Below are 55,747 nucleotides of genomic sequence, written 5' to 3'. Positions count from 1 at the left end.
CCCGCGCCGGTGAACATCGCGGCGGCGAGCGCCGAAATCTGCTTCCTCTTCATGGTCTTCTGCTCCGTTGTGTAGCGTCTGGTTTGAATACGGACTACTTATTTTTATTGACAGCTTCGACTTCGATTGCGACTTCGTTTCGGAAGCGGATTCCGCTACCGGGCCACCATATCGACACGACACGCATCGAGCACCCGTTTCGGCAGGGCGTTCGAAAGCCGCGGGCATGTCGTCGCCCCGACGTCCCGCTCCGTTAATTCGACAATTGCATTAGGAATACGTATTGATTCTCATGGACGAGTTTCCCCCGACTGAATCCGGAGATTCAACCCGTCGTCATGTACATCCCCGATTTGTCGTCGCGCCGACCGCGACCCACCACGCTTCTTTTATTTCATCCCCGGCAACCGGGTTTCATTTCCGTGCAGCGAGCACGGCCCTGGACAGTCATCAATTGATGCGCCGGTCCCGGGTCAGGCAACGTCCGTCACCGCTTGCGGCGCCTCCGCTGCCCTGCTCCACCCGTCGCTCAAAGTTCGGACGAATTATGAGACACGAGCCTGAGTTATTAAAGACGGCATTCTTTATAGATTGTAAAATTCAAAATATTCAACGGCTTAGGCAAAACATATCCATTGCGCAAACGATTTCGCGCCGACGCCGTTATTAAAAATCTTTTACCGAGCGGATAAATACTTTGCCAAAGCGGATTCCAATAACATCTTTCTTCAAAAAGACAATCGCGAAACTGCCCGGCTGTGCGATTTCTCACTGGATATACGCGTAAACCATGAATATTGACGCACGTCGACGCCTTACATTCCTGTCGCAAACCGCCATTTTCGATAATCGAGAAGATTGAATGGTGCGAATAGAGTCGTCATGGCTGGCCGGATTCGAAATATGCTCCTACAATTCCGCTCGCATCGATTCCGGCAGTCGTGATCGTTCTCCACGCGCTCACGGCAATCCGTCGCGTGTCGACCGGCTCCGTGATTAAAACGACGAACGCCGTGCGATGCGTCGCCACAGAGCGGCTTCCGACGTTTCCACCGCACCGGGCAGGCCACCCGCGGAAACGCAGCCAACCGCCTTTTCACCACAGGTGCACGATGTCTTCACCGATCTCCGCGTTGAGCGACGCGCATATCCTGATCGTCGACGATCAACCCGACCAGCTCCGTTTGCTGATCGAGATCCTGCGCAGCACGGGATGCCGGATCAGCATCGCATTCGACGGCACGCAAGCGTGCCAGCGCGCGCAGGCGCTGATGCCCGACCTGATCCTGATGGACGTGCGCATGCCGCACATGGACGGCTTCACCGCATGCCGCCTGCTGGCCGCCGATCCGCTGACGAGCGCGATCCCGGTCATCTTCCTGACCGTGGCCGACGCGTTGCACGAACGGCTCGAGGGGCTCGAGATCGGCGGCGTCGACTATGTAGTGAAGCCATTCGAGCCGGCGGAGGTGATCGCGCGGATTCGCGTGCAGCTGTCGCGGACGAAGCGCGAACGGCCCGCCGTGACGGAGCCCGCGGAACGCCCGCCCGCGGGCGGCAAGGAAGACGACATCATCGTGCGCGCGGCCATCCGCCACCTGTCGCGCACGCTGAACGATCCGCCGACGGTGGAGGAACTGGCGCGCGCGGTCGGCACGCACGAAAAGCGCCTGTCGCGCGCGTTTCGCGACAATCTCGGCCAGACCGTGTTCGAGTATCTGCGCTACGAACGGCTGCGGATCGCGCAGGATCTGCTGGATTCCACGTCGCTCAGCATCGCCAGCATCGCGAAGGAAATCGGCTTTTCCACGCCGGCCAATTTCGCGACCGCCTTTCGCGAACGGTTCGGCATCACGCCGACCGAATGGCGGCGCCAGGGCCATGCGGGCGCGCGCACCGCCGCGCGGGAGCCGCAACGCCGCGCGTAGGCCGCATGCGACGCGCTCGCGCCTACCAGTTGTATTTCGCGCTGGCCAGCACGGTCCGCTCGTTGCCGAACACGCACACCGCGTACGACTGGCAGCCGCTCACGTAGCGCCGGTCGAACAGGTTCGCGACGTTCACCGCGAAACGCCAGCGCGGCAGTTCGTAATGGATCGCGAGGTCGTAAAGCGTCGCGCTCGGCACCGTCAGCGAGTTGTCCGGCGCGCCCGCCGATGCGCTCTGGTAGCGCACGCCGCCGCCGACGCCGAGGCCCGCCAGCGCGCCCGTATGCCAGGTCCAGTCGGCCCACATCGACGCGATCTGCCGCGGCAGCGGCACGGACACCGGCCAGTGGTTCAGCGACGCGTCGTTCGCCTGCACGTTCTTGACGTCCTGATACGCATACGACGCGACGATCGACAGCTCGCGCGTCAGCTTGCCGACCGCGCTCAACTCGATGCCGCGCGAGCGCACCTTGCCGGTCTGCACCGACGTCGTGCCGGTCGGGTCGAGATTGACCGGTGTCGGCGTCACGACGTTGGTCTGGTCGATCCGATACACGGCCGCGTTCAGCATCAGGTTCCGGCCGGGCGGCTCCCAGCGCAGCCCGGCCTCCGTCTGCACGCCGCGAGTCGGTTTCGGCAGGCCGCCGCCGAACATCCGCACGCCGATGACCGGATCGAACGACGTCGAATAGCCGACGTACGGCGACAGCCCTGCGTCGCCGCGATAGGTGAGCCCGACGCGCCCGGAGAACGCACTGACGTCCTGCTGCGCGTGCGTGCCGGCGGCGCGGTCGTCGAACCGCGCATTCACGACATCCTCGCGGCCGCCGAGCGTCAGCGTCCAGCGCTGCCAGCGGATCTGGTCCTGCGCGTACACGCCGACCCCGTTCATCGCCGTGTACTGATCGACGTGGCCGAGCGACGTCGGGCCGGAGAAGATCGCGGCCGTCACCGGCCGATAGACGGGGTGGTACAGGTCGAGCGACGGCGCGAGCGCGAGGTACACGCTGTTGGTCGTCGTCTGCCGGTCGAACTGCACGCCGAACAGCAGCGTGTGTTCGAGCGGCCCCGTGCCGAAGCGCGCCTGCGCGTGGTTGTCGATGTCGAGCCGGCTGTAGTTGAGCTGGAACAGCCCCGCGAAACGCATCATGTTCGTCGTGCTGCGCGGCGCGAGGCCGTTGCCGAACACCGTCGCATCGTCGAGCGACAGGTGCGACCAGCGCACGTCCTGATGCAGCGTCCAGATCGCGTTCACGCGGTGTTCCAGCGCATAGCCGAGCGACCATTGCTTCTTGCGGTAGTCGTTGAACGACGGGTCGCCCATGTAGCGGTCCTGCGACAGGCGGCCGTTCGGGTTCGGCAGCACCGTGCCAGATGCGGGCAGGAAGTTCGACGAGATGTCGCCGCTGTCCTGCAGGAACGTCGCGGAAACCGTCAGCGACGTGTCCGCGTTCGGCCGCCAGCGGAACGACGGCGCGAGCGCGACGCGCCGGTCGCCGTTCGGGCCGGTCACCGCATTGCCGTCACGCGCGACGCCGACGAAGCGGTACGCAGTCCTACCATCGGGATCGAGCCTGTCGCCGACGTCGAGCATCGCCTGCTTGCGCGCATCGTTGCCGATCTGCACGCCGGCTTCGCGCACGCGCTCGCCGTCGGCCAGCTTCGTGTGCGCGTCGACGATCGCGCCCGGCTCGCCCGCGCCGTACAGCACCGACGTCGGCCCGCGCAGCACCGCGATCGAATCGATCGTGTACGGATCGACGCGCCAGTTCGCGATCACGGCCGTATCCGGCGCCGGCAGGCCGTCGACGTAGAGCGTCGGCGTGAAGCCGCGCAGCGCCGCATACCAGTCGGTGCGGCTGTCGGCGCCGAACGTCGCGAAACCGGGCACGTAGCGCAACGCCTGGTTCAGGTCGGTCGCGCCGGTCATGTCGATCTGTTGCGCGGTCACGAGGTTGACCGTTTGCGGAATCTCGTCGATCGGCGTGTCGGTCTTGGTGCCGGTAGCGGTGCGCCGCCCGACGAGCCCGATCGACGATGCGTCGGCCGGCCCCCGCACGTCGATGGCCGGCAGCACGGCCGCTGTCGCCGCCGGCACCGATGCCTGCGCGTACGCGCCGCCCGCGGCGGCCACGCACAACGCTCCGCCGGCCGCGATCGCTGTCGCGCGCCGCCCCGCCCCTGTCTCCGTCCACATCGTGTCGATACTCCGTCGTGCTGGGTTGGCCCGTTCGGCCGGATCGGCGGACCGCGTGTCGCCGCGGTCCATCCGGTGGTGTCGTGTTTGCCGTGCCGGCGAAGGCTGTGACGCACGGATCGCCGGGATGTACCGGCCGATCGCGCCGTTCGCGAGCGCAGCGATGATACCGGCCGAACGTGGCGCGGTCTTTAAAAAATCAAATCGGCGACGGCGGCGGCACGCGGATTGCTCGTCGCCCGAACCGCATCAGGAACCCGGCGCAGCCGGGCATCGACGTGACACGCACATCCGGCAGGATTCACATCGGCATTTCGGGCTGGCGCTACCCCGGCTGGCGGGGAACCTTCTACCCGCCCGACCTGAAGCAGGCCAAGGAGCTGCGGTATGCCTCGGGCCACATGCAGACGATCGAAATCAACGGCACGCACTACAGCTTGCAAGCACCTGACAGCTGGCGGCGCTGGTACGCCGACACGCCGCCCGGGTTCGTGTTCAGCGTGAAAGGGTCGCGCTACCTGACGCACATGCTGCGCTTTCGCGACGAAACGGCCACGATCGCATGCGCGAATTTTTTCGCGCAGGGGCTGTTCGCGCTGAAGGACAAGCTCGGGCCGCTGCTGTGGCAATTCCCGCCGTCGCTGCGGTTCGATCCGGTGCACATGGAACGCTTCCTGAGCCTGCTGCCGCACGACACGGAAGCCGCGCTCGCGCTGGCCCGACGGCACGATGCGCGCGTGCGCGAGCCCTATCTGCAGATCGACCGCAAGCGCGCGTTGCGTCATGCGGTGGAAGTACGGCACGACAGCTTCGTGGATCCAGCGTTCGTGAAGCTGCTGCGCCGCCACAAGGTCGCGCTCGTCGTGTCGGATTCGACCGAGGCGTGGCCGCAGTTCGAGGATCTGAGCGCGCGGTTCGTCTATATCCGGCTGCACGGCACCGAAACGAAGTATTCGGGCGAATACGCCGATGCGGCGCTCGAACGATGGGCGCGCAGAATCGAAGCGTGGAGCCGGGGCGCGCAGCCCGACGATGCGCGTCTCGCCGCACCGGCGCTGAAACCGCCGCGTGCGGCGACGCGCGACGTGTACTGCTATTTCGACAACGACACGAAAACGCAGGCGCCGTTCGATGCCGGGCGGCTCATGGCGCGGCTCGGGCTGCAGGCGCACGATGGGGCGCCGGAATGAAGACGCCCGGGAAGCGGCGACCATCGGGAACGCCATCCGGCATCGCAAGGCCGGGCTCGGAATATGCTCCTGCACTTCCGGGTAGTGCCCCTCATCGCGCCCATCGCGCGGCCGGTAAATTTTGCACGGCCGGCAACCGGTGCCCGCCTGGGCCAATACTGCAAGGAGAAAAAGCGATGACCCTGCTTATCTACCTCGTCGGATGGATCATTTTCATCGGCGGCGTCGCCTGGGGCTTGATGACGCTGCACGTCTCGCAGCACATCATCGAGATCGTGGCCGTCATCCTGTTCGGCATCGCGGTCATTACCGGCGCGACGCGCGCGCGGAATCGCGATCGGTCGTAGCGCGACGCGGATGCCGCGATCGCGCTGACAGGACTGTCGGCCGCGCATAGGCTCATGGGAGCCCCTTGTCAGCGCCGGCCGGCCGCTTCTCGCGCACACGTTGCAGCTGCAACTGCCGCATGAAGCCCCTCGACACGGTCAATCGAGGTGTTCCGAATCGCCTGCGAGCCGCTCGTTCAGCACGCGCGCGTCGGCCTGCCGGTCCAGCGACAGGCACATGTCGCTCAACGCGTCGACGCGCGCACCGTCGAACGCCGTGCTTGCCAGCGCACGATATTTGGCCAGCAGCGCCGCATCCGGTAGCGGATTGCGCGGATCGCCGAGGGCGATCGGCACGTGCCGCGATTCCCGCGTCCCGTCCGCGCGTTGCAGGCTCACCGTCGGCTCGTCGAGATCGCCGAGCGCCGGATCGACATCGACCGTAATGCGCGCGAGCAGCGCAGTCACGCTCGGGTCGGTGCGCCGGTCCGCACGATAAGCGTCGATCCCGGTGTCGCCGAACACGAGCGCCGCCGCAACCGCGTACGGCAGGCTCATCTGCGCGGACGCCAGCGTCGACAGGTCGCGGCCGCCGCACATCCGCGCAACGAACGCGCTCGCCCGCACCGTCACCCGTTCGATCTCGCCCGCCGCGAACGTGCGGCCGTCCGCGAGTTGCAGCGCCGCGTCGACCGCCGCATGCGCGCTGCGGCACGACGCGTGCGGCTTGATCGAGCAGCGCATCAGCTTCCAGTGCGCGCCAAGACCGTCGGTCAACGCGTCGGGCGCATGCGACGGCGCGGCGAACGTGTTGAAGAAGCCGCCCCACACGTCGTCGAACACGCGGGCGGGACCGCTCACGCCCTCCCGGGCAAGCAACGCCGCCAGCACGCCGCCTTCCGCCGCACGCCCGGCGTGCAGCCGCTTGGTCTGCGATCCGTCGTGAATGAAGCTCCACAGGCCGCCGGCGAAGCTCGCCGCATGGCCCAATGCGTCACGCGTGCGCACGGCGTCGAGTCCGAGCACGCGCGCGCTCGCGGCGGCCGCGCCGAACACGCCGCAACTGAGCGTCGAATGCCAGCCCGCGCCGTTGTGGGCCGAGTAGCCGCCCGCCGCCTCGAGCACGCGCCGACCGACGTCGTATCCGAGCACGATCGCCATCACGCATTCTCGGCCCGCGACCGGTTGGCTGGCGCACGACAGCGCTGCCAGCACGGCTGGCAGCACGACCGCGCCCGAATGATCGCAGCCGCCCGAATCGTCGAGCTCGAGTGCGTGCGCGGCAATGCCGTTGACGAACGCCGCGTCGCGCGCACTCGCACGCCGTCGCGTGCCCCATAGCGACGCGCCGCCGCGGCCAACGGCGCCGGTCAGCGCACGGGCGCTGCGCGTCTCGACGGCCGACGTGCCCGCCAGCGCGGCGCCGAACGTGTCGAGAACATGACGCGTGGCTTTCGCGACGACGTCGTCCGGCAATGCATCGGCGGAAGTCCGTGCGACGAATGCCGCGAGCCGCGTCGCGCGCGCTTGCGTGTCCGTCGTCATCGTGCCGCCTCGTCTGCCACGCAGCGTGCGAACACGTCGACCGGATGGCCCGGGTCGTTGACGGGTGCCTGTGCATGCCACCAGCGCGCGATGTCGTGCCCCGTCGCGAACCACGCATCGCCGGTGCCGCGCAAGTGCGCGAGCAACGCGTGCAGCAAAGCGATCCGGCCGGCCGTGCCGATGATCTCGGGATGCAGGCGCAACACGCAGCACAGCCCGAAACGCCTGAACCCGTCGACGTCGCGCCGCCAGTTGTCGAGCACGTCGCGGTACGCGGCGATGCGCGGCTGGCCTGCCGGCACGGGCGGCGACAGGTTGAACTCGAAATACGGTTCGTCCTCGAGCTCGTAGTGCAGCGGCAGTTCGACGAGCCGTGCGCCCTTCACGTCGCCGCCGCTACGCGGATGCACGTAAGGCAGATCGTCGCCGCGCCAGGACGACGACCACGTGAAACCTTCCGCGACGAGAAATTCGGCGAAGCCGTCGGCCCAGTTGCCGGTGAACGAGCGAAAGCCGTGTGCGTCGCGACCGGTCGCGTCCGCGAGCGCCGCACGCCCCGCGCGGCACGCGTCGATCTGGGCAGCGAGCGGCAATGCATCGAAATCCTCGCAGCGATAGCCGCTCACGCCGAGTTCGTGGCCGGCTGCGGCAATCTCGCATACCGTGCCCCGATGCGTTTCGGCGACGGCGCCGGGCACGAACCAGCTCGTCGGCACGCCGAACGCATCGAACGCCGCAAGCAGCCGGTCGACACCGCGCGTCGCGCCGTAACGCCAGACCGACAGCGATTTCTCGCGGCCGACGATACGCGGTTCGCGCGTCTGGATGCCATGAATGTCGTTGAAGTCGACCGTGATCGCGACCGCGTATCGCGCGCCGCCCGGCCATGCAGGAAGGTGGGTCACGTGCCGCTCCGTTGCGTGGGCGCCGCCTCCCGCGCGGCCTGCCCGAGCCACCAGTCGGCGACATCGCGGCAGCGTGCGAACCATACGCCGTCCTGCGCGCGCATGTGGTCGAGCCAGGCCTCCAGCAGCGCGATGCGTCCCGGCTTGCCGCACACCTTGGGATGAAGAAGCGTCGTCAGGCACAGCCCTTCACGGTATACGCCGTCGAATTCGCGCGTCCAGTTGTCGAGCGTCGCGCCGTAGCCCGCGATCCGGTCGAGCCCGGCCGGGTAGTCGGGATTGCGGTGATACGCGAGCGACGCGTAGTCGTCGGTCTCCCAGCGGCCGGGAATCTCGACGAGCGGCGGCTCGCCGTCCTCGCCGTGCAGCAGGTACGGCCGGTCGTCGCCGCGCATCGAGCTCGAATAGCGCACGCCCGCTTCGCGCAGCACGGCCACGGTCGCGGCGCTCCAGTCGCCGGACGGCGTGCGGAACCCGACCGGCCGCACGCCGAGCGTGCGCGCGAAGATATCGGCCGATTGCGCCATGATCTCGCGCTGCCGATCGGGTTCGAGCGTCCAGAACGCTTCGTGCCGGTAGCCGTGATAGCCGATCTCGTGGCCGCGCTCGACGATCGCCGCGCATTGCGCGGGCCACGTTCGCGCGACCCAGGCGGGCACGAAGAACGTCGCGGGCAACGCGAAAGAGGCGAGCAGGTCGAGCAGCCGGCCGAGCGCGCGCCACGGCCCGTAGCTGCCGAGCGTGAAATACGCGGGGTTGCGCCAGATCGACCCGTTCAGCATCGCGTCGCCGGTCGGGCCGTCGAGATCGAACGCGAGCGCGACGCATGCGCGCTTCGCGTCGGGCCAGCGGGGCGCCAGGTCCGTCATCGCGCGCTCAGTGGGTGCCGTTGATCATCGCCTTCGCCACCGCGTGTTCCTGCAGCCCCCATTTCGCGAGCAGCTTCCGGTACGAGCCGTCCGCGATCAGCTGGTCGAGCGCCGCCGTCAGCGCGCTGCTCAGCGCCGTGTTGCTCTTCGCGACGCCAATGCCCGTGTATTGCGACAGGAACGGCTTGCCGACCGGCGCATACGCGTTCAGCTCGAGGCTGTTCTGGTACGGCAGCGTCTCGCCGCCCTGCACCGCCGCGTCGATGCGGTTCTGGCGCAGCTGCATCCGCGCATCCGACGAGCCGTCGGTGCCCACCACCACGATCGGCGGCTTGCCGGCCTTCACGCAGTTCTCCGCGCTCCATGCGGTCGTATTGTCCGGGAACGACGTGCGCCGGCTCGACCCCACGCGCTTGCCGCACAGCGCGCTCATCTGCGCGAACTCGCCGGCGCGTGCCTTCAGCACGTAGAACTGCGGGCCCGTCTCGATGTAGTCGACGAACGTCACCGCATCGCGGCGCGTCGGCAGGTCGGTCATCCCGGACAGGATCATGTCGACGCGTTGCGTCGCGACCGCGCTCATCATCTGGTCGAAGCTCGTCTCGACCCAGTTGAGTTTCGCGCCCATCTTCGCGGCCAGCGCCTCGCCGAGATCGACGTCGAAACCCGCGAGCTTGTCGGTCGCCGGATCCTTGTATTCGAACGGCGGATAGTTCGGCACGATCGCGACGTTCAGCGTGCGTTTCGCGGCCGCGGGGGCGGATTGCGCGACCGAGAACGTCGCATGAAGCGCGAGCGCGCCGAATGCGGCGGCAGCCAGCGTGCGGGTCAGGACGGATGCTTTCATGGGGGTGTCGCCTTGTCGTTGTGGGCTTGTATCGTTGACGGAGGAATCGTTCGGGCGCTTCTGCACGGGGCGCCCGACCCGCTCAAGCAATCACCGCCGAAATGAAGTCGCGCGTGCGCGCATGGGTCGGCGCGGACAGCACCTGGTCCGGCGGCCCGCTTTCGACGATCCGGCCGCCGTCCATGAACACGACGCGGTCGGCCACCTCGCGCGCGAAGCCGAGCTCGTGCGTGACGACGATCATCGTCATCCCGCTCTTCGCGAGATCGCGCATCACGGCCAGCACTTCGCCGACGAGTTCGGGATCGAGCGCCGACGTCGGTTCGTCGAACAGGATCAGCTGCGGATGCATCGCGAGCGCCCGCGCGATTGCGACGCGCTGCTGCTGGCCGCCCGACAGCTCGACCGGAAACGCGTCGCATTTGTGGGCGAGCCCGACGCGGGCGAGCAGCGCGCGCGCCTCCTCCTCCGCTTGCGCACGGCGGCGCTTGAGCACCTGCACGGGGCCCTCGATCACGTTCTCGAGCGCCGTCTTGTGCGGAAACAGGTTGAAGCGCTGGAACACCATGCTCGTCGCCAGCCGCTGGCGCGCGACCTGGCGCTCGGACAGCGCGTGGAGCCGGTTGCCCGTGCGCCGGTAACCGGCCAGTTCGCCGTTGACCCACAGCGCGCCCGCGCTGATCGTCTCGAGTTGATTGATGCAGCGCAGGAACGTGCTCTTGCCCGAGCCCGACGGGCCGATGATGCACAGCACTTCGCCCTGTTCAACGTCGAGCGTGATGCCGTGCAGCGCCTGGAAATCGCCGTACGACTTGCGCACGTCGACCGCGCGAACGACTGCATTCGTCATGACGTTCTCCCGATAGTTGTGGATCGTGTCGTTCATTTTCGGCCCGCCGCGCGCCCCGCACCGCGTGCGAAGCGCCGTTCGACGCGGGCCTGCGCGAGCGACAGCACGGTGACGACCGCGAGATACCAGATGCCGGCGACGATCAGCAGTTCGATCACGCGGGCATTCGCGTAGTAGATGTTCTGCGCGTTGTGCAGCATCTCCGCGTACTGCACGACGCTCGCGAGCGACGTCAGCTTGACCATGCCGATCAGTTCGTTGCCGATCGGCGGCACGATCACGCGCATCGCCTGCGGCAGGATGATCCGGCGCAGCGCCTGCAGGCGCGGCATGCCGATCGATTTCGCGGCCTCGTACTGGCCTGTATCGACCGATAGCAGCCCGGCCCGCACGACTTCCGACGTATACGCGCCCTGGTTGATGCCGAGTCCGAGCACGGCCGCGAGGAACGGCGTCATCACGTCGACGGTCCGGTATTCGGCGATGCCCGGGATGCCGAGCGTCGGAAACACCAGCGCCAGGTTGAACCACAGCAGCAACTGCAGAATCACCGGCGTGCCGCGGAACAGCCAGATATAGCCCTGCGCGATCGCCCCGAGCACCGGGTTCGACGACAGCCGCATCACCGCGGTGACGACCCCGAGCACGACACCGACCGTCATCGCGAGGACGGTCATCACGATCGTGTTGGCGAGCCCCGTCAGGATCGAGCGCGCGGTCAGGAACTGGCCGACGACACGCCATTCGATCTGTCCGCGCGCGAACGCGGCGGCGATATAGGCAAGCGCGGCAACGATCGCGACCGATGCGACGTAGCGGCCCCAGTAGCGCCGGCGCACGCGCACGAGGACGGCCGTGTCGTCCGCGACCGCATCGGCCGCCGCCGGTGCGCCGTCGAGACGGCGGGAATCGGATGCGCTCAGCATGACGGCCCCCGGTAATCGGCCGCCCACGCGGCCTGGCGCTCGATTGCCTCGCTCAGGCGGTCGATCTGTTCGCGCACGCGTGCGGGCGACGTGCCGCCCGCCCCGCCGCGTGCGGCGACGGCCGCGTCGAGCGTCAGATGCGCGCGCACCGCCGGTGCGAGGCGCGTGTCGACGGCCTGCAACTGTTCGGCGCTCGCGTCGGCCAGCTCGATGCCGCCCCGCTCGCACGCGCGCACGAGCGTGCCGGTGATCTCGTGCGCCTCGCTGAACGGCACGCCCGTCAGCGCGAGCCAGTCGGCGACCTCGGTGGCGAGCGTGAAGCCGAGCGGCGCCTGGCGACGCATCTCGTCGACGTTCACGCGCATCGTGCGGATCATCCCCGCCATCGCCGGCAGCACGAGTTCGAGCGTGTCGATCGAATCGAACGCGGCGATCTTGTCTTCCGCGAGATCGCGGTTGTACGCGAGCGGCAGCGACTTCAGCGTCGCGAGCAGCCCCGTCAGGTTGCCGATCAGGCGCCCCGCCTTCCCGCGCGTGAGCTCCGCGATGTCCGGGTTCTTCTTCTGCGGCATGATCGAGCTGCCGGTCGCGTAGCCGTCGTCGAGTTCCACCCAGCGGAATTGTCGCGACGTCCACAGGATCACTTCTTCCGACAGGCGAGACAGGTTCACGGCGAGCATGCTGGTGACGAACACGAATTCGGCGACGTGGTCGCGCGCGGCCACCGCGTCGATCGAGTTCTCGCACGGCGCGTCGTAACCCAGCTCCCGCGCCGACAGCTCGGGCCGCACGCAGATCGCCGAGCCCGCGAGCGCGGCCGCGCCGAGCGGCGAACGCGCGGTGCGACGGTCCCAGTCGACCAGGCGATCGGCGTCGCGATACAGCGACTGCGCGTGGGCGAGCAATTGATGGCCGAACACGATCGGCTGCGCGGGCTGCAGGTGGGTGAATCCGGCCGTCACCGTGTCGACATGCCGGCTCGCCTGGCCGATCAGCGCATCCTGCAGGTCGAGCACGCCGCGCACGAGCCGGCGCGCCTTGTCGCGCAGATACAGGCGCAGGTCGTTCGCCGCCTGGTCGTTGCGCGAGCGCCCGGCGCGCAGCTTGCCGCCGAGCGCCGGCAGCCGCTGCGTGAGCACGCGCTCGAGGAACGTGTGCACGTCCTCGTCGGCGAGCGATGGCGCGATCGCGCCGGCGGCATAGTCGCGCGCGATGCCGTCCATCGCGTCCAGCAGTTGCGCGAGGTCGTCGTCGTTCAGGATACCCGCGCGGTTCAGTTCGCGCGCATGGGCCCGGGAGCCCGCCAGATCGTACGGCACGAGACGGAAGAAACTCGGATCGGAGCGGGACAGGTTCTGCAGCGCGTCGGACGGCGCCGACTGGAAGCGGCCGCCCCACAGGCGTTCGATCGGTTCGGTAAGGCTCATTGCGGTCGACCTCGACTCGGTTGGATTGCTCCCACTGTAGGCATTCAATTTTTTTTGTTGTAGCGAGAAATTGAATCCGTTTTAATGAAATTTTTCTCAGTATCGTCGCCCGCGACGTGCCCCGCCGATGCGCAACCGCCTGCCTCCGCTGAACCCGCTTCGCGCATTCGAAGCCGCCGCCCGGTGCGGCAGCGTGTCGGCCGCCGCCGATGAACTGCACGTGACCGCCAGCGCGGTCAGCCACCAGATCCGCATTCTCGAGAACACGCTCGGCATCGCGCTATTCGTCCGATCAAAGGCCCGCGTGAAGCTCACGCCCGAAGGTGAGGCGCTGCTCGAACCGGTCGGTACCGCGTTCGACATGATCGCGAACGCCACCGTCAGGCTCGATTCGCCGGCCGCCGCCGGCGATCTCGTCGTGTCGACGCCGCTGTCGCTGACGTCGCGCTGGCTCGCCCGGCACATCGGCGATTTTCTGGAGCGTTATCCGGGTATCCATCTGAAAGTGATTCCGTCGAACGACGATCGCGAAACCTATTCGGCGGACGTCGACGTCTGCATTCGCTACGGGGAAGGCAACTGGCGCAACCGGCGCGTCGAGCTGCTCGCGCATCCGGCGCTGTTCCCGGTCGTGAGCCCGGCGTTGATGAACGGGCCCGATGCGATCCGCAAGGTGCAGGATCTCGCGGGGCGGACGCTGTTCTGCGAGCATGCGGGCTCGTGGACGCGGTGGCTCGCGCAAGCGAACGCCGACAAGCTGCCGGGCATCCGCATTCTCGAAATCGGCAACGCGCACATCGGCGTCGAAGCCGCGGTGCACGGCCAGGGCGTCGCACTCGGCGACAGCCTGTCGGTGCGCGACGACCTGATCGACGGCACGCTCGTGCGGCCGTTCAGCGCCACGGTGCCGTCACGCCACGCGTACTATCTCGTCACGCGTCATGAACTGGCCGAGTCGCCGCTCGTGGCCGCGTTCACGTCGTGGCTGCGGGCACGCCTCGCGTGATACGCGTCGCCGCGCGCGGTGTGCTCACGCACCAAGGCTCGCGAGGTCGTCCCACACCATCACGATGTTGCGCGATCGCCAGACCGGCCCCGGATCGATGTATTCGCCGGCAGGCCGGCCATGCAGCGCCGCATAAAACGCGATCGCCGCGTCGTTGCCGTCGACGACGCTCAACGCCGCGCCCGGATACCGCAACCGGCCCAAATGCGTCGCGAGCCGCGCGAGCAGCTGGCGGCCGATGCCGCGACGCTGGAATCGGGGATCGACATACAGAAACTTGATCTCGCCACGGCCGTTGAATACCGGATCGGACGGCGCGCCGGCGGCCCCGATGCCGACGATGCTGCCGTCGATCTCCGCCACCAGCACGAGCGGGTTCCCGTCGTTCGACGACAGCTTTTCATTCCATTGTCTGCGGCGATAGTGTTCGTCGAGAACGGCGTGCGCGTCGGCCGGCGCGAGATCCCGATAGGTCTGCCGCCAGACCTTGACATGAAAATCGGCGATCGCCTGCGCATCGCCGATCGTGGCGGACCGGATGGATAGGCCAGTCATTGAGGACGCTCCCGGAGGCATCGCGCCGACGGGCGCGATGTGCACGACGGATTGTGGACGATCCGTGCAACGCTGTCGAACGACCTTCGTGGCCGCGCGATCGAGCGGGCCGACCCATCGCGCCGCCCTCACCCCCGTCCGCGCCGCATCCTGAGCGTCGCCGACGGCGATTCGCCGAACGCCCGCTTATACTCGATCGCGAACCGCCCGAGGTGCGCGAAGCCCCATTTCAGCGCGACGTCGGTAACCGACGCGAGCCCCGGCGTGTCGTCGGCCAGCAGTTCGTCGCGCACATGTTGCAGCCGCAACTGTCGGACGAAGCCCATCGGCGTGATCCCGTGGCGATTGCGGAAGCCGGCGAACAGCGTGCTCGGGCTGACGCCGGCGAGTTCGGCGAGCCGTTCGATCGTCAGCGGCTCGTCGAGATGCGCGCGGATGTATTCCTCGACGCGCCGCACGTAGAACGGCGCGAGCGGCGCCGGCGCGGAACGGGTGCCGTTGCGCGCGGTGTTCGGGTGGCCGTACAGCAGCAGGTTCAGCAGCGTCGATTCGAGCTGCTCGAACGCGAGCGGATGACGCAGCGGATGCGCGTCCGTCGCGATCGCGCCGGCGAGCACCGGCAGCACCTGCGCGAGACAGACGCCCTGCGGCGACGACAGGTCGAACGCCGGTTCGAATTCGACGCTCGCGCGCCGGTCGTCGCCGAAATGCCGCTGCGCGTGGCGCTCCATCACGTCGCGCTCGATACGCAGGATGACTTGCGGACACGCTTCGCCCCATCGCATCCGGAGCGGCAGCGTGGGCGACAGCAGCGACGCCGTGTCGGGCGACGACACGAAGCGCGTCGCGCCGCATTCGATCTGGGCGTCGCCGCGCAGCGGAATCTGCAACAGATAGAAATGCTCGAGCGGCCCCGGTTCGATCGACACCTCGCCACCGTAATCGAGCAGGTTCAGCGACAGGTTGCCCCAGCGCGCATGGTGCATGCAGCTGTGCAGCACGCGCGATTCGCCGGTGGGCGTGAGTCGATGCGGCTTGAAGACGTCCGCCACGCGCGCACGCACCTCGTCGACGTCGTTCGACTCCAGCAGCAGCGTGCCGTGATTGAAACAGGCGGCTTCACCCAGCCAGCCGGTTTCGGAAAATTGCGCCATCGAAGTTCTCCCGTCGTGCTCGATCGCACTCGCGCCGTGCATGCATTCCCGATCTCGGGGAATGCGTCGCACGATCCGGACAGCGCCCGGAGCATCCGGACAATCCGTCCCACGAAACACGCAAGTCCCGCGCAAGCCACGCAAGAAGCGGACCGTTCGCGCATCGTAGAAAACTGTGCGGGCTGTCCGCATCCGCACATACCCGCAGTCGCCCACGGCCCGCCGGCTCGCGGCGGCCGCTGCCGCAGGTTTCCGGAATTCGCGGATACCGGCCGAAGAAAGCGGATAGAAACGCCCATTTCGGCCGCCAATACTGGGCCCATCACCGAAACCAACAGCACGGAGGGACAGATGAACGGACGTCACATCGAGATTCCATCGCCGGACGGCGGCGCGTTTCGCGCGTACCTGAGCACGCCGGCCGGCGGCACGGGGCCGGGCATCGTGCTCTGTCACGAGATCTTCGGCGCGAACGCGACGATGCGGGACGTGGCCGACTACTACGCCGAGGAAGGCTACACGGTGCTCGTGCCGGACCTGTTCTGGCGCCAGTCGCCCGGCATCGAGCTCGGGTATGCGGCCGCCGATGTCGAGCGCGCAATGGCCCTTTATCGCGAATTCGACGAAAACAACGGTGTCGACGACGTCGGCGCCGCGCTGGACGCGCTCCGCCAGCGGCCGGAATGCACGGGCGAGGCCGGCGTGCTCGGCTACTGCCTCGGCGGCAAGCTCGCGTATCTCGCCGCATGCCGGCTGCCGGGCGTGGCGGCGGCGGTCAGCTACTACGGCGTGGGCATCGAGCATGCGCTGGACGAAGCGGCGCACCTGCACGGGCGGCTCGTGCTGCAGATCGCCGCGCAGGACCGTTTCTGCCCGCCCGACGCGCAGCAGCGCATCGCGGCTGCGCTGGCCGGCCGCGACGGCGTCGAAGTCTACGTCTACCCCGGCGTCGACCACGCGTTCGCCCGCGCCGGCGGCGATCATTACGACCAGGCCGCCGCGGTCATGGCCCACCAGCGCGCGATCGCCGCGTTCCGCGCCGCGCTCGGCCCGCACTACGACCTGTCCGCGCTGTGGGAAACGCATCTGCAGCACGAGTTCGACACGCGCAACGTCGACGCGACGATGGCCACGATGGTCGCCGAGCCGTACGTCAACCATGTTCCGACGCTGACGGGCGGCGTCGGCCATGACGAGCTCAAGCGCTTCTACACGCATCACTTCGTGCATGCGAACCCGCCCGACACGACGATCACGCCGATCTCGCGCACGATCGGCGCGAGCCAGATCGTCGACGAGCTGCTGTTCTGCTTCACGCACACCACCGAGATCGACTGGATGCTGCCGGGCGTCGCGCCGACCGGCAAGCGCGTCGAGATTCCGCTCGTCGCAATCGTCAAGTTTCGCGGCGACAAGCTCTATCACGAGCACATCTACTGGGATCAGGCGAGCGTGCTCGTGCAGATCGGCCTGCTCGACCCGTCAGGCCTGCCGGTCGCGGGCGTCGACACGGCCCGCAAGCTGCTCGACGTCACCGTGCCGTCGAACGGCCTGATGCGCCGCTGGCGCGACAGTGCGCCGTCCACCGGTGCGCACTGACGCGGCCCCACCCTCACCCCCATGATTCCCGGAGACACCCCATGAATGCCCTTGCTGGCAAAGTCGCGCTCGTCACCGGCGGCGCCACGCTGATCGGCGCCGCGGTTGCACAGGACCTGAGCCGCGCCGGTGCGTGCGTCGCGATCCTCGATCTCGATGCGGACAACGGCGCACGCGTGGCCGCATCGCTCGGCGAACGGGCGCTGTTCATCGCGCTCGACATCACGGACGACCGTGCGATCGAGCGCGCGATCGCGACGATCGTCGAACGATTCGGCGCGATCGACGTGCTCGTCAACCTCGCGTGCAGCTATGTCGACAACGGCATCCACGCGACCCGCAACGACTGGCTCGCGGCGATGGACGTCAACGTCGTGTCGGCGGCGATGCTCGCGAAGGCCGTGCATCCGCACATGGCGCGGCGCGGCGGCGGCGCGATCGTGAATTTCAGCTCGATCTCCGCGCAGTGCGCGCAAACCGGCCGCTGGCTGTATCCGACCTCCAAGGCCGCAATCCGCCAGCTCACGCGCAGCATGGCGATGGATCTCGCGCCCGACCGGATTCGCGTCAACTCGGTGTCGCCCGGGTGGACCTGGTCGCGCGTGATGGACGAGCTCACGCACGGCGACCGTGCGAAGACCGATCGCGTCGCCGCGCCGTTCCACCTGCTCGGCCGCGTCGGCGATCCGTCGGAAGTCGCGCAGGTCGTCACGTTCCTGTGCAGCGACGCGGCGAGCTTCGTGACGGGCGCCGACTACGCGGTGGACGGCGGCTATGCCGCGATGGGCCCCGAACAGGCGGTGCCGGCGATTCCGCGGCTCGCGGAGTGACCGCGCGTCGCCGCTGCTTCCCTCGATCAGTACGGCCGCTACACGACCAACCAAGGAATTTCCCATGAGACGCATCGCTATCGTCGGCGCCGGCCAGTCCGGCCTGCAACTCGCCTTCGCCCTGCTCAACCAGGGCTACCACGTCACGCTCGCGACCAACCGCGACGCGGAGCAGATCCGCTCCGGCAAGGTCATGTCGAGCCAATGCATGTTTCACACGTCGTTGCAGATCGAGCGCGATCTCGGCCTGAATACGTGGGAGGAAGCATGCCCGTCCGTCGAAGGCATCGGCATCGCGGTGCCGCACCCGGACGGCCACGGCCGCAAGGCGATCGACTGGTCGTCGCGGCTGACCCGCTACGCGCAGTCGGTCGACCAGCGCGTGAAGATGGCCGACTGGCTCGACGGCGTCCGCCGCCGCGGCGCGGACGTGCGCATCGCCGACATCGGCGTGCCCGAACTCGAGGAACTGGCCCGCAGCCACGATCTCGTGCTGCTCGCGGCCGGCAAGGGCGACATCGTGAACCTGCTCGGCCGCGACGATGCGCGCAGCCCGTTCGATCGTCCGCAGCGCGCGCTGGCGCTGACCTACGTGACAGGGATGACGCCGAGCGAGCCGTATTCGCGCGTGCGCTTCAACCTGCTGCCGGGCATCGGCGAGTACTTCGTGTTTCCCGCGCTGACCACCACCGGCCCGTGCGAAATCATGGTGTTCGAAGGCATCCCGGGCGGCCCGCTCGACTGCTGGGCCGACGTAAAGACGCCCGAGCAGCATCTGGACCGCAGCCTGTCGTTCCTGCAGCAGTACGTACCGTGGGAATACGAGCGCTGCCGCGACGTCGCGCTCACCGATCCGAACGGCACGCTGGCCGGGCGCTTCGCGCCGACCGTGCGCAAGCCGTTCTTCCGGCTGCCGTCGGGCCGCACCGTGTTCGGGATGGCCGATGCGGTGGTGGTCAACGATCCGATCACCGGCCAGGGCTCGAACAACGCCGCGAAATGCGCGAACGCGTATTTCGACGCGATCGTCGCGCGCGGTGCCGCACCGTTCGGCGAAGACTGGATGCACCAGACGTTCGAAGGCTACTGGGCGTATGCGCGGCACGTCGTGCGCTGGACCAACTCGCTGCTCACCCCGCCGCCGCCGCACATCCTCGAACTGCTCGGTGCGGCCGGCCAGTTGCCGTCGCTCGCGAAAACGATCGTCGACGGTTTCGACGATCCGCGCCGGTTCGCGCCGTGGTGGTTCGAACCGTCGGCGTGCGCGGCGCTGATCCGCGAACACAGCGTGCGTGCGGAGTGAGCGCCATGGACACGACCGTTACCGACCGTCCGGCCCTCGACCCGATGCAGTTGCGCGCCGCGTTCGGGCAGTTCCCGACCGGCGTCACCGTGATCACCACGTGCGCGGCCGACGGGCGCAAGGTCGGCCTCACCGCGAATTCGTTCTCGTCGCTGTCGCTCGATCCGCCGCTCGTGTTGTGGAGCCTGCGCAAGCTCGCGCCGAGCCGCCCGGATTTCGTCGCGGCGACCCACTTCGCGATCAACATCCTCGCGCACGACCAGATCGACCTGTCGCGCCGCTTCGCGACGCCCAGCGCCGACAAGTTCGACGGCGTGCCGCACGCGGATTCGGAGAACGGCAGCGTGCCGTGCCTCGACGGCGCGAGCGCGCGCTTCGTGTGCCGCAACGTCGGCCACTACGAAGGCGGCGACCACCTGCTGTTCATCGGCGAGATCGAGCAGTTCGACGCCTTCGGCAAGGCGCCGCTCGTGTTCCATGCGGGCCAGTATCGCGCGATCGCCGATCATCCCGATCTTTCACGCTCCATTTAATTAGTACATACAATCAAATAGCCAAGAGGTGGTGAACATGAAAATCGGCTCTCGCCTGCTCGTCGCCGCAGGCTTCGCACTCGCCGGCCTCGGCGGCCTCGCCGGTCATACGCCGGCCCATGCGGCCGACCTGCCGGCGGTCAACCTCGGCATGACCAGTTTCCTCGACGGCATGCCGCCGGCCGGCGCCGGCTGGTACGGCACGCAGTACCTGCAGTACTACACGGCCGGCCGCGTCAACGACAATGCAGGCAACAAGGTCGGGCTGCCGAAGCAGGACATCGACCTGTTCGCGGGCTTGAGTCAGCTCGTCTATCAGTCCCCGCTGACGTTTGCCGGCATGCATCCGGGCCTCGACGTGATCCTGCCGTGGATCGCGTCCGCGCGGACCGACGACGGCATCGGCAACGTCGCGCTGAATGCGCGCGCCGGCTTCGGCGATCTGCTGATCGGCCCGTTCGTCCAGTTCGACCCGGTGATGGGCGCGCAGGGCCCACGCTTCGCGCAGCGCGTCGAATTCCAGTTCGTCGTGCCGACCGGCGCGTACGATCCGGCGCGCGCGATCAATCCGGGCAGCCATTTCTGGTCGTTCGATCCGTACTGGGCCGCGACGCTGTGGCTCACGCCGAAATGGACCGTATCGTGGCGGCTGCACTATCTGTGGAACGCGACCAACCATCAACCGGCGACGGCACTCGGCCCGGACGTGACGTCGACGCAAGCGGGCCAGGCGATCCACGTGAACTTCGCGACCGAGTACGAAGTGCGGCCCGGCCTGCGGCTGGGGCTCAACGGCTACTGGCTACGTCAGACCACCGACATGAAGGCCAACGGGCAGGACGTGCCGGGCACGCGGGAAGCCGTGTTCGCGATCGGGCCGGGCGCCATGTATAGCTTCTCGCCGCACGATCACCTGCTGTTCAACGCGTACTTCGAGACCTATGCGCGCAACCGGCCGCAGGGGACGCGGATGGTGCTGCGCTACGTGCATCACTTTCAGTGATACACCGGGCGTCGGCCGTCCCGATACGCAGCACGCCGGCTCGGCGGTTAGCCGCAGGGGGCAGCCGTGAAGGCGGTGGACTACGGCTCGTTCCATGATCGACCATGGGTCCAGGATGCATCGACGCCGCTATGGTCGACCTGTCTCGCGGCGCCGCCTGGGGAGGGAGCCTCCATGAAGCCTGTTGCCGCGCCGGCCGCCGAATCGCCCCGGGGCCGGCACGTCGAGCCTGGATCGATGCGCGTGAAGCCGCATCCGCGCGCCGCTTACGGCGCGACGCCGACGAACGTGGGCAGCAGCACGCGATAGACGTGGATCATCGCCGGCCCGAGCAGCACCATCATCAGCGCGGGGAAGATGCAGAAGATCAGCGGAAACAGCAGCTTCAGCGCGATCTTCGCCGCGCGTTCCTCCGCGCGCATCCGGCGCCGCGTACGCAGCATGTCCGACAGCACGCGCAGCGATTCGCCGATGCTCGTGCCGAACCGGTCCGCCTGGATCAGCATCGCGCAGAACGATTCGATGTCCTCGACGCCGGTGCGCAGCGCGAGATTGCGCAGCGCCGTCTCCTTCGTGAAGCCGGAGCGCATCTCGAGCAGCAGCAGATCGAGTTCGCTCGCGACCACCTCGCTGCGAAACCGCAGCTCCTCGCTCACCTTCATCAGCGCCGCGTCGAGCCCGAGCCCCGCCTCGACGCACACCGTCAGCAGGTCGAGCGCGTCCGGGAAATCCTCGAAGATCTTCTGCTGGCGCACCTTGACCCGCTGCGACAGTACGATGTTCGGGATGTAGTAGCCGATGCCGGCGAGCGCCACGAGAATCAGCGACAGCACCGCGCGCTCGTCGCCGAGCGACGTCGTGATCAGCGCCAGCAGCGCCGCGCACGGCAGGCCGAGCGCGAGTATCGTCTTCGCGGTGAAATACAGCGCGGCCGCGCTCTGGTTGCGCCAGCCGGCATTCATCAGCCGGATGCGCAGCGGCGAATTCTCCCAGCCCTCCTTCGGCACCGACAGCTTCGAGATCGGCGTGGACAGCTCGACCAGCTTCGCGACCCAGCGCGACGCCATGTCGTCGCCGTCGCCCGGGCCGGCGACGCCGCCCGCCCCGGTTCCGCCGGCCTGCTGGAGCCGGCGCTGGATGCCGCGCGGCGCGAACAGCAGCATCGCGACGAGCACGCCGCCGGCCACGAAGATGAACAAGCCGCCCAGCATCACGGCCTGGACCACGCTCAGGTTTTGCATGACAACCTCGCAACGGTTCGTTATTCGGCTCGCGCGTCAGACGCGAATGCGCACGATTCGGCGGATCCAGAACAGGCCGAACAGCATCGACACCAGCATCGTGCCGACCATCCGGATCCCGGCCGGATCCTCCCAGAGCACCGACAGGAATTCGCGGTTCAGCAGCGCCATCACCGCCGCGGTGCCGAACGGCAAGAGCCCGAGAATCCACGCCGACAGCCGCCCTTCCGCCGACAGCACGCGCACCTTGTCGAACAGCTTGAAGCGCTCGCGGATCAGCGCGGCGATGCTGTCGAGCAACTCGGCCAGGTTGCCGCCCGTCTCGCGCTGGATCAGCACCGCGATCACGAAGTAGCGCAGGTCCTGCACCGGCACGCGCGTCGCGAGGTTCATCAGCGCGTCGTGCAGCGACACGCCGTAGTTGACCTCGTCGAACGTGACGCGGAATTCGCCGCCCATCGGCTCGGAAAACTCGTCACCGACCATCCCGAGCGTGCTCGTGAACGAATGACCGGAGCGCAGCGCGCGCGCGATCATGTCGCAGATCTCCGGCAACTGCCGTTCGAGCTTGCGCATCCGCCGGGCGCGGCGGCGCAACACGTACATCATCGGCCACCACCCGGCGAACAGCGCGAGCGGCACCGCGGCGAGCTGCGGCGCTCGCGCGAAACTCGCCGCGAACCACGTGAGCGCCGCGAACGTCGCGCTGAGCGTGATCAGCTTCGGCAGCGTCCAGTCGAGGCCCGACTGCTGGATCACGAGATCGAGCGCATGCACGCGCGGCAGGCGCAGCAGCAGCCGGTCGAACGGCTTCGACTCGTCGAGCATGCGCTTTTTCAGGATCGACAGCCGCTCCTGCTGCACGTTGCCGCCGGCCGACATCGCGCGAATGCGCGATTCGATCCGGCGCGCGGCGGCGCCGTGCCGCGCGTTCCACCATTGATAAATGCCTTCGATCGACAGCACGACCGCGACGAAGGTAAGAATCACAAAACCGTAAAAGATCGCATTCATGAGCCTCTCCCCGGCAGCACAGGACGCCCTGGCGTCAGTCCGCCTCGTACCGCATGGACGGGTCGTACAGCGAATCCGGCAGGTTGATGCCGAACGCCTGCAGCCGCTCGACGAACTTCGGCCGCACGCCGGTCGCGCAGAAGTGGCCGCGCACCGCGCCGTCGCGGTCCACGCCCGTGCGCTTGAACGTGAAGATCTCCTGCATGTTGATGATGTCGCCTTCCATCCCGGTCAGTTCCTGGATGCTGATGATCTTGCGCTTGCCGTCCGTGAGCCGCGCCGCCTGCACGACCACCGAGATCGCCGACGCGATCTGCTGGCGCATCGTCTTCGGCGGCAGCGTCAGGCCGGACACGCTGACCATGTTCTCGAGCCGCGTCAGCGCGTCGCGCGGCGTGTTCGCGTGGATCGTCGCGAGCGAGCCTTCGTGGCCGGTGTTCATCGCGTTGAGCATGTCGAGCGCTTCGGCGCCGCGCACTTCGCCGAGGATGATCCGGTCCGGGCGCATCCGCAGCGCGTTGCGCACCAGCGTGCGCTGCGTGATCTCGCCCTTGCCCTCGATGTTCGGCGGGCGCGTTTCGAGCCGCAGCACGTGCGGCTGCTGCAGTTGCAGTTCGGCCGCGTCCTCGATCGTCACGATCCGCTCGTTGCGCGGAATGAAGCCGGACAGGATGTTGAGCAGCGTCGTCTTGCCGCTGCCGGTGCCGCCCGACACCAGCACGTTCACCTTCGCGCGCGACAGCGCGTCGAGCAGCTCGGCCATCGGCGGCGTCAGGCTGTGGTAGCGCACGAGGTCGTCCATCTTCAGCGGGTTGACCGCGAAACGCCGGATCGACATCAGCGGCCCGTCGATCGCGGACGGCGGGATGATCGCGTTCACGCGCGAACCGTCCGGCAGCCGCGCGTCGACCATCGGGCTCGATTCGTCGATGCGGCGCCCGACGCGCGACACGATCTTCTCGATCACCTTCATCAGGTGCGCATCGTCGTAGAACGTCACGTCGGTCAGTTCGAGCTGCCCGCAGCGCTCGACGTAGACCTGCCGGTACGTGTTCACGAGGATGTCGGAAATGCCGGGGTCGCGCAGCAGCGCTTCGAGCGGGCCGAAGCCGAACATCTCGTCGTACACGTCGATCGCGAGCTGGCGCCGCTCGATGTCGTTCGCCGGCATCCTTTCCTCGTCGAGGATGCGTGCGATCAGCGAGCCGATCTCCATGCGGACCTGGTCCTGATGCAGTCGCGACAGGCGCTCGAGCTCGACGCGCTCGAGCACGGCCAGGTGAATTTCGCGGCGCAGCTTCTGGTATGCGTCGCGCACCGACGAATGCGCCGGGCCGACCGGTTCGCCGCCCGCCGCCGCCGGCTGGGCCCGATGCAAGGACATCTGTTCGCGCAATGACATGATGGTTCCCCGTAAGAATTACATCGACTTGAGCTTCGGCGTGGCCTTGCGGCCGAACAGCCGGGACATCAACGGCTCGCTGTGCGTCGCGCTGCGTCCCGCGCGCACCTCGCCGTCGACGAGTTGTTTCGCATGGCCCTGCAACGCCCGTGCGACCGCCGAGCCGCGCGCGAGCCGCGACACCGGATGGCCCTGGTTGATCGCTTCGAGCACGGTGTCGGCGTCGTCGGGAATCGTGCAGGCCGCCTGCAGCCCGAGCACTTCCTCGAGCGCGGTGCGGGTCCGCTCGCTCGCGCGCGTCGCGCGGTTCACGATCAGCCGCAACTGGTCGGTCGAGTAGCCGAGCGACACGAGGATCTCCAGCAGCCGGCGGCCGGCGCGCACGTGCGGCATCGCGGGCTGCAGCACGAGCTGGATCTGGTCGCTGCGATCGAGCGCGACCATCGACAGCGGGTTGATGCCGACGCCGACGTCGAAGATCACGAAGTCGTAGCGCGGCGCGGCGACGCCGAGAATCCATTCGAGCGCGTCCTCGCGCATCTCGGCGGCCTTGACCGGGTCGCCGGCGCCGGCCAGCACGTGGAAGTTTTCCGTCACGTGCGCGACGCTCGCGTCGAGAAACGCGCTGTCGAGCCGTTCGATCTGCGCGCATAGCTGCGGCAGCGTCGACGGCGGGGTTTCGTCGCTGACGAGGAACGCCGCGTCGGCGAACTGCTGGTTCAGGTCGATCAGCAGCACGCGGCGCTTGAAGCCCTCGGCGATCTCGAACGCGACGTTGCTGGCCGCGAAGCTCGTGCCGGCGCCGCCCTTGCACGACATGAACGACACGATGCGCGTGTCGTCGGTATCGCGCCGCGTGCTCTGCGCGGCGGCCCGCCCGAGCGCGTGGCCGAGCGCCTGCGGATCGAGCGGCCACTGCAGCACGTCGCGGGCGCCCGCACGCATCGCATCGAGCAGCACGTGCGGCGATGCGTCGGCCGTCACGAGGATGCAGGTCAGGCCCGCATGCGCGCGGCAGATGCGCTCGATCGCCGACAGCTCGAACGGCTCGAGCGACGCGCCGTCGACCAGCAGGATGTCGAACGCGTCGAGCCCGTCGGTGCGATGTTCGATCTGCGACGGGCGGCCGGTGGCGCGCGTCGTGCGATAGCGTCCGCAGTCGGCCACGAGACGCGCGATCTGCGAAAGCCGCGCGGTATCGTCGGAAGCTACGAGGATATTGATCATGTCGTGTGCCTCGTCTTGTCGATTAGTTGCAGGCGGAGCCGCCCGTCGCGGAATTCAGGCTTTCGCGCGGCAGCGTCGTCGTGAACGGCGGCATTTTCAGCGTGACGTTCATGAACGGGATCATGGTCTTGACGGTGACGTTCGTGACGCTCACCGTCACGAACGAGCACGTGTTGACGTCGCAACTCGACGGCGTGTAGTTGACCGACACGTTCGCGCTCGACAGCAGCGGCATCAGCGATCGCACGCGCTTCACGACGCCCGCGGCGTTCACGTCGCAGACCACCGCCGTGCGTGCGCCGAGGCGCACGGCCTCGCTCGCCGTGTTCCAGTAGAACAGCACGCGGCCGAACTCGAAGATGCCGATCAGCAGCATGATCAGCACCGTCGCGATCAGCGCGAATTCGACGATCGCCGCGCCGCGCTGCGCGCGCCGGCGGGACAGCGGAAAATGGCGCGCGTTCATGACACTTGCCTCATCACGGTGACGATGTTGCCGAAGGTGATCGACGGCAGCCCCGGGTACGCGGGAATCGGCTGGTACTTGTAGCCGCTGATCTTCACTTCGACGACGTTGATCGCGCCCGTGGCCGTGCCGCTTGCCGCGTTGTTGTTCGAATCGTAGGTCGGCAGGTTCGCGAACTGCGACGGATCGGACGCATCGCTGCAGCCGGTCGTGTGCTGCGCGTCGCAGATCGTGACCATCGACGTCGTGAGCCCGGGCACCAGCTCGGTGCCCGACGTGCCGCACGTCGTGCTGCCGTAGACGACCAGGCACTGCGCCTGCGCCACCGGATACGCGCTGTCGGTCGGCAACCAGACCGACAGGTAGCGCGCCGCGTCGCGGGTCGCCTTGGTCAGCGTCTCGTACTGGTAGATCGCCCGGCCGAACTCGGCCACGCCGGTCGCCAGCATGATCATCGGCATCAGCACGAGCGCGAACTCGACGGCGACGGCGCCGCGGGTGCGCGAACGACGAATCGACGGCTTCTTCATGATCGTCTCTCCGCTATTGAACGAGCATCGGAACCTGGGTTCCGGACGCGCTGCCGCTGCCGGGCAAGCCGTGCGTCGCGCACGGGTTGTTGCCGGACACCGACGAGCCGAGGTATTCCAGATGCGCGACGATGGCGCCGCTGCCGGCGCTGAACGGGAGCGGATCGAGCATCAGCACGCAATCCCACTGCGTGACGTGCACCTTGCCGCTGGTGCCCTTCAGCGTCGAACAGTCGCCCTCCGGCGCGAGCGCGAGGCGCCGGTCGCTGCCGTAGGTCGCGTAGTTGCTCGCCGTCGCCGTGCCGTTGGTGGCGATGCCGCTGCCCGACGGCGGTGCGCCGTCGCCCTGGTAAGGCTTGAAGCTCGCGCGGTCGGCCACGAACTGCGTGTACGCGTCGCCCTTGATGCCCGGCGTTCCCGGCGGCCCGTAGTTCGGGCCGACATACGCGTAGCCGGTGAAGTCGGGCTGGCCGCTCGAACCATTCGCGCCGTTCGTATAGATGCCGAAGCGCGTGTTCCAGGCCCGCAGCGACGCCGACTTCAGGCCCGTGGTGGCCAGGTCCGGCGGGCTCGTGATGTTGCAGGTATTGCCCGACAGCTCGCTCGCGAGCGTCGTCTCGTTCGTCGAGCCGTCGAGCGCCGCCCAGCCGAAGTTGCCGGGCCCGTAGGTCGACGACGATCCGGACGGCGACGTGATCCAGTCGCCGACCTTGTAGGCCGGATCGGACGGACCACGGCACACGAACACCGGAATCGCGCAGGTCGTCTGCCCGCCGCCGACGGTCGCGATCGCGCTCGCCGACACTTCCGCCGCATTCGCGAGCTTCGTGCCCGGCAGCACGTTCAGCACCTCGATGAACCAGTGCGCGATGTTGCTCAGCGTCGCGGTGCACTGCACGTACTTGACGCTCGCCGGGTTCGTGACCGCGTTCTTCGCCAGGAACGGGTTGGTCAGCGAATCGCTGAACGTGACGTTCGCGTTCGTCGACATCTGCACCGACGTCTTCTGGAAAAACACGAAATTCAGGTGACCGGCGGCGATGCCGTCGGCCTCGGCCACCGACAGGCTGATGGCCGAGGTCAGGTCGCGCGCGGCCGACAGCGCGCAGGCATCGGCGCTGTTCTGCAGTTCGCTGCGCGTGACGTACAGCTTGCCAAGATCCAGCGCGAGCCCGACGAACCCGATCATCACCGCCAGCGAGAGGCCGACGATGATCGCGACGGCACCGCGCTGGCGATGCAGGCTGCGACGCGTGACTTTCGGATAGCGGGCTGCGCGGTTCATGGCGTTCTCCCTGAGCATGCCGTCGTTATTGGGTAGCCTTGCCGATGCCGATCACGAACGCATTGGCAGGCGGCACGGTCTGCTTGAACGACTTGTCGTAGTTGTCGAGCGCGGCCGCGGCGGCGCTGCCGTCGACCCCCGGCGCCGACGCCGGATGTTCGCCGGCATGCGGGTCGATGATCTGGGCGTGCATCACGGTGCGGACCGAATCGCCGAAGCGGCTGTCCCACACCGGGGTCGACGACATGCAGCCGGCAAGCGCGAACGCGAGCGGGACGGCGAGCGCCGCGCGGCGCACGAATACGAGGTAGGCGGATTTCATGAGCTTCCCCTTGGATGGCTTCAACGATCGGTGGACTGAGGTTCCGCACCCGTACGCGCGATCTGCGCGTTGGGCGCCGCCGCGGTCCGGTGCTTGGTGCGCGCCGACGGCTGGTCCGACGGTTCGGCGCCGGCGGCCGCAAGACGCGCGGCGGCGGCTTCGATGCGTGCGACGCGCGCCGCGGTGGCCGCATCGGGCTGCGGCGCGGCGGCCGCGACCGGCGCGGGCGCCTTCGGCGGCTCGGCCGGCACCGGTTGCTGCACGTCGGCTTGCGGCGCGCGCGGCGCGGGCAGCGCGGCCGGCACGACCGGTGCTTCCGATTTCGGCGCCGGAGCGGGTGCCGGCGCCTGGGCCGGTGTCTGCGGCGCGGCGGCCGCACCGTTCGCGGGCTGCATCGGCTGGGCGCCTGCCTTGCGCACGCCGCGGCGGCCTTCCATGTTGCCGGTCGCATACACGTCGATTTCGCTCGGCTTCGAGAAGCTGTCGGTCGGCAGCGCGACGTCCGCCGTCTGCAGCGGCTTCACCAGGTGCGGCGTGATCAGGAAGATCAGCTCGGTGCGGTCCTGCTGGAACGACGTGCTGCGGAACAGCGCGCCGAGCACCGGCACTTCGCCGACACCGGGGATCGCCTTCAGCGCACCGCTTGCGTTGTCCTTGATCAGCCCGCCGATCGCGAACGATTCGCCGTCGCTCATCTGCACCGTCGTCGATGCGCGCCGCGTGGTGATCAGCGGCAGGATCGACGTGCCGCCGATGTTTGACGCGCTCAGCGTGACGCCCGTCTGCGACAGTTCCGACACTTCCGGCGCGACCTTCAGGCTGATCCGGCCGTTGGCCAGCACCGTCGGCGTGAACTTCAGCGCGACGCCGAACTCCTCTTCCTGCAGCGTGATCGACGAGACGCCGTTGCTGCCGCTCTGCGGGATCGGGATGAAGATCTTGCCGCCCGCGAGGAACGTCGCTTCCTGGCCGCTGATCGTCACGAGGTTCGGCTCCGCGAGGATCTTCACGAGGTTGTCGGTGTTCTGCGCGTCGGCCGCGATGCTGAACGGCTTGTTGTTCGCCTTGTTGAAGATGGCGCCGCTCGCGACACCGGCAAGCAGGTTGCTGACCAGCGCGCCGCTCCACGAACCGAAGCCGCCCTGGATGTTGAACGCGCTGCCCATCTGGTTGATCAGCGTCTTCGACACCTCGGCCACCTTCACCTCGAGCATCACCTGCTGCGGCGACGTGACGTTCAGCATGTTGAGCACGCCGCCGCCCTGCTTGCCGCCGCCCGCGCCTTCGCCCGCGCTGTCGCCGTACGCATGGGCGATCTGCACGGCCTGCTGCGCGGCCTGCGAGCTCGACACGGTGCCGGCCAGCACGATCGTGCCGGCCGCGGTCGACACATGGATGTCGCGCTCGTTCGGCATCAGTTGCAGCAGCGACGCCTGCAGCCCGCCGGCGTCCGCGCCGACCGCGACGTCGATCACGCGGCATGCGCCGCTCCTGCCCTGCACGATCATGTTGGTCGTGCCGACCGCGAGCCCGAGGATGTACAGCGTCTGCGGCGACACCATCGTCGCCTGCGCGACGGCCGGATTGCCGATCGTCCGGTTGCGGACCGGCTCCGGCATCGGCACCAGCAGCGACTTGCCGAGCGGCACCGCGACACTGGTCGATTCGCGCACGGCGCCGACGCAGTTCGGCCCGCGCAGCGGCCCCGCCGACGCGGCGGGCGCGGCGGCCGGCGCCGGCGTCATGCTGATCGTCATCTGCATCGGCCCCTTGCCGGCCGCGGCGGGCGCGCTGGCGCCGCCCTTGGTCAGCACCGCCGATTCGATGCCTTCCTGGGCGAGTGCGCCATATACGGTCAGCCATCCCGAACAGAGGATCGCGGCCATCATCGTGCCCCGTGCGACGCGTGTGCGCAGTGGGCCGGTACCTGTGCGTTGCGGTTTGATCTTCATTTCGTCTGATCCCCCGAGAGACCGGCGCCGTGCCGGTTATCGACTTCCAAGGCCGCCGCGCGTTGCCGGCGGCCGGTTTGTTTATCTGGCTGGTTGGTTTGGCTTCAGAAACACTCGACGCTGCCCTTCACGCCCGTCAGCACGCCGACGCAGTCGCGCCGCACTTCCGGCGCCGCATGCGACGCGACGTGCACACGGACCGGCCGCACCTGGACGGGCGCCGGCGCCGCTGCCGGTGCGGGCTCCTTGCCGAGCAGCGTCAGCTTGGTCGCGCCGCCGGTGGTCAGCGTCTTCTGGTCGACCTGGTTGCGCAGCACGAGCGACAGCGTGCCGACGCTGCGCGCGAGGTCGAGCCGTTCGGCCTGGTCGGGCGTGACTTCGAGCGTCACCGCGTTGACCACCTTCGGCGCCGTGTCGTCGCGGCTGACCTGCTGCGCGACGGCGAGCACGAGGATGTGCTCGAGCACGATCTTCGAGATGCTCTGCCCGTCGGTCTTGCCCTGCTGTTCCTGCGTGTTGACGATCACGTCGACGTAGTTGCCCGGCAGCGCGAAGCCCGCGACGCCGACCACGTCGTTCACGCGCACCGTGATCGCGCGGCTGCCGTCGGCGATCACCGCGGACAGCCCGCCCTTCGTGCCGACCGGCGCGAGCTTCGACTCGATCACCGGCTCGCCGCGCGCGAGGCTGGTGCGCACGACGCGCCCTTCGAGCGTTTTCGTATCGGTGAACGCGCCGGTCGGCACGCTGCCCGACGGCCAGCTCACCATGTGGATCTGGTTCGGCCCGAGCGGCTCGCCCAGGTTCAGGTCGGTGGTGGCCACCGCGACGGACGTGACCGAGCTCGTGGATGTCTGTACCAGCCAGCGGGACGCGAACACGACCGCGGCGAGACCCGCGATCATCGCGACGACCAGCATCATGAGCGCTCGACTGTTTTTCATGGCAATGCTCCTCGACGAATCGTGAAAGAAACGGCTCAACCGGTGATGAACGTGCGGCCTCCGCGCTCGACGGGCGGCGGACGACCGTCGTCACGTTCGGGCGCCGAGCCGAAATAGCTCGCCCACGCGTCGTAAAGCGCGTCGTGCGTCACTTCGGGCGGATCGCCGCGATACCGCGCACCGGCGGCCACCAGGCGCAGCAGATCCACGGGGAAACAGGCAAGAAACGCCTTGCCGGTCGGAAAATGCAGCCGGTGCAGCAGGAAGTCGAAAGCATCGCTCGCCGATACGAGCCCGAGCGACGTGCAGGCCGCGTCGTACACGGCGCGGTAGTGATCGATCGACATCGCGCCGACGTGCAGCTTCGAGCCGAGGCGGCGCATGAACGCGTCGTCGCAGAACTGCTCCGGCGCCAGGTTGCTCGAGAACACCGGCCATACGTCGAACGGCATCACGAAGCGGTTGCCGGATTCGAGCGTCATGAAATCGACGCCGCGATCGAGCGGACGTAGCCAGCGGTTGAGCAGGTCGCGCGGCTCGACGCGCTGGCGGCCGAGATCGTCGACGACGTACATGCCCATGTTCGCCTTCATGTGCGGCGGCGCCTGATAGAAGCCGGCTGCTTCGTCGCGGCGAAGATCGAGCTCGCCGAGCGTCAGTTCGCCGCCGGACATCACGACCGGCCGTTCGCACAGGCGCCAGCGACGGTCGACCGACTGGCCGCGGGCCTGCGACGCTGCGTCGACATGCAGGAGCGGGTCGTAGACCTGGATCACTTCGCCGGCCGCGCAGATCGCGTACGGGATCGGTACGCGACCATGCATCAGCGTGCCGAGCCGTTCGGCGAGGAAGGTCTTGCCGCTGCCGGCAGGGCCGTAGATCAGCAGCGGCCGGCCGGCGTTCAGCGCGGCAGCGGCGGAGTCGAGGATCGACGTGTCGATCACGACGCCTTCGAACGCCGCCCACACGTCGCTCTGGCCGATGTGCAGCTTGCGCACCGAATGCGCGGCCACGTTCGCGAGATACGCGTCGAGCGTGACCGGCGCGGGACCGCTGTAGCCGCTGCGTTCCCGTTCCTCGAGCGCGAGCACGCGGCCCGCGTCGGTCAGGCGAAACGTGACGTCGAGATCGGTCGCGCCGCGATGGGTCAGCTCGACGAGATGCTCGCGCACCAGGAACGCAAAGACGTCGTCGAGCACCGCGAGCGGCAGGCAGTGCCGCTCGACCAGGTCGCCGTACGACGGGCGGCCGAGCATCAGCGTCGACTTCAGCACGAGGCCGGCGACGAACGTCGTGCTCAGGCCGGTTTCCGCGAGCGTGCGCGGCGCCGCGGGCAGCTGCGCGCCCAGCTTCGTATGGATCTCCCGCGACGGCGGCGGATCGGGCAGGCGTGCCACCTGCGCGTCGCGTCTCGGTTCGGTGTGGTTCGTGTTCATGGTCGCTCCGTCCTCGTTGCGTCCTCGTTGCGGATCCGCCGCGCTATGCGCACGACGCGAACAGCATGCCCAGCGTGCCGACCGCGATCGCCACGCCGTACGGCAGCGTGCCGACCGACGCGATCTCGACGGGGCCGTCGTCGGCCTCGGCGCGCGCCGCTCGCGAGCGCCGCACGATCAGCGTGCGCACGTTCGCCCACATCTGGCGCATCCGCCCGCGCAGCAGCGCGTAGGCGATGGCGCCGACCCCGCCGGCCACGAACGTGGCCAGCACGATGTAAAACGTCATTTCCGCGCCGACCCATGCGCCGATCGCGAGCATCAGCTTCACGTCGCCCGCCGCCATCCCGCGCAACAGGTAGAACGGCAGCAGCAGGCCGAAGCCGGTCGCGGCTCCGGCGAGCCATCCGAGCGCGCCGGCCAGCACGCCGTGCAGCAGGCACTGCGCAACCAGCGCGCCGGCCAGGCCGAGCAACACGAGGCGGTTCGGAATGCGACGGCTGGCGATGTCCGTACTGGCCGCGGCGATCGCGAGCAGCGTCACGCACAACGGAACCGGGTAAGGCGGCGCAACGGGAAACATGGCGAACCTCGCGTATCGAATCGGTGGATCAGGAAACCATGGACAACGCGGTGGTCAAGGCGGCGCTCACGGCCGCGGCGATCATCTCGTACGTATCGACGAGCGAGCCCTTCAGCGTGACGACGCTGCCCAGTACCGCGACGGCGAACATCGACGCGAGCAATGCATATTCGATCGACGTCACACCCCGTTCGTCGGCGATCCAGCGACGGGCGACACGCGCGAAGGCTTGCATGATGGTCTCCGGTTTCCGGTTGATCGGGATGGCCGGGGACGGCTCGAATGCTGCACCAGCCGAGCCGCCCGCGGCGCGGTGCATCAGATGCCTGCAACCGCCGAATCGAGGTCGGCCGCGATCGTGCTGAACACGGTCTTGAGGTCCTTCCCGATGGTCGACAGCGCGGCGATGATGCCGATGGCGATCAGCGCGGCGATCAGGCCGTATTCGATGGCGGTCACGCCGTCTTCGTCGCGAATGAAACGGCCGGCTTGTTGAATGAACTTGGACATGGTGTTCTCCTTGCGTGGTGACTTTCAAAACCCTCGCGCACCGGCTGGTCGGACGACCGTGCATCGATACGTCGAGGAATATCGTTGATGCCGTGTGGCGCCGACGAACGATTCGAACGATCGGACAAACCGTTCGTCGTACCGTCCATCAGAGGCCTGCTACCGCCGAGTCCAGATCCGCGGCGATCGTGCTGAACACGGTCTTCAGATCCGTACCGACCGTCGCCAGCGCGGCGACGATGCCGATTGCGATCAGCGCGGCGATCAGGCCGTATTCAATGGCCGTCACGCCGTCCTGATCCTGGACGAACCACGCGATCTTTTCGATGATTCTTGACATGAGCACTCTCCTTTCGGACTGCTATGAAATACCCTTCGTCGGTCAAGACGTCGGGGGTGGGCACCACCGGCACTACGCTAGAAATCGGAAGCCGACAATCAGTCGCGGAAACGGGGCGGACTACCGCGGTTCGTACGAACGGGTATCGGCGAGACGGAGCATGAGAGACGCGTGTACGGTCCGACCGGCCGGATGAATCGGGCAGGTCGAGCGACCGGAACGGCACGACGGCCATTCGACGCATGGAATCCGGTTGAACGGGAGAGGAACTCCCGGCAAAGCTGCAATGTGTCTTTAACGCGGCTTGCGATCCGCGATGTGCTGTGGTCGTTCATTTTTATTCCCCATGTACTGCCATGCCGATTTCTTATTGCCCGGAAGCTGCCAGGTCTGGTGGGTCGTTCGACGACGGTTCCCGCGGTTGATGGATCTGGAGCCGCTGTTCCCCGACGCGCTCCGGACCATCCTTGCCGCAGGCGATTCGCGAGCCGGTTCCGCTGCCTGTTGCCTGAACCGCCCGCTCGCCACGTCGTCGACTGCCGTGCCAACGCTTACGCAAAGAGCGGACCATCCCGGGCGGAATCGAGGCGTACCAAGGGTTTCGGCGATCCGCACGCCAGCCCGTCAAACGCCCGGCTGCCGAAATGTTTCAACTTTGATATATGCGGGTCGGGCGCATGCAGCCGGCATGAAACCCCGTCATCGCGCTGCACAAAGGGCCTAAAAAATTTTCTCGGGATTTTCCCGAACGCCGCGCGTTGCCCGAGCGTCGCGGGTTCGGCGGCATGCCCGGTCGGTAAAAATCACGGAATGTTTCAGGCCAGAAACACAAATTCCGGCGGCGGCGTTTTCTCATACCAGAAATGGCGGTTTTCGCCCGAATCGCTGAACACATTCAATGCCGTCCGGCCGTGCCTGGTTTGCATCACGCGTTTTTTTCTTCAACAATGAATTCACGGACAACGCCATTTCAGAGCGATCGATCCGCAGGCACGACAACATCGAACGGCCGCGACAGACCACGCGGCCACACCACAGACGGGGCATCATGTACACAGCCAATCGTGGAACGCGCGATCGCGCAATACGCTGTGCTCAATGGCTGACGGCCGACCGGATCATTCCGTACAGCTGCATCATGCTGGCGCTCTTCGTTGCGCTGCTGATCGTCTGGGGTGTCGTGACCGACGGCTTCACGTCGAACGCCACCGCCCGCCCCGGCACCGACTTCTCGGTCTTCTGGACCGCATCGCATCTCGTGTTGCAAGGCCACGCCGCGGCGGCCTACGACACGTCGTCATTCCTGCAGGCCGAGTTCGCGCACTTCGGTGCGTATCTGCAAAACCGGCCGCTTCCCTGGCTCTATCCGCCGACGATGCTGCTGTTCATCGCTCCGGTTGCCCTCGTGCCTTTCCTGCCCGCTTACTTCCTCTTTTTCGCGGGCAGTCTTTTATGCTACGCGTTCGCCGTCTCGCGGTTGTCGGGGCTGCGCGCGCATCTTCCCGTGCCGCGCGCCGCGGCGCTCGTCGTCGTCGCGTATTCGGCCGTGTGCATGTCCGCGCTGTTCGGCCAGAACAGCATCCTGACCGCCGGCCTCGCCGCGCTCGCGCTGCATCTGCTCGGCAAGCGTCCGGTCGTGGCGGGCGTGCTGATCGGGCTGCTCGCGATCAAGCCGCAACTCGCGGTCGTGTTCCCGTTCGTGCTGATCGCGACGCGCGCATGGCGCACCTTCGCGGCGGCCGGGCTCAGCGCGACGCTGTTCGCGGCCGCCGGCGTCGCACTGGCCGGCCCCGCCGCGCTGCACGGGTTGAGTCATGCGATGTCGACGGTGCGCGAGCAGCACTTCATGCTCGCGTCGTACTGGCTCGCGTCGCCGACGCCGTTCGCCGCGCTGCGGCTGGCGGGCGCGCCGGTGGCGGCCGCGCTGGCCGCGCAGGCGGCGGTCGCGCTCGTCGCACTCGCCGCGGCCGTCGACGTATGGCGCCGCACGCGCGACATGCGACTGCGCGGCGCGGTGCTGGCGGTCGCCACGCTGCTGACGACGCCGTACCTGTGGAACTACGAACTGACGTGGCTCGGCATCGCGGTCTTCTGCCTGATCGCGCACGGTCTCGACGAAGGCTGGCTGCCCGGCGACCAGGGCATCCTCGTGCTGGCGTGGCTGCTGCCCATCTTCGAAATGCTGAACCGGCTGATGAAGCTGCCGCAGATCGGGCCGGTCGTGCTGCTCGCGGTGCTGTTCGTGGTGGTGCGCCGCACGGCGCTTGCCTCGCGGAGCGCACGATGAAAACGCCATCGTTCGCCCGCCACGCGCACTCGGCCGCCGACCTGCATCCGGAACTCCCGATCGCCGGCCCGCGCCGCCATCCGCACTGGCTCAACCGCGATCGCGTACGGCTCTATGCCGCCGGCGTGCTGTTGACGGAGCTGCTGTTCATCGGCATTTACCTGATCCGCATGCACCTGTCGCACGACGGCGCGCTGGAGCCGCTGTCGCAGGATTTCTCGCCGGTCTGGAGCGCCGCATGGCTCGCCGCGCACGGACGTGGCGCCGACGCGTGGCATTACTCCACGCTGTTCGCGGTGCAACAACTCGCCATCCCGACGATGACCCTCGCGGACGGCACGCTGCCGTGGCTCTATCCGCCGACGATGCTGCTGCTCGTGCTGCCGCTCGGCTGGCTGCCGTACACGCTGGCGCTCGTGCTGTGGCTCGCGATCACGTATGCGCTGTTCGCCGGGGCGATGCGCGCGACCGTGCAGCGCGACGCCGCGTGGCTGTGCGCGCTTGCGTTCCCCGGCGCGTTCCTCACGGTGATCGTCGGGCAGACGAGCCTCTTCACCGCGACGCTCGCCGCGTTCGGCCTGCTCGCGCTGAACCGCCGCCCCGTCTGCGCCGGCATCTGTTTCGGGTTGCTGACGATGAAGCCGCAGCTCGCGGTGCTGTTCCCGCTCGCGCTGCTGTGTGCCGGCCAATGGCGCGCGCTGGGCGCATGGGCCGCGACGATCGCCGTCGGCGCGCTGCTCGCGACGCTCGCGTTCGGCGTCGGCCCATGGATCGCGTTCATCCAGTTGATCGCCCACGTCTATACGATCGTCGGCACCGGCCACGCGAAGCTCGCGCGCATGCCGACCATGTTCGCGCTGGCGACGATGGCCGGCTGGCCCGCGCTCGTCGCGCGCGGCCTTCAACTGCTGTCGGCGGCGGGCGCGGCGATCGCGGTCGTCTATGCGTGGCGCGGCGCGTGTTCGTACGCGCTGCGCGCCGCGACCCTCGCATGCGCATGCCTGCTCGTCAGCCCCTATCTGTACGACTACGACCTGACGTGGTACGGCATCGTGATCGCGTGGTACGCACGCTATGCGTGGACGCACGGCTGGCGGCGCTTCGATCGCGAATGGCTGATGCTGCTGTGGCCGATGCCGCTCGCGAGCCTCGCGATCGTGCCGCATCTGTCGTTCCAGTTCATGCCGCTCGTGACGCTCGCGTCGCTCGCGCTGCTCGTCAGCCGGATCGCCCAGGAAAGACGCGACGTGCCGTCGATGCCCGACGCGCGCGACATCTCGACCGAGACCGAATTCGCGCACCCGGTCCGACCGCACCACCGCCCGGCGCACGGCATGCGCCGCACCGGCCGCCTGACGCTCGGCGCCCACCGGTAAAACGACATCACAAGGGGAATCATCATGCGGGAATCCATCTACACGCCGCTCGTCTCGCTGGTCGTGCCGTTCTACAACGAAGGCGAAGCCGTCGAGCGCTTCTTCGATGTCGTGATTCCGCTGATGAGCGCGATCGATGCGATCCGCTTCGAGATCGTCTGCGTGAACGACGGCAGCCGCGACGACACGCTGGAACGTCTGGTCCGGATCGGCGCCGCCGAGCGGCGCGTGCGCGTCATCGATCTCACCCGCAATTTCGGCAAGGAGGCCGCGCTGACGGCCGGCCTCGACGAAGCCGCCGGCGATGCGGTGATCCCGCTCGACGCCGACCTGCAGGACCCGCCGAGCCTGATTCCGGTGCTGATCGAGCACTGGCGCGACGGCGCGGAGGTCGTCGCGGCCAAGCGCAGCAACCGCGCATGCGATTCGTTCGCCAAGCGCACCGCCGCCGCGATCTACTATCGCGTGCACAACCTGCTGTCGGACGTGAAGCTGCCGGAGAACGTCGGCGATTTCCGGTTGATGGATCGCAAGGTCGTGAACGCGCTGCGCAACCTGCCCGAGCGGCACCGCTTCATGAAGGGCCTGTTCGCGTGGGTCGGCTACAAGACCGTGATCGTCGAATACCAGCGCGATCCGCGCAGCGCCGGGCACTCGAAATTCTCCGGGTGGAAGCTGTGGAATTTCGCACTGGAAGGCATCACCAGCTTCAGCACCGTGCCGCTGCGCAGCTGGACCTACATCGGCATCGGCATCGCGGCGCTCGCATTCGTGTACGGCACGTTCATCATCCTGCGCACGGTGCTGTTCGGCAATCCGGTGCTCGGCTACGCGTCGCTGATCTCGGTCACGCTGTTCATCGGCGGCATCGAGCTGATCGGGATCGGCGTCGTCGGCGAATACGTCGGGCGGATCTACGACGAATCGAAGCAACGGCCCGTGTACCTGATCCGCCGCCGCTACCAGACGCACGGCAAGGTGATCGAACTGCCGGTCGCGCGCGACGCACGCCGCCAGCCCGCACGCCGGCGCGCGCAGCCGGTCCGGGCGCGCATCGGCGCGCGCTGACGCGCAGGCGCCATGATCGCGCTGCTGCAGGCCGAGCGCACGCGGCTCGTGCGCTTCGGCGTGTCCGGGCTCGGCTCGACCGCGATCCACTCGCTGGTCGCGGCAGCCCTGTTCGCGCTGTTCGATGCGACGCCGGTGACCGCGAATGCGGTCGCGTTCCTCTGCGCGACCGGGTTCTCGTATCTGGCGAATACGCTGTGGAGCTTCTCGTCGACGGTGCGCACCCGCAACGCGACGCGCTTTCTCGCGGTCACGCTCGTCGGGTTCGTCGAAACGATGCTGCTTGCACGCGCCGCCGAGGCGCTGGATGCGTCGCGCGCGATGAGCGTCGTCGCGATCGCGCTGCTGATTCCGCCGACGACGTTCGTGCTGCACCGGCTCTGGACGTACCGGTAAGCGGCCCGCTTCCCGCTCCCGCCAATAATCGGTCAATCAATTAACAGATTCAATGTCGTGATATTTATGTCACGCATCGATTCGATTGATTACGATTTCAAAATTAACCCGATAAATCATTTTCCGACCTGTTTACTTTTACAGCTTCCACGATTAACCAAACGGGATAATCTGCATTCGCCGTCGCTTCTGCATGCGTCGAATCCGGCGAAAACCCTTGCAGCACAACGCGATGGCGGCCGCATGAAGCAATTCTCGAAACGATAAGTTCCATTACTTGAAACGGGAGCTTCTATGTCACGCGTTACCGATGTGCTCGTCTCGTTCGATACCGAAACCATTCTCAAAAAATATCCGAATCCCAGCAAGAATCCGGCCGCGCCGACGCTGATCGACTGGCATTACGTGTATATGGTGACAAATCAGGACAACGTCATCTCCGGGCAGGCGGGCGGCGAGCTCGATCTGAAGGCGCAGGTCGGCGACCTGATCCGCTGGCGCGAAACGAGCCTGTCGCTGGGCTTCGAAAACCAGGTGGTGTTCTACAAGTTCGTCGGCAACGCCGGCAACGACCTGATCTCGACGCCGACGCCGCGCGTCGCGGAAGCGTCGATCCCGGTGCCGAACACGAGCAAACCGGAAGTGCCGACGTGCCAGAAGGTCGCGAACTACTACTGGTCTTCCGAATGCCTGAAGGTCGGCCGCGTGACCTACCACTTCCAGTTCCAGATCATCGATCGCAATTGCCAGAGCCAGGGCTGCTTCTCGTGGGATCCGTTCATCTCGATCCATAACTGATCGCGGCACGCGGGCGGCGCACGACGGCCGTCCGTGCCGCTCCCTTGCTGCGGAGGGCGTGCTCATGTCTGGTGTTCGTTACGATGTCCTGGCGATCGTCGACGCCGTCACGCTGCTGTCGGCCTATCCCGATGCGAGCCGGGACGCCGACGCGCCGACCGCGATCGACGGCCGGCACATCTACGTGTTGAGCCCCGGCGACACCGGGCAGGTCGGCCGCAACGACAACCGGCTCTTCGCCGGCCTGTTGCCGGGCGACCAGCTTCATCTGCGCGAAACCGCGCTCGCGCTGCGTGCGGAGGCGACCGTGCTGTTCGTCCGGTTCGCGTTGAAGGACGCCGGCATCGTCGCGCCGATCGAAGCGGAAATCCGCGACGCCGCCGTGCCGGTGCCGGACGGCGACGATCTGCTGCATCCGTCGTGCCGGCCGATGAAAGACCATTTCTGGCGCAGCGAGGTGCTGGCCGCGGGCGACACCTCGTGCACGGCCGATTTCGCGGTGCTCGATCGCGACGGCGCCGTGTCGGGCTATTTCCGCTGGGAAACGACGATCGAGATCGCCGCCAGCCAGCCGGACGCGAAACCGCCCGGCGCCAAGCCGTAACCGGATCGCGACGGCTATTTCAAGCAGCCGCCGACTGGCGGTTTCAACGCGGCCGGGGCGGAGGACGACTACGACGACGCTCACGTGCGCCCCGCCGCGTGCGGTACTCAGGTGCGCGGCAGCCCCGGCGGATTGGTCTGCGACCGGTCGATCGCTTCGGCGTCCAGCCACCAGTGATCGAGCGCCTTCCGGTAGCTGCCGTTCGCGATCAGCGCATTGATCGCGAGCGTCAGCGGATCGGCGAGGCCGCTGCCCTTGCGGGTCGTGATCGCGATATCGGCGGTGCGCGGCCAGCCGCCGCTGACGGTGCCGATCAGTTTCGCATCGCCGCGCAGCGACGCCTGGTACGCGAGCATCGAATTCACGCTGAAGATCGTGTCGACGCGGCCCGACTGCAGCGCGACCCAACGCTCGGCCGCATCCGCGTAATACTGGATCTCGATCGGCGCGAGGCCGCGCGCGACGTTCTGCCGGTTCCATTCGAGCAGGATCTTTTCCTGGTTCGTGCCCGAATCGGTCACGACGCGCAGCCCGGCGACGTCCTTCGGCTCGCGGATCGCGGCAAGCTTGCTGTTGGTCTTCACGTAGAAGCCGAGCTGGTCCTTCCGGTAGGTCGAGAAGTCGAACTTCTCCTTGCGCTGCTCGGTCACCGTCACGTTCGAGATCACCGCGTCGACCTTGCCGGACTGCAGCGCGAGCGGCCAGTCGGCCCATGCGAGCGGCACGATTTTCAGCTTGCGGCCGACGCTGTCCGCGATCAGCTGCGCGAGATCGGGATCGAAGCCGACCACCGTGCGCGCGTCGGTCGCATAGGTGCTGAGCGGCGGCAGGTTCGGCGCGATGCCGATCGTCAGCGTGTTCGCTTCGGCAAACCGGAAGCCGGCCGGCAGCGCCTGCTCGACCGCCGGGTTCACGGCGCCGCGCTGCCGGGCCGGCTGCTCGGGGCTCAGGTCGAACGATGCAGCGCGCGCGGTGACGGCGCTTCCGGCGCTCGCGGCGATCAGCGCGACGGCCAGCACGCGGGCGATGCGCCCAACGGGAAAGGCGGTTCTTCTCATTTCTTGTGGATTCCTGTTTTTATTCGAGGATGCTGGGAGCGAGCGCGGGCAGCGGGCTGGCAACGTTCGGCGCCAGTCGCTGCCCCGCCGGGTCGATCACGCAGGCGTCGCTTCGAGTTCGACCGAGGCCGCACGCTGCGTCGCCGGTTGCACGACGGACGACGGACGCCTCGCGTGCGCCGACTCGCCCGCATACACCGCCTTCGGATCGAACACACGCGCTTGCAGCGACGTGAACGCGCGGAAGTTCCACAGGCTGCGCGCGACGAACACGCGCTGCACCCAGCGGAACGCGCGGTCGTTCTCGTCGTACTGCGGGTCGAAGCGGTCGCGCGAATGCAGCGTGAAGTGGTTGTTGATCAGCACCAGCTTGCCCGGCGACACCTGCACGCCGAACGACACCTCGCGCACCGCGCGATACAGGTTGGCGAGCGCTTCCTGCGCGCGCGCGTTGACCGCCAGCACCATGTCCGGATAGAACGCGACCGTCACGCGCGGCGCCTCGAGCGGCCCCGACAGCACGGCGCTCAGGTCGGTGTTGTCGCGCGGCGTAGGCGCGGCGCCGCGCCACCGGTACGGCACGCGAATGATGTAGTGCTCGCCGTAGAGTTGCGCGATATCGTCCGGCGACAGCAGTTGCAGCGCGCGACGCGCATCGGCGAGCCGCGTGTACGGGCCGCCGCCGGCCTCGCTGCGCACGCCGAGCAGCAGCAGCGCGAACGGCGACGTGTCGCCTTCCGGCATGTGCGCCTGCGCGGCGTTCTCGATATGGAAGTCCAGCTCGACCTCCGAGCCGAGGCCCGTGTAGTCGCGCGCGGTCGCCTTGTGCGGCGTCAGGTTGTTCACCAGCTCGCGGCCTTCGTGCGCGATCGAGTACGGCTCGCCGGCCAGCGTGCTCAACGCGACCAGCACGTTCTCGCTCAGCACGCCGGCCTTGAACGAGCGGCCGGTTTCCTCGAACCGCGGGCTGCCCGTCACGCCGTCGTCGATCGGCAGGTTGTCGATCTCGATCGAGCCGTGCGCGTCCGCGGTCGGCGCCTTCGCCCGATCGAATGCGTCGACGATCCGGTCGGGAAACGCGTTGTAGGCCAGCTTGCGAACTGCGCTGATATAGCCCGCGCCGCCGGCCGGGTCGTAATCCAGCGCGCCGAGCGTCTTGCGGATGTGAGCGGATTCCGCCGCGGTCAAAGCAATACGTTCATCTGCGAGATAGGTCATAAGTCTCTCGTATAAAGATCTGGTTCGAAGAGCGGCGTGGCATCGCCGCCGCGCCCCGCCGTCCTCGGTGCGAAGCGCTCGACAAGACTAGGAGACCGTCATTGCATTGCGAAATGATATTAATGCGATTGCAAACAAAAATTATCGATATAAGTTCAGCAATGCGGACAGAACCGGTTCACGTCGTATGCGCCGTCCTTTAACACGAATACTTGTTAAAAAATCGTTGCTTATTATTTGTATTCGCTAACGGGTTGATGCTAGTTTTCTGTCGGATTCGACGATGCGGCCGGCTCCCGACGAGAAGCCGGCTCCGTTCATCTCCCTACGGGAACCCGCCAGATGACTCGATACCGCCTGTTGTGCCCTATGTCCCGCACGCCCCATCTGCCGTGGGAGCCGCGATGAGCGACCATGCCCCGGCACTCGAGCACGTCGACCGCGTCGAGCGCGCGCCGACCGCCGCCGCGACTCCGCCCCGCACGTCGCTACGCGCGATCTTCCCGACCGTCGCGGCCGCGAGCCTCGGCTTCGCGATCGTCCAGCTCGACGTGACCGTCGTCAACGTCGCGATTCCGAGCCTCGGCCACGCATTCGGATCGAGCGTCCACGGGCTGCAGTGGATCGTCGATGCGTACACGCTGTCGTTCGCCGCGCTGCTGCTGACGTCCGGCACGCTGGCCGACCGCTTCGGCAGCCGCCGGCTGTTCGCACACGGTCTCGCGCTGTTCCTGCTCGCGTCGCTCGGCTGCGCGCTCGCGCCGTCGCTGGCCGCGCTGGTCGCCGCACGCGTCGCGCAAGGCGTCGGCGCCGCGATGATCCTGCCCACGTCGCTCGCGCTGATCACGCATGCGTGCGCCGACGATGCCGCCGCGCGCGTCAAAGCCGTCGCGTGGTGGAGCGCGACGGGCGGCGCGATCAGCGCGGCCGGGCCGACACTCGGCGGCCTGCTGATCGATTCGCTCGGCTGGCGCGCGATCTTCTTCATCAACCTGCCGATCTGCGCGCTCGGGCTATGGCTCACGCTGCGTCACGTGCAGGATTCGGCCGCCGCGCGCACGCGGCTGTTCGATCCGGCCGGCCAGATCGTCGCGGTGCTCGTGCTCGGGCTGCTGACCGGCGGGATCATCCGGGCCGGTGCGCACGGCATCGGCGATCCGTATGCGGCCGCCGCGCTGATCGCGTCGGCCGTGCTCGGCGCATGGTTCGTCGCGATCGAGCGACGCGTGGCCGCGCCGATGCTGCAGCTCGCGTTCTTCCGGATCGCCCGCGTGCCGGGCGTGCTCGCGATCGGCGCGGTCACGAATGCGGCGTTCTACGGGCTGATCTTCTCGCTGAGCCTCTATTTCCAGAACGCGCGCGGCTTCACGGCGACCGAATCGGGGCTCGCGCTCGCGCCGCTCACGATCATCATGCTCGCCAACATCACGAGCGCACGGCTCGCGGTCCGCTACGGGTTTCGCGCGACCGTCATCGTCGGCCTCGCCGTATCGCTCGCCGGCTACGTGTGGCTGTGGCAAACGCTCGCCGCGCACACGCCGTACGCGCTGCTGGCGCCGGGGCTCGCGGCGATGGCGATCGGCGGCGGCATCGCGATTCCCGCGCTGACGTCGACGATGCTCGGCAGCGTCGAGGCCGGCCGCTCGGCCACCGCGTCCGCGATTCTCAACACCGCGCGCCAGGTCGGCGCCGCGATCGGCGTCGCCGCGCTCGGCGCGCTGGTTGCCGGCCAGGGCGCGGCAATCGTCGCCGGCGCGGCGCGCGCGTTCGCCATCGCGGCCGCGCTCGTCGCGGTCTGTGTCGTGCTCGCCGTGCGCTGGCCCGGCGACGCCCGCGACGCCGGCACGCGGGCCTGAGCACCTTGCCGCACGACATCCTTCAACCGATCCCCCATCCGAGCGAGGAATCCATGCAGCATCGCTTCATCGATACCGTCCTGATCGTCGACGGCGCGTCGACCGCCGCGTACCTGGCCCCCGCGTTTCGCGCCTACGGCATCCGTTGCGTGCACGTGATCAGCGACCCCGATCTGCCGGCAATCTATCGAAACCAGTTCGTGCCGTCCGACTACATCAGGCAGGTTCAGCATCGCGGCGACATCGACGCGACGCTCGCGCAACTGGGCGACCTGCGGATCGGCGCGGTGCTGCACGGTCTCGACGCGGCGCTCGAGCTGGCCGACACGCTGGCCGAGCGGCTCGACGTGCCGTCACGCAACCCGCTCGCGACCTCCGCCGCGCGACGCGACAAGTTCGCGATGAACGAGCGCATTCGCCAGGCCGGGCTGCGCGCGCCCGCGCATTTCCACAGCACGTCGGTCGACGAAGCGCTCGATTGGGCGCGCGCGCACGGTACCTTGCCGCTCGTCGTGAAGCCGGCGCGCAGCGCGGGCGTGGCCGGCGTGAAGATCTGCCGGACGCTCGCGCAGGTCGAGGCCGCCGCGCGCGACGTGCTCGCCACCCGTTCGCTGTACAACCAGCCGAATGACGACATCGTGATCCAGAGCTACTCCGAAGGGCAGGAATACATCGTCGATTCGGTGTCGTTCGAGGGCCGCCATCGCGTGGTCAGCCTGTGGGAAGTGCATCGCGACCGCACGCACGCGCCGCGGCTCGACAAGATGCTGGTGCTGAACCACGCCGACCCGCGCTACGCGCCGCTGCTCGACTACGCGGCCGACGTGCTCGACGCGCTCGACGTGCGCTTCGGGCCGACTCATCTGGAGCTGTTCGATACGGCCGACGGCCCGACGATCGTCGAGCTGAACGCACGGCTGCACGGCAGCCTCGACCCGCGGCTGACGAGCGCGGTCAGCGGCGAGAATCACGTGTCGGCCACCGTCGAAGCCGTGCTGCATCCGGAGCGGCTGTTCGGCGACGTCGCCACGCCGACGGATTTTCACGGGTACTGCGGGCACGTGCTGCTGCTTTCGTCGCGCAACGGCGTGCTGCGGCAGGATTTCACGTGGCAGGCGATCCAGGCGCTACCGTCGTTCGTCGGGCTCAAGCAGTGGATCAAGGTCGGCGACACGCTGCGCGTGACCACCGACCTGCAGACGGCGCTCGGCACGGTCGGCCTCTACAGCCCGACGTTCGAGCGACTGCTCGAGGACTGCGCGCGCATTCGCGAAATCGAGGCCGATTTCTTCGCGGATGAGTGCGCGGTCGTGCCGGCCTAGGGCTGCGGCGTGCGTGTGTCAGCGCGCGAGCAGCGCACCCGCCCGGCGGCCGAGCACCGCGCGCAACGCGTCGAGTTCGGGCAACGCAGGCGCTTCGTCGGGCGTGACGAGGTAGGTCGTCACGCTGTCGAGATCGTCGAATGCGTGCGTGCGCAGCTCCTTGCGCGCCACATGTTCGGTCGTGATCCGTTTCGGCAGGATCGCGACGCCCATCCCGGCCGCGACGCAGCCGAGGATCGCGCCGAACGTGCCGAACGACGACACCGATTCGATCGCGACGCCGCGCGCCTTCAACCAGTGCTCCGCGACCGCGCGATACGGACAGCCGTCGTGAAACGCGAGCAAGCGCACCGTGTTGTCGGCCAGCAGCTGACGGCGCGTGACGGTCGCCGCGCTCACCAGCACCATGTCTTCCGCGAACGCGGGCTCGTAATGCAGCCCGGGCCGGACCACCGCGCGTGCGGTCAGCGCCGCGTCGAGCCGGCCGCGCAGCAGCGCGTCGGCCAGATCCGGCTCGCTGCCGATCTGCACCGCGAGGCCGAGCGCCGGATCGCGCTCCTTCAGTGCGGCGGCCAGCGCCGGCAGCCGCGTGGCGGCCGTGCTTTCCATCGAGCCGAGCCGGAAACTGCGGGCAACCGGCGTTTCGCGCACCACCTGCGTCGCTTCGTCGACGAGGCGCAGGATGCGGTCGCAATACGGCATCAGCCGGCGTCCGGCATCGTTCAGTACCAGCCGCTTGCCGTGCCGGTCGAACAGCAGCGCGTCGAGCGACTCTTCGAGCTGGCGCAGCCGCGCGGTGACGTTCGACTGCGTACAGCCGAGCCGTTCGGCCGCACGCAACGCGCTGCCTTCCTGCACGACGGCCCGGAAAGTTTCGAGCAGAGGGATGTTCATATCAGTTTCTCTTGTTACTAATTGATCTTATATCATTTTACTTCGCTCATCATCGGGATTAGCCTAGCGGGTATTCCCTGCCGGCCGCCTCTCCAAGGAATCCGCATGCCATCCGCTGCCTGCTTCGGCTTCACTCCCGTCCGCCGCCGGCCCGAGGTTCGTCCGTGCGCGCAGTGATCGCCGCGCTGGTGCGGCGCGGCCCGACCGTGCTCGCGTGCGGCGTCGGCCTCGGGTTGCTGGCGCCGCCGCTCGCGGATCTCGCACGGCCGCTGATGCCCGTTACCGTGTTCCTGTTCGTGCTCGGCACGTTGCTGCGCGTCGAGCCGAGCGCCGTGCGCGCGGTCGCACGGCGGCCCGCCGTGTCGCTGCTGCTGCCCGCCGTGACGATGATCGCGTGCCCGGTCGCGCTCGGCATCGCCGCGCGGCTCGCGGGTTTGCCGTACGACTGGGTCGTCGCGCTGGTGATCGCATACTGCGCGCCGCCGTCGAGCGGCACGTCGACGATCGCGCGAATGCTGTCGCTCGACGCCAGTGTCGCGCTCGTCGCGACCCTCGCGTCGATGGTGTTCGTGCCGCTGACCGCGCCGCTGCTGACCGCGTGGTTCAGCCACGACGCGGTGGTGTCGATTTCGCCGTCGAGCCTCGCGCTGCGGCTCGCGCTGCTGATCGGCAGCGCCGAGGGCGTCGCGCTGCTCGTGCGGCGCTTTGCCGGCGCGCGACTCGCGCGCCATGCGACGCCGATCGATGCAACCATCGTCGTCGCGCTGCTGATATTCGCGCTCGGCACGATGGCCGGCATGCAGCAGTCGATCATCGACGCACCGCACCGCGCGTTGACGGCGATCGCACTCGCATTCGCCGTCAACGCGGGCTTCCAGATCGTCGCGTACGGGCTCACGCCCGGCGACGTCCGCACGCGCCTGAACGTCGCGCTGATCGTCGCGAATCGCAACGTCGGGCTGATGTGGGCCGCGCTCGGGCTCGCCGCGACGCCGACCATGGCGCTCGTGTTCGCGTGCGCGCAGCTGCCGATCTATACGCTGCCGCGCGTCGTTCAGCATCTGCTGCCGCGCCTCGAAGCGCAGCGACTGCGCCGGCGCGCACGCTAGCCGGCATCCCTCTTCCGCCCTCGATCCAGGATTCATCATGAAGCGACTCATCTTGATCGGCGCACGCGCCACCGGCAGCAGCGTCGCACTGGTGCGCGCCGCCATCGCACGCCAGGTGACCGTGACCGTCATCACCGCACCCGGCCATCGTCTCGATGGCGTGTTTCCCGACGGCGTCGAGACGGTCAACCTCGCGCCCGACGCCGGCCAGCTCGTCGACTGGCTGCGCGCCCGCTTTCCGGACGAACTCGACACGCTGCGCGTGACGACCGCGCACGACAGCTATGCGCGCACCGCCGCGTGGGTCGCCGATGCGCTCGGCCTACCCGGCCCCGATGCGCGGCACGTCGCGCATGCGGTGTCGAAGTCGAACCAGAAGGCGCTGCTCGCCGCGCACGGAATCCCGGCCGCCCAGTTCGTCGCGGGCACGCTCGCCGCGCCGGCGGCGCTCGCGGCCGCCGCGGCGCCGTTGCGCTTTCCGGTCGTCGTCAAGCCGTCGGAAGGCTCCGCGAGCGACGGCGTGCGCCGCTGCGAGGACATCGCGGCCGTGCGCGCGCAGCTCGACGCGCTCGCTGCCGCACAGGCCGATGCACCGTCGCTTGCGACCGAACGCATCGTCATCGAGGAATTCCTGGACGGCAGCGAATACTGCGTCGAGTATTTCGACGGCCGCTACGTCGGCGCGCTGCGCAAGCTGAAGCGGCATGGCGCGGGTTTTCTCGAACGCGGGTATACGTCCGAGCTCGATCTCGACGCCGACACGCTGCGTGCGCTGATCGACGTCGGCACGCGCGCGACGGCCGCCGCCGGGCTCACGTGGGGGCCCGTGCATCTCGACTGCATCGTGCACGACCGCGTGCCGCACGTGATCGAACTGAATCCGCGCATCGCGGGCAGCTTCATCTGCGACATCGTGCGCGACGGCTACGGCTTCAACGTGGTCGACGCGTTGCTCGACAAGCTCGATGGGCGCGCGGTAACGATCCCCGAGCTGTTCGAGCCGCACGCGTATGCGCGCGCCGAATTCCTGCTCGACAGCGATCCCCGTGCGTGGCGTTTCGCGCAAGGCGGCGAGATCGACGACGGCGCGGTCAGGATCAGCTATGGGCCACAGGTGCTGCCCGATCGTGAACGGCGTGCGTTTCTTTATGTGCGGGTAGCGTTGCCGGCGGTGCACGGTTCAGCGCACGACGTGGGTTTGGCGGCTGAGTGCGGTGAATTGAAATCAACTACCGAGTCAGCCTGACTTCGGGGGAGCGCGGTTTGCCTGCGCCGGCGGCGCATTCAATGCAACGGCGACCACGCCTCCGGCAAGCCGATCGTCGACGTCGCCCGTTCGATCTGTTCCGGCCCGCCTGCCGGCGGCCACAGACCCTCCGCGTAGTGCCGCTTTCTCAACGCCATGCGTTCTTCCAGACTCGAGAACCCCCAGATGTGCGTGATGCGCGGCGGTCCGTCGAGTGCGTACATGTTGCAAACGAGATGCGACGTATAGGCTTTGGCCGGACCCACCGCACGTTCCCACGCGGAAATGGTCGGCGCCACACCGCCGGCCTTCAGCCAGTAGCAACGAATCTCATAGAATTCGCCCAATACCGCCGGTTCGATATCGGGTAGAAAAGGAAAAAGTGCGTAACTTTCCATGCTCAATCGAACGAACGCGCTTTCGATCCCGAAAGGTTGCTCGGCGCTCCATGCCCGATTGCGTTCATGCTGCAATTCATCCATCGTCTCGAAGCCACGCAGCACGACAACCCGCGATAGCTCGCCAATTTCCGTGCGCCATGCGCCGAGCAGCCGCCCTTGCGCGTCGGCATCCGATACCCAGCGATGCGCACGGCGGGACACGATATTCTGGTCCAGCAGCGGACACGACAACGTCGTGAGTTCATACAGCATGTCTGCCCTCCTTTCGCTCGCCTGTCGCAATGTATTTCCATTGCACTGTATTTCCAAAGCGGTGGCTGATAAACGCGCCGCACCTTGAAACAGAATCCAGTAGCATTGCGCAATGGATCTCTTCAAGGCGATGGCCGTATTCGTCCGCATCGTGGAAACGGGCAGCCTGACGGCCGCCGCGCAAGCGTCCGATCTGTCGCCGACCATGGTCGGGAACTACCTTCAGGCGCTGGAAAGTCGGCTGGGCGCGGTCCTCGTTCACCGCACGACGCGTAAGCAGAAAGTCAGCGCGTTCGGCCAGGCTTACTACGAACGATGCGTCGAAGTCCTCGGTCTGGTCGACGACACGGAACAGCTTGCGCTCGATCACCTCGAGCATCCACGCGGGCGTCTGCGCGTGACGGCGCCTGTCGTGTTCACGAACGAGTGCCTGATTCCCGCGCTCGCGGACTATTACCGGCGCTACCCCGAGATCAGGCTCGATATCGTTGCAACCGACTCGCTCGCCGATCTGTTCGACGAGGGTTTCGAGGCCGCCATTCGCATCGGCGCGCTCGCCAATCCGGATGTGGTGGCGCGTCCGCTAGCGCCCTATCGGCTGGTGATGTGTGCGTCGCCCGCTTACGTTCACGAACATGGCGCGCCGACTACGCCGCATGCGCTGCGCGAGCATCACTGCCTGACGTATGCGTATCCGCCCCGATCGGAATGGCACGCGGCACAATCCCGCTGGATGCTGGAAGGCCCGGACGGGCCGATGAGCATCTGCGTGGACGGTCGACTGAAAATCGACAGCGCGGAAGCGTTGCACCGCGCGACGTTGAGCGGGCTGGGTATCGCGATGCTGCCGTCGATGCTGATCCACGAGGACATTCGCGAGGCGCGCCTCGTCGAGATCATGCCGGACTTCGCCGCCCCCGAGCGGTCGATGAATCTGCTTTATCCGCAACAGAAGCAGAAATCATCGAAGCTTCGCAGCTTTACGGAATTCGTGGTCGACCGGTTCGGCGCCGAAACGGCCTCCCGGACCTGATGCGGCTACCGCCGCCGGTCGCGAAAAAGCCCTATGCCACCGCGCCCCTCCTTCACGCCTTCGCGAAAGCGAGCAAGCGTTCGCCCAGTCTGGCCGGTTGCTCCTGCTGGATCCAGTGGCCTGCGCCGTCGATCAGTTCGATGCCACGCATGCTCGTCGTCGCCTTCGTTCTCATCAGATCGAGCGCGCCCGGCGCCGAATAGGTGCCCCAATCGCTCGTGCCGCCAATGAAGAGCGACGGGACGTCGATCGTCTTGCCCGAAAACAGGCGCAACTCGGCGTTCAGATCAGGATCGGACAACACACGATAAGCCTGAAGCGCGCCTTGAAACCCGGTGCGGCCGTACTCCGTCGTGTACACGCCAAGTTCCGCGTCGGTCAGCCACTTGCAGGCAAGGGTTTCGGCGGGGGACGGCTGGAATGGCGCGACGGTTTCGGACATCGTCTTGCCGAGATCCATCACGTAGTACGTGGGCATTTGCGCCAGCTCCGCGGCCGTGAGCGCCTTGAGCGGATGCGGCTTGTTTCCGGGCCAGTCGGCACTCTTGACATGGAAGAATGCGCGAAGAAACGCGGATAAACCTTGGGGCGGGCGCCACATGTCCCGGTTGGCGTTCCGGGTGCACAGGTATTGCTGGTAATACTGTCTCGGCGGATCGAGCGCGGCAAGCGCCGCCGCCAGTTTCCGACCGTCACTGCTCGGTTGAGCCGACGATGTCTCGCTTCGCGCCGTGTCGAACGGAAGCGCCGGCGGGCCGGGGAACGGTGCGCTCATCAACACCACCGACGGAAAGACGTCAGGTCGCGCCAGCGCACAATACGCCGCCACGGGCGAGCCGAGGTCGTGTCCTACCAGCATTGACGTCTGCCGATACCCCAACGCAGAAACCAATCCGAGCGCGTCGCGCGTCATATTCAACAAGCTGAACGGCGCGAGCGGGGCGTCATAGTCGTTCACCCAGCCGGTGGTGCGCCCAAACCCCCGCTGGTCGGGCGCCACGACGTGGTATCCCGCGTCAGCCAGGATGGGCATCAGATGTCGCCAGCCGTAGGCCAGATCCGGAAAGCCGTGCAAAAGCAACGCGAGCGGCCGGCCGGCGCTTTCATGACCGGCCTCGAGAACATGGACGTCGAGGCCGTTCACCCCGTGGATCATGCGCGAGCGCACCCCTTCGGGAAGCGTTCCTGCGGCGTAGGTCGGCATGGTCGGATCCCCTTCTGCTGTCGGGTTTGCGCGGGCAGGTCGAAACAAAGCCGCAATCAGGCCGGCCGCGCCCATCGCCAGGACGGTTCGTCTCGACGCAGATGGCTTGCTCTTGTCGACGGGCATCGCGGCGCTCCGGAATATGGTGATCACCATAGTATGGCGATCGACATAGCCGGGTCAAGCCGAACGTGGTACTTTTCCGGCATGACACGCAAGACTGACGCTCGCGCTCGCGCGATTGCCACGGCCGAACGGCTGTTTCGCATCCAGGGCTACACCGCGACCGGACTGACCCAGATCCTCGAAGAAAGCGGCGCGCCCAAGGGATCGTTCTACTTTCACTTTCCACGCGGCAAGGCCCAACTTGCGGAAGAAGCAATCGATCAGTACGTCACGAATCGCATTGCCGTCTTGCAGAACATCTCGGCCGAAACGACCGGTCATGCGCTGGAGTTCGTGCGTCGGCTCTTCAGCACGTTTGCGGCCGAAATGGTCGCCGCCGATTTCCAGTACGGGTGTCTCATGCAAAACCTGGCCAACGAACTGCCCGCGCTCGACGCCGAGCTGACCGAGCGGGTCGCGCGCGGGTTTGCCGATTCGACCGAGGTGATTGCGGCGCATTTCAGGGGATGCGGTTTTGCTGCCGCGCGCGCATCGTCAGCCGCGGCCGCGTTGGTCGCCGCGCTGGAGGGCGCCCGCACGATCGCGCGTCTGGAACGCTCGCCGGCTGTATTCGACGCGCTGGCAGACGTCAGCGGCCAAGGGTGGGGTGCTGCCGAAGTGTGATCCGCACCGATGTTGTCGTGACGAGCCATGCCTTCCGCCCATCACGGGGACATTGCCCGTTGTCGTGTACCGCACCGCCCGAAAGCCGCGTGCGTTCCAGCCTCCATCGCGAACGCCGAAACCGCAGATCAATGCGAATGACCGAATAATCGAATCACGACGCCGCGCAGCCACCGGTTGCCGGCCTCGTGGTGATAGCGCGCGTGCCAATGCTGCCGCACCGCGAAGCCGTCGACCGGAATCGGGCAGGCATGAACCGCGAGATCGTTGGCCTGCGCCAGCGTCTCGCCGATATGACGAGGTAGCGTCGTGATCAGGTCGGTCGTCTGGACGATCGCCCCCAACCCGAGAAACCCCGGCAATTCCAGCACCACGTCCCGCTCGATGCGCGCCTGCCGCAGCGCCTGTTCGAGCAGTTGCGCCCCGGTTCCCGCCGTGATGGCGACATGTCCTTCCGCCCGATACTGCCTGACCCCGAGCCGGCCGCGAATCCGCGGGTGATGCCGATTCACCAGACAAATCCAGTCCTGGTCATACAGCTTCTGCTGGTAAATGCCACCGCCCAGCCACGGCACGTAGCCGATCGCGAGATCGGCTTCGCCGGATTCGAGCGCCCGCTCCGTATTGCCGTCGATCCGCGCGGCTTCGAGCCGGACGCCCGGCGCCTGCGCGCGGACATGGGCCAGCAGCCGCGGCAACAGCGTGACGTGGCTCGCGTCGGTCATGCAGATGCGAAAGCGTCGCTGGGCGGTCGCCGGGTCGAACGCGATCTCCCACGCCGTGAAGCGCCGCAGCGATTCGAGGATTTCCCGGCATGGCCCGATCAGTGCGTCGGCCTGAGGAGTCGGCGCCATGCCGCCGGGCGTGCGGATGAAGAGTGGATCGTGCAAATGTTCCCGCAAGTGCCCGAGCCAGATGCTGACCGTCGGCTGGCTCTGGCCGAGTTGCTCGGCGACGCGCGTGACGCTGCGCACGTCGTACAGGAGATCGAATAGCTGAAGCAGCTTCAGGTCCGGCAGATCGGCGGGCATCGTTTCATTATTGTCCATGGCAATGACGCCATTGTATACATTGCATTGTCGACATGAGCGACGGCTCCTATCGTGAGGCCATACGTCAAGGAGACAGCATTGAAAATTGCGATTCTGGGAGCCGGCGCACTGGGCTGTGCGATCGGCGCCACCCTCACCGAAGGCGGTCACGAGACCTGGTTGATCGACCGCTCGCCCGCGCACGTCGATGCGATGCGCCGTGACGGCCTGCGGGTCGACGACGCGCGCGGCACCCGGCAGGTACGCGTGCACGCGACGACACAGGCTGCCGAAGTCGGCACGGCCGACATGGTCGTGGTGCTGGTCAAGTCGTTCCACACCGACGCGGCGATCCGCGGCGCCCTGTCGCTGGTCGGGCCCGATAGCGTCGTGCTGTCACTGCAGAACGGCCTCGGCCACGAGGACATTCTGAGCGACGCCGTCGGCCGCGAGCGCGTGCTCGCGGGCAAGACCTACGTCGGCGGCGTGCTGCGCGGGCCCGGTCATATCGAATCCGGCGTGATCGGCAAATACACGTACATCGGCGAACTCGACGGACGCATCACGCCGCGCGTGCAGGCGATCGCCGCCGCGTTCGATGCCGCCGGCCTCGCGACGACGATCAGCGACAACATCGTCGGCACGATGTGGGACAAGCTGCTGGTGAATGTCGCGACGGGCGCGCTGACGGGCCTGACCGGCCTCACCTACGGGCAGCTCTACGACGAGCCGCTGCTGAAGGCGACGTCGCTCGCGGCGGTCGCCGAGGCAATCGCGGCGGCGCAGGCGGCCGGCGTGAAACTGTCGATGACCGATCCCGAACAGGCATGGACGCTCGCCGCCGAGGGCCTGCCGGCCGCTTTCAAGACGTCGATGCTGCAAAGCCTGGAGAAAGGCTCGATCACCGAGATCGACTTCATCAACGGTTCGGTCGTGCGTGCCGGGCAGCGCCACGGCGTGCCGACGCCGGTCAATGCCACGCTCGTCGCCTGCATCAAGGGATTGGAGCGCGCGATGGCCGATCGCCAACGCGAGGAGGCAGCCGCATGAGCGCCACGAAAGCCTATCTCGAACACGTTGCGATCTGGGTGAAGGACATCCACTGGCACATCCGTTTCTTCGAGGACGTGCTCGGCATGACGCTGCGCGAAGTGGACGGCACGCTCGACGCACCGCGGCAGTACTGGACGCTCGGCGGCCTGCAGTTCATCCACGCGCCGGAACATGACGGCCCGGAAGGCCGGCTCGCCCATCTCGGCGTGATGTGCGAGGACCTGGAGGCCGCGCTGGCCGCGGCGCAGCGATTCGACGTGACCGAGATGCCGCAGGGGCGCAACTGGATTCGCCTGCCCGACGGGCTCGCCGTCGAACTGATTCAGGCGCGGCCGGCTTCCTGCGTTGCGCAGGCGCTGGCGATCAACCCGCGCGCGGAGGCATGACCATGACCATCGTCGAGAAATACTGGGACGACGCCCGCGAAGGCGACACCTGCATGAGCCCGACCTACGTCGTGACCAAGGAGCGCATTCTCGCGTATGCCGACCTCACCGGCGACCACAC

General features: G+C 67.5%; 56 protein-coding genes (2 of these 56 running past the window's edge). 24 read left to right on the top strand and 32 right to left on the bottom strand.

Translation table 11 applies throughout. The annotated features are described in order from the left end of the window. On the bottom strand, window positions 1-53 hold the 5' end (the start) of the coding sequence (locus KR541_RS32395) for a YadA family autotransporter adhesin (RefSeq protein WP_050015287.1). The gene continues 3,541 nt to the left of window position 1, outside the view; 53 of the gene's 3,594 nt are visible here — the first part of the coding sequence; it begins with the start codon at window positions 51-53; its stop codon lies beyond the left edge, outside the window. A 1,059-nt stretch (window positions 54-1,112) separates the two neighbouring features. On the opposite strand from KR541_RS32395, the gene KR541_RS32390 reads away from it, so the two are divergent. Continuing rightward, window positions 1,113-1,928, top strand: coding sequence for a response regulator transcription factor (locus KR541_RS32390; protein ID WP_216090079.1), 816 nt, complete (start codon window positions 1,113-1,115; stop codon window positions 1,926-1,928). Between the two features lie 22 nt (window positions 1,929-1,950). Here the strand turns inward: KR541_RS32390 and KR541_RS32385 are convergent, their stop codons facing one another. After that, window positions 1,951-4,125, bottom strand: coding sequence for a TonB-dependent siderophore receptor (locus tag KR541_RS32385; protein ID WP_216090078.1), 2,175 nt, complete (start codon window positions 4,123-4,125; stop codon window positions 1,951-1,953). A gap of 278 nt (window positions 4,126-4,403) precedes the next feature. On the opposite strand from KR541_RS32385, the gene KR541_RS32380 reads away from it, so the two are divergent. Further along, the gene (locus KR541_RS32380) at window positions 4,404-5,315 is read left to right on the top strand and encodes a DUF72 domain-containing protein (RefSeq protein ID WP_216090077.1); all 912 of its coding nucleotides are present in this window, start codon (window positions 4,404-4,406) and stop codon (window positions 5,313-5,315) included. A gap of 176 nt (window positions 5,316-5,491) precedes the next feature. Next, the gene (locus tag KR541_RS32375) at window positions 5,492-5,662 is read left to right on the top strand and encodes a hypothetical protein (protein ID WP_006397039.1); all 171 of its coding nucleotides are present in this window, start codon (window positions 5,492-5,494) and stop codon (window positions 5,660-5,662) included. Window positions 5,663-5,800: 138 nt separating this feature from the next. Here KR541_RS32375 and KR541_RS32370 read toward each other — a convergent pair whose 3' ends face one another. From KR541_RS32370 to argH, 7 genes are all read right to left on the bottom strand, one after another. Next, a complete protein-coding gene (locus tag KR541_RS32370) occupies window positions 5,801-7,186 on the bottom strand; it encodes an MmgE/PrpD family protein (RefSeq protein ID WP_089490040.1) in 1,386 nt (461 codons plus the stop codon). Beyond that, window positions 7,183-8,091, bottom strand: a complete 909-nt coding sequence (locus tag KR541_RS32365) for a polysaccharide deacetylase family protein (protein ID WP_252996705.1) — start codon at window positions 8,089-8,091, stop codon at window positions 7,183-7,185. Before KR541_RS32365 ends, KR541_RS32370 begins: the two co-directional genes overlap by 4 nt. Next, window positions 8,088-8,960, bottom strand: coding sequence for a polysaccharide deacetylase family protein (locus KR541_RS32360; protein WP_216090075.1), 873 nt, complete (start codon window positions 8,958-8,960; stop codon window positions 8,088-8,090). The genes KR541_RS32365 and KR541_RS32360 overlap by 4 nt, the downstream gene beginning before the upstream one ends. A 7-nt stretch (window positions 8,961-8,967) precedes the next feature. Continuing rightward, window positions 8,968-9,807: an ABC transporter substrate-binding protein gene (locus tag KR541_RS32355; protein ID WP_216090074.1), complete on the bottom strand. Its 840-nt coding sequence runs from the start codon at window positions 9,805-9,807 to the stop codon at window positions 8,968-8,970. 82 nt (window positions 9,808-9,889) lie between these two features. After that, a complete protein-coding gene (locus KR541_RS32350; RefSeq protein ID WP_050015301.1) occupies window positions 9,890-10,693 on the bottom strand; it encodes an amino acid ABC transporter ATP-binding protein in 804 nt (267 codons plus the stop codon). Next, window positions 10,690-11,583, bottom strand: a complete 894-nt coding sequence (locus KR541_RS32345; RefSeq protein ID WP_124630128.1) for an amino acid ABC transporter permease — start codon at window positions 11,581-11,583, stop codon at window positions 10,690-10,692. Before KR541_RS32345 ends, KR541_RS32350 begins: the two co-directional genes overlap by 4 nt. Next, on the bottom strand, window positions 11,577-13,010 hold the full coding sequence (gene argH / locus KR541_RS32340; protein ID WP_216090073.1) for an argininosuccinate lyase: 1,434 nt from the start codon (window positions 13,008-13,010) through the stop codon (window positions 11,577-11,579). The genes KR541_RS32345 and argH overlap by 7 nt, the downstream gene beginning before the upstream one ends. A gap of 127 nt (window positions 13,011-13,137) precedes the next feature. On the opposite strand from argH, the gene gcvA reads away from it, so the two are divergent. Further along, window positions 13,138-14,016 carry a transcriptional regulator GcvA gene (gene gcvA, locus KR541_RS32335; protein WP_089490044.1) on the top strand — a complete coding sequence of 293 codons (879 nt, stop codon included), beginning with the start codon at window positions 13,138-13,140 and terminating at the stop codon, window positions 14,014-14,016. Between the two features lie 24 nt (window positions 14,017-14,040). Here gcvA and KR541_RS32330 read toward each other — a convergent pair whose 3' ends face one another. Together KR541_RS32330 and KR541_RS32325 are read right to left on the bottom strand one after the other, a co-directional pair. Continuing rightward, on the bottom strand, window positions 14,041-14,571 hold the full coding sequence (locus KR541_RS32330) for a GNAT family N-acetyltransferase (RefSeq protein WP_124592676.1): 531 nt from the start codon (window positions 14,569-14,571) through the stop codon (window positions 14,041-14,043). A gap of 128 nt (window positions 14,572-14,699) precedes the next feature. After that, window positions 14,700-15,725 carry an AraC family transcriptional regulator gene (locus KR541_RS32325; protein ID WP_204384794.1) on the bottom strand — a complete coding sequence of 342 codons (1,026 nt, stop codon included), beginning with the start codon at window positions 15,723-15,725 and terminating at the stop codon, window positions 14,700-14,702. Between the two features lie 351 nt (window positions 15,726-16,076). Here KR541_RS32325 and KR541_RS32320 point away from each other — a divergent pair, with 351 nt between their 5' ends. The 5 genes from KR541_RS32320 (at window position 16,077) to KR541_RS32300 (ending at window position 20,993) form a co-directional block, all read left to right on the top strand. Further along, window positions 16,077-17,324, top strand: a complete 1,248-nt coding sequence (locus tag KR541_RS32320; RefSeq protein WP_124555447.1) for a dienelactone hydrolase family protein — start codon at window positions 16,077-16,079, stop codon at window positions 17,322-17,324. A 41-nt stretch (window positions 17,325-17,365) separates the two neighbouring features. Next, window positions 17,366-18,154 (top strand): SDR family oxidoreductase, encoded by a 789-nt coding sequence (locus tag KR541_RS32315; RefSeq protein ID WP_050015314.1) that lies wholly within the window; start codon window positions 17,366-17,368, stop codon window positions 18,152-18,154. Between the two features lie 64 nt (window positions 18,155-18,218). Further along, window positions 18,219-19,457, top strand: coding sequence for a styrene monooxygenase/indole monooxygenase family protein (locus tag KR541_RS32310; protein WP_216090072.1), 1,239 nt, complete (start codon window positions 18,219-18,221; stop codon window positions 19,455-19,457). Window positions 19,458-19,462: 5 nt separating this feature from the next. Beyond that, window positions 19,463-19,990 carry a flavin reductase family protein gene (locus KR541_RS32305; protein WP_216090071.1) on the top strand — a complete coding sequence of 176 codons (528 nt, stop codon included), beginning with the start codon at window positions 19,463-19,465 and terminating at the stop codon, window positions 19,988-19,990. Between the two features lie 37 nt (window positions 19,991-20,027). After that, window positions 20,028-20,993, top strand: a complete 966-nt coding sequence (locus KR541_RS32300; protein WP_050015413.1) for a SphA family protein — start codon at window positions 20,028-20,030, stop codon at window positions 20,991-20,993. A gap of 266 nt (window positions 20,994-21,259) precedes the next feature. Here the strand turns inward: KR541_RS32300 and KR541_RS32295 are convergent, their stop codons facing one another. The 15 genes from KR541_RS32295 to KR541_RS32225 form a co-directional block, all read right to left on the bottom strand. Further along, window positions 21,260-22,234, bottom strand: coding sequence for a type II secretion system F family protein (locus tag KR541_RS32295; RefSeq protein ID WP_050015320.1), 975 nt, complete (start codon window positions 22,232-22,234; stop codon window positions 21,260-21,262). 36 nt (window positions 22,235-22,270) lie between these two features. Beyond that, window positions 22,271-23,248 carry a type II secretion system F family protein gene (locus KR541_RS32290; protein ID WP_050015321.1) on the bottom strand — a complete coding sequence of 326 codons (978 nt, stop codon included), beginning with the start codon at window positions 23,246-23,248 and terminating at the stop codon, window positions 22,271-22,273. 34 nt (window positions 23,249-23,282) lie between these two features. Beyond that, entirely contained in the window at window positions 23,283-24,650 is a 1,368-nt protein-coding gene (locus KR541_RS32285) for a TadA family conjugal transfer-associated ATPase (RefSeq protein ID WP_050015323.1), read from the bottom strand. A gap of 18 nt (window positions 24,651-24,668) precedes the next feature. Then, window positions 24,669-25,877 (bottom strand): CpaE/TadZ family protein, encoded by a 1,209-nt coding sequence (locus tag KR541_RS32280; RefSeq protein ID WP_050015325.1) that lies wholly within the window; start codon window positions 25,875-25,877, stop codon window positions 24,669-24,671. 22 nt (window positions 25,878-25,899) lie between these two features. Further along, window positions 25,900-26,343 (bottom strand): TadE/TadG family type IV pilus assembly protein, encoded by a 444-nt coding sequence (locus tag KR541_RS32275; protein WP_050015327.1) that lies wholly within the window; start codon window positions 26,341-26,343, stop codon window positions 25,900-25,902. After that, a complete protein-coding gene (locus KR541_RS32270; protein WP_050015329.1) occupies window positions 26,340-26,873 on the bottom strand; it encodes a TadE/TadG family type IV pilus assembly protein in 534 nt (177 codons plus the stop codon). The genes KR541_RS32275 and KR541_RS32270 overlap by 4 nt, the downstream gene beginning before the upstream one ends. Before the next feature lie 13 nt (window positions 26,874-26,886). After that, window positions 26,887-28,158, bottom strand: coding sequence for a pilus assembly protein TadG-related protein (locus KR541_RS32265; protein ID WP_124630120.1), 1,272 nt, complete (start codon window positions 28,156-28,158; stop codon window positions 26,887-26,889). Between the two features lie 25 nt (window positions 28,159-28,183). Further along, entirely contained in the window at window positions 28,184-28,480 is a 297-nt protein-coding gene (locus KR541_RS32260; RefSeq protein ID WP_050015333.1) for a hypothetical protein, read from the bottom strand. 20 nt (window positions 28,481-28,500) lie between these two features. Next, the gene (locus KR541_RS32255) at window positions 28,501-30,432 is read right to left on the bottom strand and encodes a type II and III secretion system protein family protein (RefSeq protein ID WP_050015334.1); all 1,932 of its coding nucleotides are present in this window, start codon (window positions 30,430-30,432) and stop codon (window positions 28,501-28,503) included. A 104-nt stretch (window positions 30,433-30,536) separates the two neighbouring features. Continuing rightward, the gene (cpaB, locus tag KR541_RS32250; protein ID WP_124592664.1) at window positions 30,537-31,376 is read right to left on the bottom strand and encodes a Flp pilus assembly protein CpaB; all 840 of its coding nucleotides are present in this window, start codon (window positions 31,374-31,376) and stop codon (window positions 30,537-30,539) included. A 35-nt stretch (window positions 31,377-31,411) separates the two neighbouring features. Continuing rightward, the gene (locus KR541_RS32245) at window positions 31,412-32,812 is read right to left on the bottom strand and encodes an ATP-binding protein (RefSeq protein WP_050015337.1); all 1,401 of its coding nucleotides are present in this window, start codon (window positions 32,810-32,812) and stop codon (window positions 31,412-31,414) included. A gap of 43 nt (window positions 32,813-32,855) precedes the next feature. After that, window positions 32,856-33,395 carry an A24 family peptidase gene (locus KR541_RS32240; protein ID WP_050015339.1) on the bottom strand — a complete coding sequence of 180 codons (540 nt, stop codon included), beginning with the start codon at window positions 33,393-33,395 and terminating at the stop codon, window positions 32,856-32,858. A gap of 28 nt (window positions 33,396-33,423) precedes the next feature. Further along, window positions 33,424-33,630, bottom strand: coding sequence for a Flp family type IVb pilin (locus KR541_RS32235; RefSeq protein ID WP_124555503.1), 207 nt, complete (start codon window positions 33,628-33,630; stop codon window positions 33,424-33,426). Window positions 33,631-33,713: 83 nt separating this feature from the next. Then, entirely contained in the window at window positions 33,714-33,905 is a 192-nt protein-coding gene (locus tag KR541_RS32230; RefSeq protein ID WP_050015343.1) for a Flp family type IVb pilin, read from the bottom strand. Between the two features lie 148 nt (window positions 33,906-34,053). Then, window positions 34,054-34,245, bottom strand: a complete 192-nt coding sequence (locus KR541_RS32225; protein WP_050015345.1) for a Flp family type IVb pilin — start codon at window positions 34,243-34,245, stop codon at window positions 34,054-34,056. A gap of 1,048 nt (window positions 34,246-35,293) precedes the next feature. Here KR541_RS32225 and KR541_RS32220 point away from each other — a divergent pair. From KR541_RS32220 to KR541_RS32195, 6 genes are all read left to right on the top strand, one after another. Continuing rightward, window positions 35,294-36,532, top strand: coding sequence for a glycosyltransferase family 87 protein (locus KR541_RS32220; protein WP_050015347.1), 1,239 nt, complete (start codon window positions 35,294-35,296; stop codon window positions 36,530-36,532). Beyond that, window positions 36,529-37,908: a glycosyltransferase family 87 protein gene (locus KR541_RS32215; protein WP_216090070.1), complete on the top strand. Its 1,380-nt coding sequence runs from the start codon at window positions 36,529-36,531 to the stop codon at window positions 37,906-37,908. Before KR541_RS32220 ends, KR541_RS32215 begins: the two co-directional genes overlap by 4 nt. A gap of 24 nt (window positions 37,909-37,932) precedes the next feature. Next, window positions 37,933-38,976 carry a glycosyltransferase family 2 protein gene (locus tag KR541_RS32210; RefSeq protein WP_216090069.1) on the top strand — a complete coding sequence of 348 codons (1,044 nt, stop codon included), beginning with the start codon at window positions 37,933-37,935 and terminating at the stop codon, window positions 38,974-38,976. Between the two features lie 12 nt (window positions 38,977-38,988). After that, window positions 38,989-39,372 (top strand): GtrA family protein, encoded by a 384-nt coding sequence (locus tag KR541_RS32205; protein ID WP_050015352.1) that lies wholly within the window; start codon window positions 38,989-38,991, stop codon window positions 39,370-39,372. 294 nt (window positions 39,373-39,666) lie between these two features. Continuing rightward, a complete protein-coding gene (locus tag KR541_RS32200) occupies window positions 39,667-40,170 on the top strand; it encodes an inclusion body family protein (RefSeq protein ID WP_050015353.1) in 504 nt (167 codons plus the stop codon). A gap of 64 nt (window positions 40,171-40,234) precedes the next feature. After that, window positions 40,235-40,774 carry an AidA/PixA family protein gene (locus tag KR541_RS32195; RefSeq protein WP_216090068.1) on the top strand — a complete coding sequence of 180 codons (540 nt, stop codon included), beginning with the start codon at window positions 40,235-40,237 and terminating at the stop codon, window positions 40,772-40,774. A gap of 107 nt (window positions 40,775-40,881) precedes the next feature. Here KR541_RS32195 and KR541_RS32190 read toward each other — a convergent pair whose 3' ends face one another. Then, complete coding sequence (locus tag KR541_RS32190) at window positions 40,882-41,832, bottom strand: ABC transporter substrate-binding protein (protein ID WP_216090067.1); 951 nt, start codon at window positions 41,830-41,832, stop codon at window positions 40,882-40,884. Between the two features lie 96 nt (window positions 41,833-41,928). Then, entirely contained in the window at window positions 41,929-43,050 is a 1,122-nt protein-coding gene (locus KR541_RS32185) for a TauD/TfdA family dioxygenase (protein WP_050015358.1), read from the bottom strand. A 404-nt stretch (window positions 43,051-43,454) separates the two neighbouring features. On the opposite strand from KR541_RS32185, the gene KR541_RS32180 reads away from it, so the two are divergent. Both KR541_RS32180 and KR541_RS32175 read left to right on the top strand, forming a co-directional pair. Then, entirely contained in the window at window positions 43,455-44,906 is a 1,452-nt protein-coding gene (locus KR541_RS32180; protein ID WP_089490051.1) for an MFS transporter, read from the top strand. Between the two features lie 53 nt (window positions 44,907-44,959). Beyond that, complete coding sequence (locus KR541_RS32175; RefSeq protein WP_050015362.1) at window positions 44,960-46,228, top strand: ATP-grasp domain-containing protein; 1,269 nt, start codon at window positions 44,960-44,962, stop codon at window positions 46,226-46,228. An 18-nt stretch (window positions 46,229-46,246) separates the two neighbouring features. Here KR541_RS32175 and KR541_RS32170 read toward each other — a convergent pair whose 3' ends face one another. Continuing rightward, on the bottom strand, window positions 46,247-47,122 hold the full coding sequence (locus KR541_RS32170; RefSeq protein WP_050015364.1) for a LysR substrate-binding domain-containing protein: 876 nt from the start codon (window positions 47,120-47,122) through the stop codon (window positions 46,247-46,249). 164 nt (window positions 47,123-47,286) lie between these two features. On the opposite strand from KR541_RS32170, the gene KR541_RS32165 reads away from it, so the two are divergent. Together KR541_RS32165 and KR541_RS32160 are read left to right on the top strand one after the other, a co-directional pair. Further along, complete coding sequence (locus KR541_RS32165; protein ID WP_050015366.1) at window positions 47,287-48,231, top strand: hypothetical protein; 945 nt, start codon at window positions 47,287-47,289, stop codon at window positions 48,229-48,231. 37 nt (window positions 48,232-48,268) lie between these two features. Further along, window positions 48,269-49,477 carry an ATP-grasp domain-containing protein gene (locus KR541_RS32160; RefSeq protein ID WP_216090066.1) on the top strand — a complete coding sequence of 403 codons (1,209 nt, stop codon included), beginning with the start codon at window positions 48,269-48,271 and terminating at the stop codon, window positions 49,475-49,477. A gap of 38 nt (window positions 49,478-49,515) precedes the next feature. Here the strand turns inward: KR541_RS32160 and KR541_RS32155 are convergent, their stop codons facing one another. Then, on the bottom strand, window positions 49,516-50,256 hold the full coding sequence (locus tag KR541_RS32155; RefSeq protein ID WP_252996826.1) for an NIPSNAP family protein: 741 nt from the start codon (window positions 50,254-50,256) through the stop codon (window positions 49,516-49,518). On the opposite strand from KR541_RS32155, the gene KR541_RS32150 reads away from it, so the two are divergent. Next, a complete protein-coding gene (locus KR541_RS32150) occupies window positions 50,243-51,163 on the top strand; it encodes a LysR family transcriptional regulator (protein ID WP_216090064.1) in 921 nt (306 codons plus the stop codon). The two genes, KR541_RS32155 and KR541_RS32150, sit on opposite strands and share 14 nt — an antisense overlap. A gap of 52 nt (window positions 51,164-51,215) precedes the next feature. Here KR541_RS32150 and KR541_RS32145 read toward each other — a convergent pair whose 3' ends face one another. After that, window positions 51,216-52,319: an alpha/beta fold hydrolase gene (locus KR541_RS32145; RefSeq protein WP_089490181.1), complete on the bottom strand. Its 1,104-nt coding sequence runs from the start codon at window positions 52,317-52,319 to the stop codon at window positions 51,216-51,218. 255 nt (window positions 52,320-52,574) lie between these two features. Between KR541_RS32145 and KR541_RS32140 the strand changes: the two genes are divergently transcribed. Further along, window positions 52,575-53,156 carry a TetR/AcrR family transcriptional regulator gene (locus KR541_RS32140; RefSeq protein ID WP_179233191.1) on the top strand — a complete coding sequence of 194 codons (582 nt, stop codon included), beginning with the start codon at window positions 52,575-52,577 and terminating at the stop codon, window positions 53,154-53,156. Between the two features lie 128 nt (window positions 53,157-53,284). Here KR541_RS32140 and KR541_RS32135 read toward each other — a convergent pair whose 3' ends face one another. Continuing rightward, window positions 53,285-54,205 carry a LysR family transcriptional regulator gene (locus tag KR541_RS32135; protein ID WP_089490055.1) on the bottom strand — a complete coding sequence of 307 codons (921 nt, stop codon included), beginning with the start codon at window positions 54,203-54,205 and terminating at the stop codon, window positions 53,285-53,287. An 81-nt stretch (window positions 54,206-54,286) separates the two neighbouring features. Between KR541_RS32135 and KR541_RS32130 the strand changes: the two genes are divergently transcribed. The 3 genes in view from KR541_RS32130 to KR541_RS32120 are tightly spaced (at most 2 nt apart) and all read left to right on the top strand, a layout consistent with a single transcriptional unit that may run on beyond the window. Further along, window positions 54,287-55,237 (top strand): ketopantoate reductase family protein, encoded by a 951-nt coding sequence (locus KR541_RS32130; protein ID WP_050015377.1) that lies wholly within the window; start codon window positions 54,287-54,289, stop codon window positions 55,235-55,237. Then, window positions 55,234-55,626 (top strand): VOC family protein, encoded by a 393-nt coding sequence (locus KR541_RS32125; RefSeq protein ID WP_050015379.1) that lies wholly within the window; start codon window positions 55,234-55,236, stop codon window positions 55,624-55,626. The genes KR541_RS32130 and KR541_RS32125 overlap by 4 nt, the downstream gene beginning before the upstream one ends. Window positions 55,627-55,628: 2 nt before the next feature. Next, window positions 55,629-55,747, top strand: the beginning of a protein-coding gene (locus KR541_RS32120) for a MaoC family dehydratase (RefSeq protein ID WP_124592795.1). It continues 340 nt past the right edge of the window; the window shows 119 of its 459 coding nt (coding positions 1-119); it begins with the start codon at window positions 55,629-55,631; its stop codon lies beyond the right edge, outside the window.

The sequence above is a fragment of the Burkholderia sola genome (genome assembly GCF_905400185.1).
In the GTDB taxonomy this organism is placed as follows: domain Bacteria; phylum Pseudomonadota; class Gammaproteobacteria; order Burkholderiales; family Burkholderiaceae; genus Burkholderia; species Burkholderia sola.
This window is presented reverse-complemented; position numbering and strand designations above follow the sequence as displayed.

What these genes read in the sequence shown, in the direction of transcription:
- KR541_RS32210 (WP_216090069.1), top strand. Translation starts at nt 37,933, where the DNA reads ATGCGGGAATCCATCTACACGCCGCTCGTCTCGCTGGTCGTGCCGTTC.
- KR541_RS32350 (WP_050015301.1), bottom strand. Translation starts at nt 10,693, where the DNA reads ATGAACGACACGATCCACAACTATCGGGAGAACGTCATGACGAATGCA.
- KR541_RS32330 (WP_124592676.1), bottom strand. Translation starts at nt 14,571, where the DNA reads ATGACTGGCCTATCCATCCGGTCCGCCACGATCGGCGATGCGCAGGCG.
- cpaB (WP_124592664.1), bottom strand. Translation starts at nt 31,376, where the DNA reads ATGAAAAACAGTCGAGCGCTCATGATGCTGGTCGTCGCGATGATCGCG.
- KR541_RS32215 (WP_216090070.1), top strand. Translation starts at nt 36,529, where the DNA reads ATGAAAACGCCATCGTTCGCCCGCCACGCGCACTCGGCCGCCGACCTG.
- KR541_RS32295 (WP_050015320.1), bottom strand. Translation starts at nt 22,234, where the DNA reads ATGCAAAACCTGAGCGTGGTCCAGGCCGTGATGCTGGGCGGCTTGTTC.
- KR541_RS32125 (WP_050015379.1), top strand. Translation starts at nt 55,234, where the DNA reads ATGAGCGCCACGAAAGCCTATCTCGAACACGTTGCGATCTGGGTGAAG.
- argH (WP_216090073.1), bottom strand. Translation starts at nt 13,010, where the DNA reads ATGAGCCTTACCGAACCGATCGAACGCCTGTGGGGCGGCCGCTTCCAG.
- KR541_RS32135 (WP_089490055.1), bottom strand. Translation starts at nt 54,205, where the DNA reads ATGGACAATAATGAAACGATGCCCGCCGATCTGCCGGACCTGAAGCTG.
- KR541_RS32235 (WP_124555503.1), bottom strand. Translation starts at nt 33,630, where the DNA reads ATGCAAGCCTTCGCGCGTGTCGCCCGTCGCTGGATCGCCGACGAACGG.
- gcvA (WP_089490044.1), top strand. Translation starts at nt 13,138, where the DNA reads ATGCGCAACCGCCTGCCTCCGCTGAACCCGCTTCGCGCATTCGAAGCC.
- KR541_RS32290 (WP_050015321.1), bottom strand. Translation starts at nt 23,248, where the DNA reads ATGAATGCGATCTTTTACGGTTTTGTGATTCTTACCTTCGTCGCGGTC.
- KR541_RS32310 (WP_216090072.1), top strand. Translation starts at nt 18,219, where the DNA reads ATGAGACGCATCGCTATCGTCGGCGCCGGCCAGTCCGGCCTGCAACTC.
- KR541_RS32370 (WP_089490040.1), bottom strand. Translation starts at nt 7,186, where the DNA reads ATGACGACGGACACGCAAGCGCGCGCGACGCGGCTCGCGGCATTCGTC.
- KR541_RS32190 (WP_216090067.1), bottom strand. Translation starts at nt 41,832, where the DNA reads ATGAGAAGAACCGCCTTTCCCGTTGGGCGCATCGCCCGCGTGCTGGCC.
- KR541_RS32175 (WP_050015362.1), top strand. Translation starts at nt 44,960, where the DNA reads ATGCAGCATCGCTTCATCGATACCGTCCTGATCGTCGACGGCGCGTCG.
- KR541_RS32220 (WP_050015347.1), top strand. Translation starts at nt 35,294, where the DNA reads ATGTACACAGCCAATCGTGGAACGCGCGATCGCGCAATACGCTGTGCT.
- KR541_RS32240 (WP_050015339.1), bottom strand. Translation starts at nt 33,395, where the DNA reads ATGTTTCCCGTTGCGCCGCCTTACCCGGTTCCGTTGTGCGTGACGCTG.
- KR541_RS32245 (WP_050015337.1), bottom strand. Translation starts at nt 32,812, where the DNA reads ATGAACACGAACCACACCGAACCGAGACGCGACGCGCAGGTGGCACGC.
- KR541_RS32230 (WP_050015343.1), bottom strand. Translation starts at nt 33,905, where the DNA reads ATGTCCAAGTTCATTCAACAAGCCGGCCGTTTCATTCGCGACGAAGAC.
- KR541_RS32225 (WP_050015345.1), bottom strand. Translation starts at nt 34,245, where the DNA reads ATGTCAAGAATCATCGAAAAGATCGCGTGGTTCGTCCAGGATCAGGAC.
- KR541_RS32375 (WP_006397039.1), top strand. Translation starts at nt 5,492, where the DNA reads ATGACCCTGCTTATCTACCTCGTCGGATGGATCATTTTCATCGGCGGC.
- KR541_RS32320 (WP_124555447.1), top strand. Translation starts at nt 16,077, where the DNA reads ATGAACGGACGTCACATCGAGATTCCATCGCCGGACGGCGGCGCGTTT.
- KR541_RS32150 (WP_216090064.1), top strand. Translation starts at nt 50,243, where the DNA reads ATGGATCTCTTCAAGGCGATGGCCGTATTCGTCCGCATCGTGGAAACG.
- KR541_RS32315 (WP_050015314.1), top strand. Translation starts at nt 17,366, where the DNA reads ATGAATGCCCTTGCTGGCAAAGTCGCGCTCGTCACCGGCGGCGCCACG.
- KR541_RS32260 (WP_050015333.1), bottom strand. Translation starts at nt 28,480, where the DNA reads ATGAAATCCGCCTACCTCGTATTCGTGCGCCGCGCGGCGCTCGCCGTC.
- KR541_RS32300 (WP_050015413.1), top strand. Translation starts at nt 20,028, where the DNA reads ATGAAAATCGGCTCTCGCCTGCTCGTCGCCGCAGGCTTCGCACTCGCC.
- KR541_RS32180 (WP_089490051.1), top strand. Translation starts at nt 43,455, where the DNA reads ATGAGCGACCATGCCCCGGCACTCGAGCACGTCGACCGCGTCGAGCGC.
- KR541_RS32360 (WP_216090075.1), bottom strand. Translation starts at nt 8,960, where the DNA reads ATGACGGACCTGGCGCCCCGCTGGCCCGACGCGAAGCGCGCATGCGTC.
- KR541_RS32385 (WP_216090078.1), bottom strand. Translation starts at nt 4,125, where the DNA reads ATGTGGACGGAGACAGGGGCGGGGCGGCGCGCGACAGCGATCGCGGCC.
- KR541_RS32140 (WP_179233191.1), top strand. Translation starts at nt 52,575, where the DNA reads ATGACACGCAAGACTGACGCTCGCGCTCGCGCGATTGCCACGGCCGAA.
- KR541_RS32170 (WP_050015364.1), bottom strand. Translation starts at nt 47,122, where the DNA reads ATGAACATCCCTCTGCTCGAAACTTTCCGGGCCGTCGTGCAGGAAGGC.
- KR541_RS32355 (WP_216090074.1), bottom strand. Translation starts at nt 9,807, where the DNA reads ATGAAAGCATCCGTCCTGACCCGCACGCTGGCTGCCGCCGCATTCGGC.
- KR541_RS32270 (WP_050015329.1), bottom strand. Translation starts at nt 26,873, where the DNA reads ATGAAGAAGCCGTCGATTCGTCGTTCGCGCACCCGCGGCGCCGTCGCC.
- KR541_RS32185 (WP_050015358.1), bottom strand. Translation starts at nt 43,050, where the DNA reads ATGACCTATCTCGCAGATGAACGTATTGCTTTGACCGCGGCGGAATCC.
- KR541_RS32195 (WP_216090068.1), top strand. Translation starts at nt 40,235, where the DNA reads ATGTCTGGTGTTCGTTACGATGTCCTGGCGATCGTCGACGCCGTCACG.
- KR541_RS32160 (WP_216090066.1), top strand. Translation starts at nt 48,269, where the DNA reads ATGAAGCGACTCATCTTGATCGGCGCACGCGCCACCGGCAGCAGCGTC.
- KR541_RS32205 (WP_050015352.1), top strand. Translation starts at nt 38,989, where the DNA reads ATGATCGCGCTGCTGCAGGCCGAGCGCACGCGGCTCGTGCGCTTCGGC.
- KR541_RS32255 (WP_050015334.1), bottom strand. Translation starts at nt 30,432, where the DNA reads ATGAAGATCAAACCGCAACGCACAGGTACCGGCCCACTGCGCACACGC.
- KR541_RS32280 (WP_050015325.1), bottom strand. Translation starts at nt 25,877, where the DNA reads ATGATCAATATCCTCGTAGCTTCCGACGATACCGCGCGGCTTTCGCAG.
- KR541_RS32275 (WP_050015327.1), bottom strand. Translation starts at nt 26,343, where the DNA reads ATGAACGCGCGCCATTTTCCGCTGTCCCGCCGGCGCGCGCAGCGCGGC.
- KR541_RS32285 (WP_050015323.1), bottom strand. Translation starts at nt 24,650, where the DNA reads ATGTCATTGCGCGAACAGATGTCCTTGCATCGGGCCCAGCCGGCGGCG.
- KR541_RS32305 (WP_216090071.1), top strand. Translation starts at nt 19,463, where the DNA reads ATGGACACGACCGTTACCGACCGTCCGGCCCTCGACCCGATGCAGTTG.
- KR541_RS32345 (WP_124630128.1), bottom strand. Translation starts at nt 11,583, where the DNA reads ATGCTGAGCGCATCCGATTCCCGCCGTCTCGACGGCGCACCGGCGGCG.
- KR541_RS32390 (WP_216090079.1), top strand. Translation starts at nt 1,113, where the DNA reads ATGTCTTCACCGATCTCCGCGTTGAGCGACGCGCATATCCTGATCGTC.
- KR541_RS32145 (WP_089490181.1), bottom strand. Translation starts at nt 52,319, where the DNA reads ATGATCCACGGGGTGAACGGCCTCGACGTCCATGTTCTCGAGGCCGGT.
- KR541_RS32325 (WP_204384794.1), bottom strand. Translation starts at nt 15,725, where the DNA reads ATGGCGCAATTTTCCGAAACCGGCTGGCTGGGTGAAGCCGCCTGTTTC.
- KR541_RS32200 (WP_050015353.1), top strand. Translation starts at nt 39,667, where the DNA reads ATGTCACGCGTTACCGATGTGCTCGTCTCGTTCGATACCGAAACCATT.
- KR541_RS32265 (WP_124630120.1), bottom strand. Translation starts at nt 28,158, where the DNA reads ATGAACCGCGCAGCCCGCTATCCGAAAGTCACGCGTCGCAGCCTGCAT.